Below are 57021 nucleotides of genomic sequence, written 5' to 3' on the forward strand. Positions count from 1 at the left end.
CCGCATCTTAAAAGGCAGATGCTGAACTTCTCATGTCTTTTGGATGACAAATTTGTCATCCTGAAATGCAGGGTCAGGAGGTAAAATCGATTTCAGGATTTGTGTGCAGCAGCAATAACAGGACTACAAATGACCCTACTCGTCATTGAAGATGATCAAAAAACCGGTGACTACCTGAAGAAAGGTTTTCAGGAATCCGGCTATGCCGTTGACCTCGCCCGTAATGGCATAGATGGATTACACCTGGCGCTGGAAGGTGAGCATGAACTGATTATCCTTGACGTCATGATGCCGGGCATGGATGGCTGGACCTTGCTCAGCGCGCTACGCGCCAGGCGTGATGTGCCGGTGATTTTCCTGACCGCGAAAGACCGTCTCGACGACAAGATTAAAGGCCTGCAACTGGGTGCCGATGATTACCTCGTCAAACCATTTTCATTTGCAGAACTGCTATTGCGCGTGCGCACCATACTGCGTCGCGGCGTTGCCCGTGACACCCGTGACGCAGATATGTTCCAGATCGGTGACCTGCAATTCGATGCGATCAAACACAGGGTCACGCGGCAGGGCATGCAGATCGTACTGACAAAAAAAGAATTCATGCTGCTGCATTTGCTCATCAAACGACAGGGAGAAGCCCTATCCCGTTCCGTCATCGCATCCCAGGTTTGGGACATGAATTTTGACAGCGACACCAATGTCGTCGATGTGGCCGTGAAACGCCTGCGTGCAAAGATTGATGCCCCCTTTGAACAAAAACTCATCCATACCGTGCGCAGCGTAGGCTATATGTTTTCGGACCAGCCATGAAATTCTGGAACCACTGGGAACTGCGCTACCGCGTCGCCGCGCTATTTGGCCTGGTGGCCTGCCTGGTCACGGCCGGACTGGGTTTCTACCTGTATGCCTCGGTCAGGCAGGCCATGGAAATGCGCGCCGACTACACCCTGATAGGCAGGGTGGAACACTTCCGCAATCTCTTTCATGACCTGTACGACATCAAGCAGATGGAAGAGCGTCCGGGCTTGTTCGAAAGCATGCTCGGCAATGAACAGGATGTGCGCATTTTCAAGCGGGTTGGTGACGCGCCGTTTATACAGGTGAACCCTGGCAAGCTGACACCGCCAGCCATACCTGCGGTGCCAGTAGGAACAGCCCTCAACATAGAAGCCCTGCGCACCGGGCAAGCCGACGATGGTGTGCGAGTGCGCTGGGTGACGGCGCTGGCCATGCTGGGCACCAACAAGGATACGATAGAGATCACAGCAGCCTATGTCATGACACAGGAATCCAAAGTCCTGTCCACCTATCTGTACCGCGTCATGGCCGCAGTCGCCCTCACTGCCCTGCTGACCACGGCACTGGCTTTCATCATCCTTCGCCGTGGCCTGCGGCCCATCAAACTCATGCATGACAAAGCAGCAGAAATCAACCCGGCAAAATTGTCGGTGCGCTTTGGCATGCAAGACGCCCCGCCGGAATTACGCTCACTGACTGAGGCGTTTGATGCCATGCTCGACAGGCTGGAAAAAGGCTATGAGCATCTGAACCAGTTTTCTGCCGACCTCGCTCACGAAGTGCGTACGCCCGTCAACATCATGATGGGTCAGTCGCAAGTCGCGCTGCGCCAGGCCAGGAGCGCGGCAGAATATGAGCAAGTGCTGGAATCGAATGTGGAAGAATTATCCCGCCTGGCACGCATCATAGAAAACATCCTGTTCCTCGCCAATGCCGACCAGGACACAGTCGTCGCAGACCGGGTAGAAATTGATATGGCGGCTGAGCTGGAAAAGATCGCCGACTATTTTGAGCCACTGGCAGAAGAAAAACAGATGCGCTTTGAAGTCACGGCAAATGGCAGCATCTTTGCCAACCTCATCATGTGGCGTCGCGCTGTCAATAACCTGGTATTGAATGCCATACGCTATGGCAAATCCGGTACGGCAATCCAGCTGATCGGCGGGCAAAATGAAGGTACTGCTGTGATCTCTGTCATCAATCAATGTGAGGCACCACAGCCACCCGATACAGACCGCATGTTCGACCGCTTTTATCGCGGCGATGCATCACGCAGTGCCTACACGGAATCGAATGGCCTGGGTCTGTCCATCGTACGCGCCATCATGCATCTGCATCATGGCGCGACCAGTGTGACTTATCTTGCAGAAGCAAATACCATCTGTTTCAAACTGCAATTTCCAGGTACGACACTAAAATAAATTTGCCAGGTTTATGCATGTGGATAAATATCGAGCACAAAACTTATGCCCAGTCCTGCACAGCGCAGCATGAATTGCGGACTCAATTCCACGGCATAGTTGCGGCTGCCATATGAACTGGCTTTCAAATGTATGCGTGCGCCCTGCTCTCTGAGCATCAATAAAAATTGCGTATGTGGTGTCAGCTCATCGAATACCTCTGCCATGGCATCTTCCAGCGAGTCATCGGTGGAAAGATATTCACCACGCTCAAATGGATCAGCGAACCAATAACTTTCGGCATATTTCCCATCCAATAATTGTCCCTTGGGAGTCTGGCGCTGCATACCACACATGTGGGCGTGCCTGGGCGTAATACCCAAGCGCTTGGTGATGAATGAAGGGTCGATGTTGGGATGCCAGATTTGCAGGGCAAGACGATAGGAATAATTTTGCAATACGGACTTTCTCTAAATATTTTGAAATTTAAAACAACTCGTTCAGCTCCTTCCATTCTGTCCACAAAACTCTACGACGAATCATGAAACTGAAAAATCTACGGCATTTTAACAAACGCCTGATTTAAAACATGGCCGGAGAAAAAAATCTATCGCAGATAAAAAAAGCCCCAAGAATTTCTTCAAGGGGCTCCTCTTGAATCCAGCAATTCAAAACTTTAACCAGCCTTAGCCTTGCCTGTTCGTTCCACATAAGCCATCAATTCACCAACAATCCCGCGCCTGAAAGCCAGTACGCAGACAATGAAAATCAGACCGGTGACGATGGTGACTGAATCACCTATGGAGCGGAACCATTCTATCGTCGTGATGTTTGCCAGCAGGTTGCCGAGGTCGCCCAGTTTATTTTCCAGCGCGATGATGATGATGGCGCCAACTATCGGGCCCACCAGCGTGCCCAGACCGCCCACCAGGGTCATCAAGACCACCAGGCCAGACATGGACCAGTGCACGTCCGTCAGCGTCTCAAAACCCAGTACCAGGGTTTTAGTGGCACCAGCCAGACCGGCCAGTGCAGCCGACAGGACGAAGGCCATGAGCTTGTAGCGGTCTACGTCATAACCCAGCGAGATGGCGCGTGGCTCGTTTTCCTTGACGGCTTTCAAGACCTGGCCAAACGGTGAATGCACGGTACGCATGACGATGGCAAATCCGGCAATCGCCACTACCAGCACAAAGTAATACAGCGTCAGATCAGAACTCAGGTCCAGCATGCCTAGCAGTTTTCCGCGTGGCACACCTTGCAAACCATCTTCACCACCGGTGAATTTGGCCTGCAGGAAAACGAAGTAAAGCATCTGCGCCAAGGCCAGCGTGATCATGGTGAAATAAATACCCTGGCGGCGTATCGCCAGTGCACCCATCACGAGGCCTATCAGGGCGGCGGCCCCTACGCCCAGCAAGATGCCCAGCTCAGTCGGCAAACCGGCATCACGCAAGGCCCAGCCTGCGATATAACCGGCAGCACCAAAGAAGGCTGCATGACCAAAGGACAGCAAGCCCGTGAAACCAATGAGCAAATTAAAGGCACAGGCAAACAGGGCGAAGCACAAGAGCTTCATCAGGAACACCGGATAGACGATAAACGGTGCCGCCAGTAACAGGGCAAAAGCTATGCCGTAACTGATTTTCTTATTCATGGTGGCTCCGTTTATTTTTCTTTACCAAACAAACCGGCAGGGCGGATCATCAGGACGATGGCCATGACGATAAACACGACGGTTGCCGACAGTTCAGGATAAAACACCCGCGTCAAACCCTCGATAATGCCCAGGCCCAGGCCTGTCAAAATCGAACCCAGGATAGAGCCCATACCGCCTATCACCACTACCGCAAACACCGTGATAATCAGGTTGGAACCCATCAAAGGCGACACCTGTATGACAGGCGCTGCCAGCACGCCTGCAAAAGCGGCCAGTGCCACACCAAAGCCATAAGTCAGCGTCACCATCAACGGTACATTGACACCAAAGGCTTCAACCAGTTTGGGGTTTTCAGTACCCGCACGCAGGTAGGCACCGAGCTTGGTTTTTTCGATGACGAACCAGGTCGCAAAGCAGACTACCAGCGAAGCCACCACCACCCAGGCGCGATAATTAGGCAGGATCATGAAGCCAAGATTGGTCGCCCCCGTCAGCGCTTCCGGCACTTGATAAGGCTGGCCGGATACGCCATAGATGGAACGGAACACCCCTTCCAGCATCAGCGTGATACCGAAGGTCAGCAACAGGCCATACAGATGATCCAGCTTGTACAGCCAGCGCAGCATGGTTTTTTCTATGACGATACCAAACAGCCCCACCAGCAAGGGTGCGAGCAGTAGCATGGCCCAGTAATTGATGCCAAAATAATTCATGCCCATCCACGCGAGGAAGGCACCCATCATATACAGGGCACCATGGGCAAAGTTAATCACATTGAGCAAGCCAAAAATCACAGCCAGCCCCAGAGACAGCATCGCGTAAAACGAGCCGTTGACCAAGCCCAGCAAAAGCTGGCTCAGCATCGCTTGCAGCGGAATACCAAATATTTCCATGGCACGCTAAATAAAAAATGGATGGAAAGGTGAATACCTCTCAACACAGAGGCACGGAGACACAGAGAAAATCAGGAGAAAAGCCGCTATTTCCTGGCTGATCAGTAAGCAATTTTCTCGTGAAAGCCCCTGAACTGAACGGCATTCATTTTTTCAAACAGGAAGGTCGCGACAAAGTCCGCGACCTTCACCGTAAAACAACGGCAATGCTGAAATTCAATTATCGGGATGCAGAGCAAGGCGCAAAACACAGCAATACTTTAGTATTGCGAGGCTTTGCAACGCCGCTATGCGCCCGAGAATTGGATTTCACTTCCAGAGGGAGCATTTGGATTCGGATTTGGTGGTAAATGCTTGCTCACCCGGAATCGTCTGCGCCACCTTGTAATAATCCCAAGGCTCTTTCGACTCAGCACTGGACTTCACTTGCATGAGATACATATCATGGATCATGCTGCCATCGCCGCGGATGTAACCGTTTTTGGCATACATGTCATTGACCTTCATGCTTTTCAGTTTTTCCATGACTTTTGCAGTGTCATCCGTACCCGCAGCCTTGACAGCATTCAGGTAAGTCAGGGTGGCCGAGTAATCAGCTGCTTGCAGGCTGGAAGGCATTTTTTTCATTTTTTCGAAGTAACGGCGTGACCATTTACGCGCTTCTTCGTTTTGATTCCAGTACCAGCTATCGGTCAGGTACATGCCATTCGTGGCATTCAGACCCAGGGAATGAATGTCATTGATAAACATCAGCAAACCCGCCAGTTTCATGGTCTTGGTGACGCCAAATTCATTGGCAGCCTTAATCGCATTGATGGTGTCACCGCCGGCATTTGCCAGGCCAAGGATTTGTGCCTTGGAAGCTTGCGCCTGCAACAGGAAAGAAGAAAAGTCAGAAGCAGACAGCGGGTGTTTCACTGCACCTGCCACCGTGCCGCCATTGGCTTTGACAACATTGGCAGTGTCACTTTCCAGTGAAGCGCCAAAAGCGTAATCGGCAGTCAGGAAATACCAGCTCTTGCCCCCCTGTTTAACGACAGCAGAACCTGTACCCTTGGCCAGCGCCACGGTGTCGTAGGCATAATGCACGGTGGTTGGTGCGCATTCTTCATTGGTCAGGCGGGCAGAGCCAGCGCCGATGGAAATAAAGACGCGTTTCTTTTCTGCGGCCACTTTGGCCATCGACAAAGAAGTACCGGAGTTAGTACCACCTATCAGCATATCTACGCCATCACGGTCAAACCATTCACGTGCGCGGCTGGCTGCGATATCGGCTTTGTTTTGATGGTCAGCTGTGACCAGTTCAATTTTTTTGCCCAGCACTGTGCCACCAAAATCGGCAATCGCCATCTTGATGGCTTCTGCTCCACCCTGGCCATCGATATCAGAATACAGGCCAGAAATATCGGTGATGAAACCGATCTTGACCACGTCACCAGACACTTGCGCATTTGCATTCAGCGCCAGGCCAGCCAGTGCAGCGGAAACAGCGAGACTTGCTACTTTTAATTTCGTGAATGTTGCTTTCATGCGTCTTCTCCAATCATATTTTTATTCAATCCTGCTTCACCAAGACAGCGAGGCAGTTACCTTACACATCCTGAGCACTCAAATTACACACCCAACAACTCATTCAAGACCGGCATTTTTTCCTGCAATTGCGCAGACGCAAAACTCTCAACGATCTGCCCATGCTCCATGACGTAAAACCTGTCCGCCAGCGGAGCAGCAAAGCGGAAATTCTGTTCCACCATGACGATGGTATACCCCTTGGCTTTCAACATCGTGATCATGCGTGCCAAAGCCTGCACAATGACTGGTGCCAGACCTTCGGAAATTTCATCGAGCAGTAACAAACGGGCCCCCGTGCGCAAGATACGCGCTACCGCCAGCATCTGTTGTTCACCACCTGACAGGCGTGTACCCTGACTGTTTTTACGCTCGGCCAGATTGGGGAACATCTCATAAATCTCGGCCACCGACATACCCTTGTTATCTTTCGACACCGAGGGTGGCAACATCAGGTTTTCTTCTGTGGATAAGGATGAAAATATCCCCCGCTCTTCCGGGCAATAACCTACGCCCAGATGCGCCACTTTATGGGTAGGCAGGTGGATAGCCTCTTGCCCATTGATCTTGATCGAACCCTTGCGAGCGCCAGTCAGGCCAACGATGGCACGCATGGTGGTCGTGCGCCCGGCACCATTGCGACCGAGTATGGTGACCACTTCGCCCTGGTTCACTTTCAAATTCACGTCATGCAGGATATGCGATTCGCCATACCAGGCTTGCAGGCCGGTAATTTCCAGCGCAGGATTTGTACTTGTAGCACTCATGCATGCGCCCCTTCCAGTTCAGCACTGGTACTGCCCATATAGGCTTCCATGACTTTGGGATTGGTAGATACTTCCTTGTACGTGCCTTCGGCCAGCATGGCACCGCGCTGCAAGACCGAGATCTTGTCGCAAATACCTGACACCACATTCATATTGTGCTCCACCATGAGAATAGTACGGCCAGCCGACACCTTCTTGATCAGTTCGGTCACCCTGTGCACATCTTCATGACCCATGCCTTGCGTGGGTTCATCCAGCAGCATCATTTCAGGCTCCATCGCCAGGGTCGTGGCGATTTCCAGCGCACGCTTGCGGCCATAGGGCAAGTCTACTGTCACTGTGTCGGCAAATGAAGTCAGGTCAACTTCGGCCAGCAATTCCATGGCACGCGCATTGAGCTGGTTCAGCGACTGCGCACTTTTCCAGAAATGAAAGGATGTGCCTAGCTTTCTTTGCAAGCCTATGCGCACGTTTTCCATGACGGTCAGATGCGGAAACACTGCCGAGATCTGGAAAGAACGTATGATGCCCTGACGCGCAATCTGGGCCGGTTTGGCCGAGGTGATATCGCGGCCATTGAACAGGATTTGTCCCGAAGTCGGGACAAGAAATTTGGTCAGCAAATTGAAACAGGTAGTCTTGCCGGCACCGTTAGGGCCGATCAGGGCGTGGATATGCCCACGCTGTACCTGCAAATTGACATCGCTTACAGCGGTAAAGCCCTTGAACTCTTTGGTCAAGCGCTTAGTCTCCAGGATGACGTCGGTCATCTCTTCTCCTTATTGTCTGGCTTATGGTATTTAAATTCCCACTACATCCAACGCGACAACACTTCCTTATTTTTTTGGAAGTTTTTTATATTAGCTTTTTATAGTACCCAGCAAATGGATTTCTAAACAATACGGTATAACTACTGTAAGTAATTCCACGCAGAAATTGCAAGCCTTCATTTTCCCAATATACTCTGCGCTGCCTTCTCTGCAATCATCACAGTCGGTGAGTTGGTATTACCTGAAGTTATAGTCGGCATGATGGAAGCATCAGCCACACGCAGGCCAGCGATGCCTAACACGCGCAAGCTGCAGTCGACTACCGCCAGTACATCATCTGCACGTCCCATTTTGCAAGTGCCTACCGGGTGGAAGATCGTCGTGCCTATATCCCCTGCGGCCCTCGCCAGTTCTTCTTCCGTCTGGAACTGTACACCAGGCTTCATTTCTTCAGGCTGATATTTTTGCAAGGAAGGCGCGGCGATGATCTTGCGGGTTAGCTTCAGCGAGTCAGCAGCGATCTTGCGGTCTTCCGCAGTAGTCAGGTAATTGGGTACTATCTTCGGCGCGGCCGCCGCATCATTGCTGGCTATGCGCACATGACCACGCGAAGTAGGGCGCAGATTGCAGACACTAGCGGTAAATGCCGGAAAATCATGCAGGGGGTCGCCAAACTTTTCCAGCGACAAAGGTTGCACATGGTATTGCAAATTCGGTGTCGCCTGGGTGGCATCCGAGCGGGTAAATGCGCCCAGTTGTGATGGTGCCATGGACATCGGGCCGCTCTGAAACAAGGCATATTCCAGACCTATGCGCGCCTTGCCTATCAAGCTGTTGGCCATCTTGTTGAGTGTTTTGGCACCGGTGATCCTGAACGCCGACCGTATCTGCAAATGGTCTTGGAGATTGCCGCCAACACCCGGCAATTCATGTACAACATCTACTCCAGCCTGTTGCAAATGTGCCGCATCGCCTATGCCCGACAATTGCAAAATCTGTGGTGAGCCTATGGCACCGGCTGCCAGCACGGTTTCTTTCATGGACTCGGCAAACCAGCTACGGCCACCGCCTATGAATTCCACCCCTGTGCAACGCTTGCCTTGTTCATCATTCCTGATGACCAGCTTTTGCACCTGGCAGCCTGTCATGATGGTCAGATTGGGGCGTTCAGCCGCCGGTTTCAGAAAAGCCTTGGAAGCATTCCAGCGCACGCCACGTTTTTGGTTCACATCAAAATAGCCGCAACCTTCATTATTGCCACGGTTAAAGTCATCACTATTTGGTATGCCTACCTCTGCTGCCGCATTGCGGAAAGCATCGAGGATTTCCCATGACAGCCTTTGTTTCTCTACCCGCCATTCACCGCCCTTGCCGTGGAATTCTGCATCACTGCCATGGTGATCTTCGCTCTTCTTGAACAGTGGCAAGACCTGCTCCCAGCGCCAGCTATCGTCACCTGTCAGCTCTGCCCATTGCCGGTAATCCCTTTCCTGGCCGCGCATATAAATCATGCCATTGATGGATGAACTGCCACCCAGCACCTTGCCACGCGGATAAATCAGGCTGCGGCCATTCAGGCCTGCTTCTGCCTCGGTACGTAACATCCAGTCTGTGCGCGGATTATTGATACAGTACAGATAACCAACGGGAATATGTATCCACACATAATCATCCTTGCCACCCGCTTCTATCAACAAAACCCTATTCTCAGGATTCTTGCTGAGGCGGTTTGCCAATACGCAACCTGCAGTACCGGCACCGACGACGATGTAATCAAACTGTCCTGCTGCTTCCATACCGTTTCCTTGTTGTTTATTAAGCCTGCATTTCCGCGACCAGCGCAGCCATCAGTTCTGCCACGCTCAAATCTCTCACTGCAGCCATGCCCTGCCCGGCCCACATCGACATCAGGCCGGTGTTGTTCGCCTTGGCAGCGGCTGCGCGTATCGCCCCCGTCAATGCATTCTGTATGGGATAGGCGGGCACTTTATCTGCAACCGCATCCATGGTTTGCATAAAGTGGTTGTCGATGCCACGTGCAATACGGCCAGAAAAAGCACGGGTCTGGCGTGTGGTGTCACTTGTGCTTTCCAGCAGACCTTGTTTGTAAGCTGGATGTATCGCCGATTCTTTTGTCGTCAGGAAGGCAGTACCCATTTGCACCATCTGCGCTCCCGCCTGCAGCATTTGTTTGATCTGCCTGCCATCCATGATGCCGCCAGCAGCGATGATGGGCACCTGCATATGCGGCTTGCAAGCGTCCAGCAAGGCCGACAGGCCCAGGGTTGACTCTTTTTGCGCACCAATGAAAGTACCACGGTGACCACCGGCCTCCACCCCTTGCAGGCAGACAGCATCTGCCCCCATGGCTTGCCAGACGATGGCTTCCTGCAAGTTAGTGGCAGTACCCACCACTTTTATTCCCGCATCATGCAGACGTTGCAACTGGCTGCCGTGCAAGACATCGAAGGTAAAGCTGGCGACCGCAGGGCGGGCTGTGATCAGAGCATCGAGCTGGGCTTCAAAGTCTTCGCACCAGCGGGTTGGTGTAGGCAAGTTGTCCCAGCCCAGTTCTTCACAAACTGGTTGCAGCAAGAGTTTGGCAGCTTCCAGCGCGGCAAAATCGACTTGTGGGCGAGTCTGCACGAACAGGTTGATGGCGAAGGGTTTGTCCGTCAGTCTTCTGATGTGTTCAGCCTGTTCTATGATGGCTAGCGGGGTCAGCAAGGGGGCTGCCAGAGAGCCCAGGCCGCCTGCATTGGACACTGCGGCCACCAGTTCCGGGGTGGTGGCGCCACCGGCCATGGGGGCTTGGATGATGGGGTGGGGGCAGAGGGTTGGCAGGCTGGACATTTGGAGGCTCCGGGTCAAGTTAATGTTGTGAATTGCTGGTAATAAGGAAATTGAGCTTTCTTGATCATGTATAAATTAAGTTTTTGTACGCTAACCCATTTACATACTTCTGTCACTGTATTGCGATTGCAGGTCGGGGGTAGCCCGACAGCTACTCACCTTTTTTGCTTCGCCAAAAAAGGTAAGCGAAAAAAGGCGACCGAGGCGTCGCTGCCCCCTGAAGGGGGTTCCCTTTGCTGCAAGTCAAAAAATGGGAAATGTCCGAAACTCGCTACGCTCAAACAGCGGCCATTTCTTTTTCCATTTTCTGCCTTGCAGCAAAGGCATCGACACATCGGAACTACTAACGTCAAAAACAACAGCAACCCCAAAACACAGGTTAATTGACCATTCTCCATGACATATGCATAGCGGTCGCATTGACGTTGCTTTTGACTCTGTTTTTGATCTTAATCCGCTTGGGACGATGTAATTTGTGCTTCACGGAAAATGGATCAGAAAGCTTCGTTGTTTGAGCGCAGCGAGTTTCGAAGCTTTCCCATTTTTTGTGATGCACAAATTATGCTGAAGCGTAGCGTAAGCACCCGAAGGGCGAGTCTGCGGTCGCCTTTCTTTGAATACTTTCTTTGGCGAAGCAAAGAAAGTATTTCGGGCGCCGGGCCGAGACCCGGCTTGTGTCTACGAAGGGCAATCGTTTTAATCAAAGCACGGCAAACACAACGAACGCCGCTGGGCTCCTGCCTTCGCAGGAGCGACGACAATCTGATTGCCATTTATCGACAGAACCTCATCCTCATCCCGACCTTCTCCTTGAAGGAGAAGGAGCCAGCTCGCCGCTACTTCGCCACTGGCATCGTAAACTCCGCCCCTTTATCTATGCTATCCGGCCACCTCTGCATGATGGATTTATAGCGCGTATAAAAGCGTATGCCCTCTTCGCCATAGGCATGCACATCGCCAAACAAAGAACGCTTCCAGCCACCAAAAGAATGCCATGCCATCGGCACAGGGATAGGCACATTAATGCCCACCATACCAACCTGGATGCGGCGCGAGAATTCGCGGGCAGTGTTGCCATCCGAGGTAAACAAGGACACGCCGTTACCAAATTCATGACGGTTGATGAGTTCAACAGCGGAAGCAAAATCAGGGACGCGGACTACGCACAGGACCGGGCCAAAAATTTCTTCGCGGTGTATTTTCATACCCTCTTTGACGTGGTCAAACAGGCAGCCGCCAAGAAAGAAACCCTCTTCATGGCCGGGCACTTCCAGGCCACGGCCATCGACCAGCAGTTGCGCGCCTTCGGCTATGCCTTCAGCGATATAAGATTCAATTTTTGCCTTGTGCTGGGCTGTCACGACCGGGCCCATTTCAGCATCAGACTCCATGCCATTCTTGATCTTCAAAGCCTTAACCCTCGGTACTAAAGCCTCGACAAGTTTGTCAGCCACATTACCAACGGCAACAGCGACCGAGATCGCCATGCAGCGTTCACCGGCAGAGCCATAGGCTGCGCCCATCAGGGCATCGACGGCTTGTTCGAGGTTGGCGTCAGGCATGACGACCAGATGGTTTTTTGCACCGCCCAGAGCCTGCACGCGCTTGCCCATACGCGTGCCTTCGCTGTAGATGTATTCAGCGATAGGTGTGGAACCTACGAAAGAAATGGCAGACACATCGGGGTGCTGCAGCAATGCATCGACAGCGACTTTATCACCCTGCACGACATTGAAAACACCATCCGGCAAACCGGCTTTTTTGAGCAGCTCAGCTATCAGCAAAGAGCAGGAAGGATCGCGCTCAGACGGCTTCAAAATGAAGGTATTGCCCGTCGCTATCGCCAGCGGTGCCATCCACATCGGTACCATGAAGGGGAAGTTGAAAGGTGTAATGCCTGCCGTCACACCCAGCGGCTGGCGCAGGTTGTAATTATCTATGCCGCCACCAATATTGTCCGAGAACTGTGACTTCAGCAATTGCGGCATGCCGCAGGCAAATTCGACGATTTCTATGCCGCGTGTGACTTCACCCATGGCATCCGACAAGACCTTGCCATGTTCACGGGTGATCAGAGTCGCCATTTCCTTATGATGCTGGTCCAGCAATTCCTTGAACTTGAACATTACACGAGCACGTTTTAGCGGCGCAGTTTCTGCCCAGGCCGGTGCGGCCGCTTTGGCAGCGGCAATGACGGCATGTACTTCGTCTACGCTGGCGAGGGCAACACTGCCTGTCACTTCGCCAGTGGCAGGATTGAATACATCTTGCTGGCGAGCACTGCCAGATGCATAAACCTGGCCATTCATATAATGCGCAATTGTGGATGTCATAAGTAAACCTTGGGGGTAAGTTCCGTAATCCGGAAAGATATGCATGACAATAATCGACTACCCACAGTAAATCCAATGAGTTATTATCAATAGCAATATAAGGATTGCTAATAATGGACTTGACACAATTACGTGCTTTTGTCGCTGTCGCCAGGGCAGCCAACCTGACCCGGGCGGCAGAGCAATTGCATGTGACCCAGCCTGCCGTCAGTCTGCAAATCAAATCCCTGCAAGAGAACTTGCAACTGACTTTATTCACACGCAGTGCCAGCGGCATGCGCCTGACCAATGACGGAGCCAGGTTATTACCGCTGGCAGAAAAAGTCATCGCCAGCATGGGCGAATTTCGCCAGACGGCGCAGGCCTTGCACAGCACCATTTCTGGGGAGCTGGCGATAGGGACAATACTGGATCCCGAGTTCACCCGCCTCGGGGTGTTTTTGAAACGCCTGGTCGAGACTTATCCACAGTTATCCACAAAATTGCAGCAAGGCATGTCAGGCACAGTCTTGCAACAAGTACGGGCTGGCAGCCTGGATGTGGGGTTTTATCTGGGCCAGCCGCCAGATGATGGCAAAACACCCTGTCATAGCCTGGTGCTGACGCCATTTACTTATCGCGTGGTGGCACCCTATGGCTGGAAACACCGGGTAGCTGGTCAGGGCTGGGCCAGCCTGGCCAGTTTGCCGTGGTTGTGGACACCGGCAGAATCTGCCCATCATCGTCTATTAAGCAAAATCTTCGTTGAACTTGATGTCATTCCTAATAAAGTTGCCCTAGTAGACCAGGAACCCAGCATGCTGGACCTGGTCAAGTCTGGTGTGGGCCTGAGCCTGATACGTGATTCCATCGCCATACGCGAAGCCCATGCCCATGGCCTGGTGATCGCTGACGCAGTCAGCATCACGACAGAATTGAGTTTCATCTGTCAGGAAAAACGACAAAATGAAGCCATGATCGCAGCTAGTTTTGCCTTATTGAAAACGATCTGGGCCTAGACTGTGGGCACAGCCATCAATCAGGAGAAAATATCTGCCCTTGCGGCAAATTCAGCGGTATATTTCCAAAGATTATCTTCATCGGAAACCTGCGTCGTGAAATCCTTGAAATCCAGCCTGGTTTGCTGTCTGGCCATCGCGCCTGCCATCAGCCATGCAGATACGATCAAATTGCTGATACAGGAATTTGCACCTTTCACGCATACCGATGTCAAAACTGGAGAAATTCAGGGGGCCCTGACTGAAAAAATACAGGAAATCCTGAAACGGGCTGGCGATAGCTACACCATCAGCAGCACCTCACTGGCGCGCGGTCTGAATTCCACCCTCAATGACGACAATACTTGTTTGTTTGGTTTTCGCCGTACGCCCGAGAGGGAAAACCTGTATAAATGGGTGGGCCCGCTAGTGACTGACAACTGGGTGTTGTATGGCCGCAAAACCGATAGCCTACTATTGAAAAATTTTGAAGATGCCAAACCCTATTCCATAGGCTCGTACAAAAATGCAGCGACCGGCATGCAGCTCAGCGAACAAGGCTATAAGATAGAATTCTCGAATCAGGATGAAGACAATCCACGTCTCCTGGTCAATAACCGGCTGCGTTACTGGATAGTCTCAGAAGCGCATGGTATGGTCATTGCCCAGCAGCTGGGATTTGCCAATGATATTGTGCGTGCCATTAAATACAAAAGCCAGGAATTGAATATGTTATGCAACGCCCGCATGGACAAGCAACGCATAGAGCTATACAACAAAATCAACAAAGAGCTGGATAACGACGGCACCATGGAAAAAATTACACGCAAATACGGAATTAAATAATGGCCAGATCAACCAAGGCCGCCCATGCCGTCAATCGCCTGCGTGAGCGCAGCAATAATGCCCCCTATTCCATGGTCAGCCTCGCCGATGGCCGCTTTTCCCTGACCCTGGCCAATCTGGAACAACCAGATGAATTACCAGTCAGCGTCAGTGAGGCCATGGAAATGGATGAATTTGTCGCCTACGTCAACAGCCTGCAAAAACTGGTGCCCAAAAAAGCCAGCAAGCTCGATATCGCCTTTGAAAAAAAACTCCAGGCCGCCAAGCAAAAGTAATAGGCAACACAGCAAGCCCATTATTAATTAATATATACGCAAAATTGCAGCTGCAAGATCTCCTGTCATTTCATGGACAAGCCAGAGCTTGCCTGAAATCCCGGCTGGCATCTGGCACCGGCAGTTTTGCAATCATATTTTTATAAGGAAAACTGTATGAAATACACTTGCCTCAGCGCCCTGCTCGCCAGCGCGCTGTTGACTGGCATCTTGCCCACATCGACTGCCCAAGCACAAGCACCTGATAGTGTAGTCGTCAGCAAACTCACAAAAATCGATGAAAAAGTCGGCACAGGAAAAGAAGCCATCATAGGAAGTTCTGTGAATGTACATTACACAGGCTGGATACACGACCCCTTCGCCAACAGGGAGCGTGGTAAAAAATTTGATAGCTCGGTGGGTCAACAGCCATTTTCATTTACCGTAGGCGCTGGTCGTGTCATCAAAGGCTGGGAGCAAGGCGTTGCTGGCATGAAGGTGGGTGGCAAACGCACCCTGATTATTCCGCCAGAACTGGCATATGGCGCGGCAGGTGCAGGCAATGGCCTGATACCACCAAATTCGTATTTAATATTTGATATTGAATTGCTGGATGTAAAGTAAACGCCTGGGGTATTAGACGCCTGTGGCGTGCTTGCTGGCCTGTATCAAGAGGCCGGCTTACCTTTATTTTCTGGCATTTCTGGCCACATCGAGTCATAGGAATAAATCGCGTAAAAGAAAATCGAGATGGCCAAAACGGTCGCTAAAGTTCCCGCAAAAAACAGAGGACTCAAACCCGTGGGGAAAATATACTGATACCAGGCAACCAGGCAAACAGCGACCATGGCAAAAAATGCCAGGACGATCAAGCGACGGCTTTTGCGCATGGTGCCAAAACCCATCAGCAGCAGCACCAGCAAAGATAAAGAAAAATTGAGTAAACCCGGCACAAAATTGCCTTTCTTGCTTAATATTAAATTAATAATCTACTATATCAAATTCAACTCTGTTTGCCATTACACAACAGACTTAATTTGTAACGAGACGTCAACATCAGCCTGAATATTTTCAATCTGTGTTGTCCCGCACTTCTTTCATGAGCGGCCAGACGCATCAGGAATTTTTATGACATATCTGCTTGCACTAGACCAGGGCACCTCCAGTTCGCGCAGCATCATCTTCAATCACCGGGGTGAAGTGATAGCCACCGCCCAGCAAGAGTTTCGCCAGATTTTCCCGCAACCGGGCTGGGTAGAACATGAGGCCATGGAAATCTGGCAAAGTCAGTTTGCCACCTGCCAGCAAGTCATGCGCAAAGCGGGTTTGCAGGCAAATGACATCGCTGCCATAGGCATCACCAATCAACGCGAAACCACGGTATTGTGGGACAGGAAAAGCGGGCAGCCCTTGTACCATGCCATTGTCTGGCAAGACCGCCGTACCGAAGCCTATTGCGATGAGTTGCGTCAGCAAGGCTATGCCGAACGCATACAGGCAAAAACTGGCTTGATACTCGATCCTTATTTTTCTGCCACCAAGCTGAAATGGCTGCTCGATGAGCTGCCGGATGCCCGCCGTCGTGCACTGGCAGGTGAACTGGCCTTTGGTACCATAGACAGCTGGCTGGCCTGGCAACTCAGTGAAGGTAAATTGCATGTCACCGATGTCAGCAATGCTTCGCGCACCATGCTGTACAACATCCATGAGGGCAAGTGGGATGAAGAATTGCTGGCCTGGTTTGACATTCCCAAAGCCGTCTTGCCCGAGGTTTTACCCTCCAGCCACAAGTTTGGGCAAACCAGCTTGCTGGGTGCTGCCATTCCCATCGCCGGTATCGCCGGTGACCAGCAGGCGGCCCTGTTTGGCCAGGCTTGTTTTACCCCAGGCATGGCAAAAAATACTTATGGCACGGGTTGCTTCATGCTCATGCATACAGGCGAGCAATGCCCGCATTCGCAAAATGGCTTGATCAGCACGGCCGCCTGTCAGACTGATGGCCCTGCCCAATATGCACTCGAGGGCAGTGTCTTCATAGGCGGCGCCGTAGTGCAATGGCTCAGGGATGGCTTGAAAGCCATACAGCATTCGCCCGATGTGGAACAACTGGCCGCCACCGTGCCCGATTCTGGTGGTGTGGTCTTTGTACCCTCCTTCACCGGCCTGGGAGCACCTTACTGGGTGCCTGCGGCCAAAGGTGCCATCCTGGGTCTGAGCCGCGGCAGTACGGTTGCGCATATTGCCCGGGCCGCACTCGAATCCATTGCCTTTCAAAGTACTGCCCTATTGCAGGCCATGGTCAGGGACGCGGTATTCCCCATCCGTGAATTGCGGGTAGATGGTGGTGCGGCAGCCAATAATATGTTGCTACAATTCCAGGCTGATTTATTGGGCATACCCGTAATACGTCCCAAAGTCACAGAAACCACGGCCCTGGGCGCGGCCTATCTGGCAGGTCTGGCTGTCGGTATTTATCAAAATATGGAAGAATGCGCAGCACAATGGCAAATGGACAGGCAATTCAGCCCATCCATGAGCCGCGACGAAGCAACCAATCTCATGCAAAACTGGGAAGTCGCCGTAGGAAAAGTAAGATAATCCGTGCCACATATCCATACCCTGGATAGGTACTTTATTAACAGATGAAAGAACGGAGAATAAAAATGAAGATCATCAAATGGTCAGCAGGCATACTGCTTATTGCAATTGCATTGATACTGGCGATAGCCTATTCCTTGCCCAATGAATACAAGGTCAGCCGCAGTGTCGTGATACGTTCCACACCGGCATTACTCTTCCCCATGATAGCCAGCCCCAAGGAATGGAAAAACTGGTCAGTCTGGAACCAGCGTGATCCCGACATGAAACTAGAATTTTCCGGACCAGAATCTGGCGCAGATGCCGCCTGGGAATGGAAAAGCAAGTCACAAGGTAATGGCGGCATGAAGATCACCCATGTAGGCCCAAATCGCATCATAGACTATGAATTACATTTTGAAGGCATGGGCAAGCCATCTACAGGCGCTTTCTTGCTGGAAGCACAAGCCCAGGGCACTAAAATTACCTGGACCATGCAAGGTACCAGTGAAGGGAATTTAATGATGAAGCTATTTGCGCCATTTATGGATAAAATGGTGGGCCCTGATTTTGAAGCTGGCTTGAGTAATCTGAAAAAGCTGGCTGAGAAAAATTATGTGCAAAACTAGCAGCCTGTCTGGCTAGCGTATTTTCCTCTACCGAATGTATCAATGAAATTCAAGTTTTCCCCGACCCGGATTTTATCCCTGGTGTTGCCACTCTTGCTGGCAACACCAGTCCATACCGTTTTTGCCACCGTCGAAAGCAAGGCCGCGACTCCCTCCACTACAGCCAGCCCGGCTCTGGGTTCCCAGGCGGTATTTGTAGTCGCTCCCGAAGAATTACCCAGGCAAAATGCAGGTGTGCAAATTGACACCCCCAAGCAGCTAGCACAGCAGAAAAGCACTAAACCAGATGTTGCCATCCAAGTCTGGTCCGGTCCTGTTCCCCTGGCTGGCGGCTTGTGGATACTGGTGGCCTCCATGCCCGTGCTTGCCTCGCTGTATTTTGCCTATCAACTATTGCTGTTTATCAAAGCCAAACGCCGGCGCTTCTCCACAGAACGCGGAAGCAGGTGATAACTTAGCTCCCTAAAAAAGCATGAATTTTTATTCATGCTTTTTTTTGTGGTTTTCTTATCTGTTTTTCACATAAACTTCATCAGTCTGTCACTTGCCTGTCACCTGCACATCCTAAAGTCTTCCTTATCCAAAACATAAGCGGAGACCAGCATGTCCACAAAAGCCCTGATAGACAGCGCCGTTTTTAATTCCACCACGTCTGGCCGCAAGGGCCTGGCAGACAAACTGTTTGCCCACTGGTTCAGCCGCCTCGTGTATGCCCAGATCTGGGAAGATCCACAAGCCGATCTGGATGCCCTGCAACTCAAACCTGGCGCGAATATCCTGACCATTTCTTCCGGTGGATGCAATGCCCTGGCTTATTTATCGGCAGAACCTGCCGCTGTGCATGCCGTGGATTTGAATGCTGCCCACCTGGCCATGCTCAATATCAAGCAAACTGCCATCAGGCATTTGCCTGATTATGATGCGGTACTGGCTTTTCTGGGCAATGCCGACAAGCCAGATAACCTGAAACGCTATAAGCGTCATATACGCATGCAATTGTCGGATGATGCCAGCAACTTCTGGGAAAGCCGCTCTTTATCAGGCAAACCTCGCTACCATTACTTCACCAGGCAGGCTTATCAACATGGCTTGCTGGGCAACTTCATTGGTTTTGCCCATTTCTTTGTACGCCTCATGGGAGGTGACATGAGCAAACTCCTGCAGGCAAAAAACCTGCAGGAACAAGCGCAATTGTTTGAACAATATGTCGCCCCGGTTTTTGAAACCCGTTTATTCCGCCTCATCGCCAGTCAACCCCTGGCCCTGTATAGCCTTGGTATACCACCTTCCCAATTTGCTGAATTGAAGCATGACGCCAAAGATGGCTTGCATTTATTGTTCAAGGAAAGAATGCGCCATCTGGCCTGTGATTTTCCACTGGAAGAAAACTGCTTTGCCCAACAGGCATTTGGCCGCCGCTATGACACTAAAAAGCAGGCTGCCCTGCCCATGTATTTGCAGCAAGAACATTTTCATACTCTGCGTCGCAATATAGACCGACTGCATGCCCACCATCAAACCCTGACCGGCTTTTTGCAAGGTCAGCCACGGGCCTCCATGGATGCCTACCTCTTTTTGGATGCCCAGGACTGGATGGATGAAAGGCAATTGTCTGAACTCTGGCAAGAAGTGAACCGCACAGCCGCCCCAGGTGCCAAAGTAGTGTTCCGCACTGGTGGCAGCACATCGCCACTGGAAACCAAATTGGCACCAGAGATACTGGCGACCTGGCATACCGATGTTCTACATAACCGCGCCCTGTATGCTACTGACCGCTCTGCCATCTATGGTGGCATGCACCTGTATACCAAGATGTAAACACTCGTGCATACTTCATTACCGCCACGCGTGGTGGCTGATGCCCTGTGGCTGCTCACTGCGCGTTCCCGTGGTGGTCAACACTGGCTTAACAATGCCAGCTGTGACATCGCCACCATCGATATAGCCGGACAAAGCCAGCCTGTCAGCCTGCTGGAACACAGTTCCTGGCAGGAAAGCTATGTGTCCAGCCCACGCTCTACCTGGTTGCGTTATCCACGCCAGGAAATGCTGGGCCAGGTCCAGCCCAATATGAGGGCTTTGCTCAAATTGGCTGGCTGTGCCATTTTTGCACCATTATCAGCCTTGCTTAAAGCCAGCAAGCTGGACCAGGCAGCCATCGTGGCCAATCACCTGGTTTCTACCAATTTGTATCCAGACTGGACCAGTAACGAGATCAGCGAGCTAACAGATAAATTAGCAACTACTTATCCACAGCGCCCGCTGATGATGCGCAATATCTGTCCACAAGTGAATCCTGGACTGACAAACAGCTTGCTAGGCAGTGGCTGGCAATTACTGCCTTCGCGCATGGTTTATTTATGCGATCCACAACTGGCCAGCGTCTGGAAGCATAATCATGTCAAGCAGGATGCCCGTTTACTGCATCATCCTGAGGTCGAAGTACTGAGCCATGAGGCCTTGCAAATGCAAGATATCCCGGTGTTGCAAGAGTTATACCGCCAACTTTTCCTGGACAAGCACTGTTACCTCAATCCTGCTTTCAGTCCGGCCTTCTTTGAACTTTGTCTGGAAACCCAGTTCCTGGAAATGCATGCCTTACGCTGGCAAGGTCGCCTCGTCGGTGTCATTGGTTTATATAGCCACCATGAGAATGGCTGGCTGACGACGCCTTTGATAGGTTATGACACCAGCCTGCCAAAAGAGCTGGGTTTATACCGGCGCTTGATGGCTTTATTACTCAAAACAGCCAGGGAAAAGAAGCTGAAACTGCATTACAGCTCAGGTGCCAGCCAGTTCAAACGTGCTCGTGGTGGCATGCCTGAGCTTGAATATACCGCCATTTATAACCGTCATTTATCCACAACTGCAGTACAAAGCACAGCGATATTTGGCCGTTTACTCACTAGTTTTGCGCCAGCAATACTGAAAAAAGCCGATCGCCTCTAGGTTTTAAACCTGGTAATACATGAATTCTATCTGTGGATAAACCTATGCATATCCACAGGATGAAGTGTGCAAAACCTGCTAAAACTGCAGACAAAGATTTGTTATCCCAAAACCGTCCTTTTTTCATACAGGACTTATCAGTACATCTATACATGAACTAAGTATTTGTTTTTGTGGATAAATACAGACTTATCCACAAAAAATCACGACGTTAACTACTACTACTATGTACATATAAACTAATTATCTTAATTAAACTCTTTTTGGAAAACCTGGAAATTTTTTAAAAAAATCTGGTTTTGATCAAAATTGAAATGGCTTTAAAAAAAGAACACGATGTAGAAATTTTTAAAAACTGCTTGCAAGCTTTTATTAAAAAAATTCCTTGGTCTCAAAAAAACCTGTTTTTTTTACAGGTCAATTCAAGTCTGGAAAATTACCCAGGTTTAAAAACAAGAAAGGTCTTTGCAAAATCACACTGCGGCAGTCTTTTCCTTAAAAACCTTGCCTGCAAACTTATAAAACCGTCTTTTTTGTGAAATTTCCATCGAAAAACAACATTTTTTAAAAAAATTCTGTGGATAAGTACGTCGATATCCACTGTATCTATTGTGTGTAAGTCTGCGTTTACTCACTGGTAAGTTTACTGTGCAGATTTTGTCCTGTGGATATACAGACTTTGATCACCGCTTTATCATTTGCCTAAACTATTGATCCTGTGGATGTTTACCGACTTATCCACAGCAACATGCCTACGTTAACAACTACTACTATTTATATATAAACTTATTCAATCTAAAGGTATTCACACCTCAAAAAAAGGCAAATAAACAAAAGCAAAAAACTGTCGTAGAATCCGTAACTCATTCAAATGAAAGGAAACTTTCCATGAAGCTCTGGTCAAATCTGTTCTTTGTCACCCTGCTGGCAAGTGCTTCTGCCTACGCAGAAAAACCCACGCAAGCATCCGTCAAGGAATTGCTGGTATTGGCAAATAGTCAGCAAATGTTGAACAGTATCGAAGCGCAGATGGACGGCATGATGAAAACCATGATGTCGAAAGCGCTCAAGGACAAAGCAGTCACTGCTGAGCAGCAAGCCATCATGGATAAGTTCCGGGATAAGGTCGTGTTTATCCACAGGGAAGAGATGACCTGGGAAAAACTGGAGCCTGTTTTCATAGAGATTTATAGCAATTCTTTGAGCCAGGAAGATGTTGATGGCATTAGCGCTTTCTATAAATCACCCGCAGGCAAATCTTTTATCAACAAAATGCCAGGAATGATGCAACAGAGCATGTCTGGCATGCAGCAAAAAATGGCACCCATGATGGACAAAATACTCGCAGCTGCCATGGAAATGGAAGAAGACATGCACAAGCTGGAACAAAAGAAATAAATTAATTTCCTTATTTAGCTGCACGATTGCGGTGAATTAGCGATTTTAATAAATTTACTGAAACATTAACAAATTCCTGCTCATGAGCTCCCCTGTCTCGAAATTGAAACATTTTATTTTTGTCGGACTGGGAACGCTGGGGGATATATTTCCTTCATTAAGCATGGCGATAGAAATGCAGCGTCGTGGTCATCAAGTCACCATGCTGCTTTCGCCAGTACATGCAAAACATGCAAAATTGGCAGGCATAGACTACCAGACCCTGGGTACAGAGACCGACTATGAAGCGGCATTGCGTAACCCGGATATGTGGGATATACGCAAGGGCATGACAGTCGTACTCGAAGCTAGCAAGAGTATTTTCACTGCCATCCCTGACTATATCGCGGCTTTGCCTGCGGAGCAGGAATGCGTATTGGTAGTCCATCCTCTTGGATTATTGGCAGCAGACTTGATACGCAGCTTTCGTCCTGATATCGCCATCATTGCTGCTTATCTGGCTCCTTCCAATTTAAGAACCATCCATGATCCCCTGGTCATGGGGGATTTATTTATCCCCAGTTGGCTGCCAGCAGGTATACGGCGTTTTCTGTGGTCTTATGTAGACAAGAATTTTGTTGATCCTGTCGCTTTGCCCATCATCAATCAAGCTCGCCAGACCAGACATTTAGCACCCATAGCCAGCATGGCCAGCCATATGTATGCCGTGCCGGATCTGAATATCAGCCTTTTCCCGGAATGGTTTGCCCCGGTACAGGCTGATTGGCCTGTACCCATGTACATGGGGGACTTTCAGCTATATGACAGCCAGCCTGATACAAACTTATCCACAGAGTTGCAAAAATTCCTGGCGGCTGGCCAGGCGCCACTGCTTTTTACACCGGGCAGTGGTAATTTACAGGCAGCTCATTATTTTGACTGTGCATTGCAAGCAGTCAAAAAACTGGGGGGCAGGGCTATTTTCCTGACTCCACACAGGGAGCAGCTGGCAAAAGAATTACCAGCCGAAATACTCTGGCAAAGCTATCTACCCTTGCGCAGTATCTTGCCGCATGCCGCTGCCATCATTCACCATGGTGGCATAGGGACAACGGCTGAAGCCTTAAGGGCAGGCACACCACAGTTGCTCACTCCTCTGGCATTTGATCAATTTGATAATGCTGCACGTGTGAAAAAATTGGGTGTAGGTGAGCTTTTACGCATGTCACGCCTGAATACCCGTAAATTGTCGGCCAGTTTGCAAGAATTGCTGAATTCAGTAGAAGTTAAAAGCAATTGTGCATTGGTCGTCAAAAAATTCACCAACACAGCTCATGCAAAATCTTTATGCGATGTGATTGAAACGGTGAAAATTAAGCAATAAAATAAGTCGTCAATTTTTTCTGCAAAATATACGAAAACTTATCCACAGCTTATTTTTAGGAGCTTTTTTATGCACGACTTGAAATGGTCAGATACAGAAAAGAAAATTGCACGGGCTGTTTTTGATATCGCATTGCAAAAAGAACTGGCTGCGACCATGGCAAGATTCAAAGAACTTGCGCTTGCTGCCACTACACCTGACGATCTATGGGAAACAGAACGCTTTCTTCATCATGCAAGACGAGGAATAGACGACAAATATGATTATCGTTATTCACAATTGCCCTTACTGTTTGCCCGGCTGGTGCTGGAAAACTTGATCAAGCGCGAAGAATTACAAAAGCTGGGGCAAGATAAACTAGCAATCATTGATGATGTCATTGAGTTAAATAAAAAATATTTAGCTGAAAATGATGAATAACAGGCGTTAAATAAGCAAATTTAATACAAGATGCTTATCCATGCAGAGGACATTGTGCTTTTTGCTCTGTGCTTATGTTGCCCTGCATGTTATCCCGCATATTACCCAGACCCCGCTGTCGCTTGCTACGGATAGTAAACAGCTTTTCAGCTCATGCAGATGTAATCTGTAGCGGTCAATTTAGCCTGCGCCATCCTGCTTTCCCAGTCCACATAGCCATTTAAAACGCGAATACTTCGCGCACCCAGAGTAAAAAAATAAAAATAAAAAATGCGTAAAGCCACGTCCTGCCTGGCTTTCAGCCGTGTTCATTGTTGCCAGGATTACGCGACTATTCGAGCTTAATGAAGACTTTTATCATATTCGACACCAATCACTCGTTTATGTAGGGAGTTTTTTTATGTCTTTATCTTCACAATCCTCACCACCCTTGTCAGCTGCGCCTGCAGCGACTGGGGCTCATGTTTTTTTGAAATTACTGCCAATCTCATTCGCTGTTTTTATAGGTTTTCTGACCATGGGCATGCAGTTACCCGTACTGCCCCTTTACCTGCATGGAAGTCTGGGCATGAGCACTCTGGTGGTCGGGCTGGTTATCGGCGCACAATTCATTGTCGCCCTGCTTACCCGTGCATGGGCGGGCAATTTTGCTGACAGCCGTGGTACTAAACTCGCCGTTGTGACGGGCTTGCTCATCATCGCCAGTTCTGGCCTGCTGTACCTAGCATCTTTGCCCTTTGTCTCTACCCCCGCGATTTCAGTCTGGATATTGCTGAGCGGGCGTGTTGTGCTGGCCCTGGGCGAAAGCCTGGTCGTCACTGGTTCGCTGGGCTGGGGAATAGGATTGGTGGGCCCACAAAATGCAGGCAAGGTCATGGCCTGGGTAGGCATTGCCATCTACGGTGCATTTGCACTGGGTGCACCTATCGGTGTTTTCCTGAATGCACACCAGGGTTTTGCCGGCCTTGCGATAGGCACTATCCTGATACCGCTGCTGGCATTATTGATCGCCTCACGTGTGCCAGCGCTGCTACCTGCAGCCAGCACACGCATGGCTTTTTACAAAGTACTCGGTTTGGTCCTCATACCCGGCCTGGGTCTGGCCCTGGCCAGCATAGGTTTTGGCGTGATCACGGGCTTCATTGCATTACTGTTTGCAGCCAGGGACTGGGGTAATTCATCTCTGGCATTCACGGCCTTTGGCGTGGCCTTCATAGGTGCACGCATCTTGTTTGGACATTTGCCAGACAAGCTGGGTGGGGCCAGGGTTGCCCTGGTCAGTGTCATCATTGAAGCTGCTGGATTATTGCTGATCTGGTGGGCAGATACGACGATTATTAGCTATCTGGGTGTAGCCCTGACCGGCTTTGGTTACTCGCTTGCCTTCCCGGGTTTTGGGGTAGAGGCCGCAAGACGCGCACCACCACAAAGCCGCAGTGTTGCCATGGGGGCCTATGTTGCCTTCCTGGATATCTCACTGGGTATCGCCAGTCCGCTGGCTGGCCTTATCGCCGGGCAATGGGGCGTACATACGGTATTTCTTGCGGGTGGAGTGGCGGTAGGTTTGTCTTTGCTGATTGCAGTGCGCTTGTTAGGTAAAGCACCTGTCGGCATACAAAAAAACTAAGATGGTAGGGTGCGTTATAACGCACCCTACAAAAGCAAGTACCGCCTGAAATGATCAGGCGTATTGGATCATTTTGGACCACTCTTATTTTTGATGCTGCTCAGGTAGGCACAAAACATATCAGCCATGGCATCTGCGTATGCATCTACCCTGTCGGCAGGATAGCCATGCGCAGAGACATGTTCGCCAGCACTGCCAAGTGTGGTGGAAATCAATTCTTCCAGTATGGAGCGCGTTGCTGCCGATGCTGCGGGCAGCAACTCTGCGATGAATACCTGGACGGTAGCGTCCCAATATTGCCATGCTTCATGGGCTTCGGGGTCATCGTTGTACAGCGGCGCGATCTCGGTCAGGGCATTGCGCATTTCCGCTTCTTCACATTCTGACCGGATGAAGGCGTGGACGAGGGTGCGCAAGCGCTGCAGCGGTGCCTGCTGGGTATCCTGCAGTATGTCGCGCAACATCCCACCGGTTTGCCGCCATTCATCGCTTTGCAAGCGGAACAGGATGGCTGCCTTGTTAGGAAAATATTGATACACAGAGCCTATGCTGACCCCCGCCCTTTCTGCCACTCGTGCCGTGGTAAATTTCTGCGCGCCTTCTCTCTGCAAAACCTGAAGGGCAGCTTCCAGTATGGTGGCCACAAGGTCAGCCGAGCGGCTTTGCTGGGGTTGCTTTCTTGAAGAAATAGGAGGGGTTTGACGTTTGCTCATGAGCGTGTGGAAATGATGAATTAAGCCTATGCAAGAAGTACTGTATCTTAAACGCTAACTCTCCCATCCATAAAAAAAGCTCCTGATTTCAGGAGCTTTTTCCACTTACTACGACAAGACAGAAAGCGATCAGGTCGCCAAAGTCATCAAACTCGCATTACCACCCGCAGCGGTGGTATTCACGCAGAGTGCCCGTTCAGCCATCAAACGCCACAATGGTATTTCTACATGGTCATGGGTTTCCACAACCGAGACGATGGCATCATCCAGACCGGCAAACAAGAGTTTGTAATGCGACAGCAAACTACCTTCCACCAGGGCCAACTGGGCACCACATTGTTCTGCTTCGGCAGTAATCAGGAGTTTGTTGACTTCAACTGGCAAACCAGCAGGCAGGATAGCCATGGTTTGGGCAGGCAAAACTGGCAGGTTGCCGGTAGCCAGGGTAGCCGCCAGTTGATTGACGAGGCAGTTGACGGTAGTCGCCGCACAGAAGATACGGCCACGCGGCGCAAAAGACAGGGTATTGCGCTCACCCGTTGGGCCAGGCAAAACCTGGGTCACTTTGTAAGGGCTGTTGTGGGCATAGTGTTCACCCAGCTCGGCAATTTTTTGATGGCCCTGTTTTTGTGCCCAGACCAGCAAGGCTTCCAGCGCTGGTGGTGACTGGCGTTCATACACGGTATGTCCACCCAAACCTGTCACAGGTGTGCGCTGCAGGCGTTTCAGGTACAGCGGGCCACCAGCTTTGGGGCCGGTACCGGATTTGCCTTCACCACCAAAGGGCTGCACGCCCACCACCGCACCGACGATATTGCGGTTCACATAGATATTGCCTACATGGGCGCGGGAGATGATGAAATCTATGGTTTCGTCGATGCGGGTATGGATACCCAGCGTCAGGCCAAAACCCGTGCCATTGATCTGATCTATCAGTGCAGGCAAATCGCTGCGCTTGTAGCGCAAGACATGCAATACCGGGCCGAATACTTCTTTTTTGAGGTCGGCCAGGTTGGCGATTTCCATGACGGTAGGTGCAACAAAAGTACCAGAGCGGCAAGTAGCTGCCAGGTCCAGTGTGTAGAAAGACCTGGCTTTGTCACGCATGCCATTGATATGGTTCATCAAATTGTTTTGTGCTTCTGCATCGATAACAGGGCCGATATCGATGGCCAGGCGGTCGGGCTGGCCTATGCGCAATTCCTGCATGGCACCGTGCAGCATTTCTATGGTCTTGTCAGCGATATCTTCTTGCAGGCACAGTATGCGCAGGGCTGAACAACGCTGGCCAGCACTGTCAAAAGCCGATGACAAGACATCATTGACGACTTGCTCAGGCAAGGCGCTGCTGTCAACGATCATGGCATTCTGGCCGCCGGTTTCAGCAATCAGCGGGATATCGATGCCTTCAGCCACTGCACGTTTTGCCAGCGTGCGGTTGATGATTTGTGCGACTTCAGTCGAGCCAGTAAAGATTACGCCCTTGACGCGCTGATCAGCTACCAGTTGCGCACCAACCACTTCACCCGTGCCTGGCAAGAATTGCAGGGCACCACGTGGCACACCAGCTTCATGCATCAGTTGTATGGCGCGATAAGCGATCAGCGGGGTTTGCTCTGCCGGTTTGGCCAGCACGACGTTACCAGCCGCCAGTGCAGCACTGACTTCACCGATGAAGATGGCCAGCGGGAAATTCCATGGGCTGATACAAACAACCGGACCCAGCGCCTGGGTATTTGCCTGGCTCTCTACCTGGGCGGCGTAATAGCGTAAAAAGTCTACTGCTTCGCGTACTTCTGCCAGTGCATTTGGCAGGGATTTACCGGCTTCACGTATGGCCAGCGCCATAAAATCCAGGGTTTGTGCTTCCAGCAAATCGGCGGCTTTTTTCAGGGCAGCGGCGCGTTCTACCGGTGCTGTGGTTTGCCAGTCCATCGCATATTGTTCTGCCGCATGCAGGGCAGTTTGCACATCCTGGGCATCTGCTTCTATGACTTCACCGACGACATCGAGCTGGTTAGCGGGGTTATTCACAGGACGGGTTTGCGTCGCAGATACCTGGCCATGCAGGATAGGTGAGGCCACCAGTCTTTGCTGGCTGCTCTCGGCAAAGTGGGCGCTGATTTTTTGCAGTTCCAGCTCATTTGAAAAATCCAGGCCAGCAGAGTTTTTTCTTTCCTTGCCAAACAAATCCTTGGGCAAGGCAATGGCTGCATGCGGTGCACCGCCAAGTTCACGCGAGACGGCTATCGGGTCGGCCAGCATGGATTCTATGGATACGCTTTCATCAACGATCTGGTTGACGAAGGAGGAGTTCGCACCATTTTCCAGCAGGCGGCGTACCAGGTAAGCCAGCAAGGTCTGGTGAGAGCCGACAGGGGCATAGATACGGCAAGGTTTGTCCAACTTGTCTTTACCCACTACCTGGTCATACAAAGTCTCACCCATGCCATGCAGGCACTGGAATTCATAATCAGTGATACCGGCTTTTTGTGCCCAGGTATAAATGGTCGATAAAGTCAGGGCATTGTGCGTGGCAAACTGTGGATAAATCACATCAGTCGCGGCCAGCAGTTTTTGTGCACAAGTCAGGTAAGACAAGTCAGTGTAGACCTTGCGGGTGTAGACCGGGAAACCACTCATGCCATCGACTTGCGAGCGCTTGATTTCTGCATCCCAGTAAGCGCCCTTGACCAGGCGTATCATGAACTTGCTGCCACTGCGGCGAGCCAGATCAACCAGATAATCGATCACGAAGGGGCAGCGTTTTTGATAGCCTTGCACCACAAAACCTATGCCTTCAAAACCTTTGAGGTCAGCATCAAAGGCCAGTGCCTCCATCAGGTCCAGCGACAATTCCAGCCTGTCGGTTTCTTCTGCATCGATGTTCAGGCCGATGTTGTATTGCTTGGCCAGCAACAGCAATTTTTTCAGCAGGGGCAACAATTCATTCATCGTGCGTTCCCGCTGGGCGCGTGAATAACGCGGGTGCAGGGCAGACAGTTTGACGGAAATACCAGGGCCATTCTTGATGCCACGGCCATTCGAGGCCTTGCCTATCGCATGAATCGCAGTTTCATAGGCCTTGTAATAGAAAGCTGCATCCTTGGCAGTCAGCGCCGCTTCACCCAGCATGTCATACGAATAGCGGTAGCCGCGTTTTTCATTATCCTGGCTGTTTTTCAGGGCTTCTTCTATGGTCTGGCCAGTGACGAACTGGTTGCCCAGCATGCGCATGGCCATATCCACGCCCTTGCGTATCAGTGGCTCCCCCCCCTTGGCAATCAAACGTGTCAGGGCAGAACCCAGGCCTTGTTCGCTATTCGTGCTGACCAGCTTGCCAGTCACCAACAAGCCCCAGGTGGCGGCATTGACGAACAGCGAAGGTGATTCACCCAGATGCTTGCGCCAGTCGCCCTTGCTGATCTTGTCGGCAATCAGGCGGTCTGCGGTTTGATGATCGGGGATGCGTAATAAGGCTTCGGCCAGGCACATCAAAGCTACGCCTTCTTCTGAAGACAATGAGAATTCATGCATCAGGGCATCGACACCAGAAGCGCGGGTGCGTTGCTGGCGCACATTGCTGACCAGACGGTGTGCCAGTTCTGCAACACTCTTTTGCTGATCTTCCTGCGGATTGACATTGCCTAGCAGCCATTGCACAGCATCTGGCTCTGATCGGCGGTATGCTTCTGTGATGGCAGTCCTGAGGGGGCTGGCAGGGGCGAGCAGCTCTGCTTGCAGGGCAGAAAAAGGCGAGTTATTGGTTGGCACGTTGATCGCAATCATATAAAAATAATCAAAACAAATATGATTTCATTGTATAGATGCTCTTCGAGGATTAATTCTGGAAATCAGAACATATATCGAAATTTTCTATTTTGTGAGAAAATTATGCCGAATATTATTAACCACCACACTGACGATTTTTGACTTCTTATGCTCGACAAAATCAGTAAAAGAATTCTGGCCGAATTGCAAAACGATGGCCGTATCAGTAATGTAGAACTGGCAACAAGGGTTAACCTCTCCCCTGCGGCCTGCCTGGAACGCGTGCGCAAGCTGCAAGAATCCGGCTACATACTAGGATACACAGCCCAGCTCAATCCGCATCTGCTTGATGTGGCCTTGCTGGTTTTCATTGAAGTTGTACTAGACCGCACGACACCAGACGTGTTCGACGCTTTCCGGCGTGGCGTACAAGCCATCCCTGAAGTGCTGGAATGCCATATGGTGGCGGGGGGATTTGACTATCTGGTCAAGGCGCGTGTCAAAGACATGAATGCCTACCGCGATTTCCTCGGCAAATCGCTGCTGCAATTGAATGGTGTGCGTGAAACGCATACCTATGCAGTGATGGAAGAAGTCAAGAATACCAGCTGTCTGCCCATCAAGTAAGTCCGTTATTGATTTCGCTGTAGATATCTCCTTGGGGAGTTTGTCATGGAAGCGCGCCTGGAACGCCTTGAAGCCGTTCAATCCATGGTGCTGGAAATCAGCCAGATTTCTGCTTCGTCCAGCGATGTCACCGGGTTCTTGCGAGCAGTGCACCAGGCACTGGGCCGCATCATGTATGCGGCCAATTTCTATGTCGCTCTCTACGATAAACAGCAGCACGCCATACGCTATGCCTATCGCGTCGATGAAATTGACGCGCCCATGGACCCGGCCGCCTGGTTTGTGCTGGCTACACCCGACCAGTCACCCACTGCCTGGATCATACTGAATCGCAAGCCCTTGCTGATGACGGCGGAAGAAGACGCGGCCAGGGAAAGCGCCGTCATTGCCGCTGGTGGTGAAGCCTGGGGCAGCGGTGCCCGTGCTGAACACTGGATGGGTTGCCCGCTGCTGGACCAGCAAAAGCAGCCGCTGGGGGCAATGGTCATACAAAGCTATGATGTATCGCATACCTATAGCGAAGAAGACCAGGCCCTGTTTGCCCTCATCGCCAATCATATTTCCACCTCCTTGCAGGCTGTACAAAGCCTGGACCGTCTTGAGCAGGCAGTAGCAGACAGAACTGCCCTGCTGGAACATGAGGTGAAGGAAAGACGCCGTGCTGAAACCCTGCAAAGAGTCTTGTATGAAATCGCTGAATTATCCATCACCGCCACGGAAACCGAGCTGAAATTCTCGCGCCTGCATGACATCGTCAGCCAGTTATTACAGGTGCCAAATTTCATGGTGGCTCTGTACCTGCCTGAAGAAGATGAGTTCAGCATACAGTATATGCGGGATGAAAAAGACGCCGACCTCAGGGGCCAGCGCTTCCCCATGGGCGCAGGCATGACTTCTTATGTGGTGCATCAGCGCCGCGCGCAGCTGATAGACCAGCAGCGTTTGCAAAAGCTGGTCAGCGATGGTGAGATACAGGTGTTGGGCAGCAGCGACCTGGTCAGCTGGATGGGGGCACCCATGCTGGACGATGATTACATCCATGGCGTCATCATCGTCCAGAGCTACAAGGCAGACATCATCTATAGCGAGGCAGATCTTGATTTGCTGGCCTTCGTCGCCAACCATGTCGCCTCTGCCCTGGCGCGTATCAAGGCAGATAGCGAAATCCACGATGCCTATACCAGGCTGGCACTACAAAACGAGACCCTGAACCATACCCTGGCGGCCCTGCAAACTGCCCAATCAGAACTCATCAGCCAGGAAAAACAGGCTTCCCTGGGACGCCTGGTGGCAGGTGTTGCCCATGAAATCAATACCCCGGTAGGCATCTGTGTGACAGCCACCAGCCACATGGTCGAAGAGTTGGCCTTGATACGCAAAGACTTTGAGGCGAGCCACTTGAGCAAAGATGGTTTGCAGCAATTCTTCGACATCATGGACCAGTCCTTGCGCATCATGACCAGCAATTGCCAGCGCAGTGCAGCCCTGATACGCAGTTTTAAGCAAGTGGCGGTAGACCAGTCTTCAGAAAGCATGCGTGAATTTGATATGCGCGCTTATCTGGAAGAAATTCTGCTATCCCTGCATCCCAAGATCAAGAATAAGAACATCACTGTCAAACTGGAATGTGAGCCTGGCGTGTTGGTAAAAAACTACCCCGGTGCACTATCGCAAATCATCACCAATATGCTGATGAATTCCATCCATCATGGCTTTGATGGGCGTGAGCAGGGCCTGGTGACTATCCGCGTGCAATTGGCGCAGGAACAGGTAGAGCTGGAATTTGCCGATGATGGCATAGGCATGGATGACAGCGCCATGAAAAAATTGTTTGAGCCATTCTTTACTACCAAGCGCGGTCAGGGCGGCAGCGGGCTGGGGGCGCATATCGTGTATAACCTGGTAACCGGGGCTTTGCATGGCACGGTCAGGGCGACTAGCGTGCTGGGAGAAGGATTGCGGTATCAACTGCGGTTTCCGCAGAGGAGGAGTTTGCCGGTGAGGGAGGGGGCTTAGGTTTTTGCATCTTCATTTTTGGTATTTTTGTACAAGATTTGAAATCGCAAACCGGTGATAGACTGCATACTAAGCTACGTCATTCCACCGGGCTGGCGCTCCAGCGTGCTTTTAGCTGGAATCCAGTGGCGTTCGTTATATACTTTTGAGTATATTAATTTCAGGTTCGTATTGTTTTACATGCTTGATTTTCAAATACATTCACACGTCATTTAAGATTGCAGGTCGGGCTACCCCCGGCCTGTAAACTCAAATGACGTGTGCAGGTGACTAATAATCAGGCTAAAAACAATCCCAACAACCTCAATCCGGAAACCGCGCATTCACCATCAGCGCCTCATCCACATTGGCAATCATTAAGTCCACATAACGCGGATCAAGGTGGCTGCCGCTGATGTTTTGCAGGTGGCTGAGAACGGCGTCGAGTTCCCAGGCCGGTTTGTAGCAGCGGGCGTGCATGAGGGCGTCGAAGACGTCGGCGACGGCGACGATGCGGGCGTAGACGTGGATGTCTTCGCTGCGCAAGCCTTGTGGATAACCACTGCCATCATATTTTTCATGATGCTGGTGGGCGATGATGGCGGCTGCCTTGAGTATGGGTCTTTGTGAACCTTCCAGTATCGATGCGCCTACGTCGGGATGCTGCTTCATGATTTCCCATTCGGCGACATCCAGTTTGCCGGGTTTCAGTAAAACCGCATCAGGTGTTGCGATTTTTCCTATGTCATGCATGGGCGCGGCTTGCCGCAGGATATTCGCTTCATCCCTGGACATGCCAGAAGCCACTGCCAGCAGGTAAGAAACCTCGGCCATGCGTTGTACATGGTTGCTGGCTTCATGCGAGCGCGATTCCACCACGTCACCGAGGCGCATGATCATTTCACTCTGGGTATCGGTGATTTCCTGGTTGAGTAAAATATTATCGAAGGCGATCGCTACGCCGGAAGAAAATACTTCCAGCAATTTGGCATCGATCTCGGCAACATCATGCACCCCCCTGAGTACCAGCAAAGATGCCTTGCCACTGCTATTCGGGAAATAACCTACATAGGTATCACCATTCAGGAGTGAGATGCGGTTGGCGCAGGCTTCGTGCAATTGCTGCACCAGCTCATCGGTAAAAATCTGGCTGTCATCCTCGAACTCCCCTATCTTGGCCAGCACTTCATAACTGTCGGCACCCGAGATGCCGCTGGCACCGCGCAGGCGCACCAGCAGGCTTTGTTCCAGCCGCAACAGAGCGACCACTTGCTGCAGCAAGCCATTGGCAAAATCATGCAGATTGCGTTGTTTGAAGATATGGGCGGAGGCTTCGATGACACGCTCCAGGCCTTCTCTATAAGTGGCCTGGAAGCGTCTGGCCTGTTCCACATCCATGATGTCGCGGTAGGCCCGCAGGGCGGCGAAGGTGGTGGTGAACAACTTCTTGCGGTCGAGTTCGGTTTTTTCCTTGTAATCATTGATGTCATAATCAACGATGACATTTTCTTCCGGTGCCTGACCAGGCTGACCTGTGCGCAAGACGATGCGGGTGAACTGATTGCCCTGTTCCTGACGCAACCAGCGCGCTACTTCCAGGCCGCTGTCCTCTTTTTCCATGACCACATCGAGAAATACCAGGGCAATATCCTGGTGGCTGGCCAGCATGGTTTTAGCCTCTGCGCCGCTATAGGCATCGAGAAATAGCAGTGGTCTTCCATCCATGCGAAAACGGCTCAGTGTCAGCTTGGTGACATCGTGAACATCAGGTTCATCATCAACCAGCAAGACTTTCCAGGGCGGCAGCGGCTTTGTATTCGATGACAAGAAAGACATGACGTATATCCCCTCAAAACCTGCATGGATGGATGAGTCTGAATGAATTAATTGGCCCTGCTTTTCCTTATTATGTATACATTTCTGTCATCTGTCACAAGTCAGATAACACCATCAGTTTTTATTCGACAAGGCCAGCTTGATACCAAAAGAAACAAACATCAGGCCGATAAAGCGGTTCAGCCACAGCGTGACAGTCTGGTTGACAGCCATGCGTTGCCTGGCAAATGCCGTCGATACTGCCAGGAAATGACACCAGATCATGCCATTGAAATTGAAGATACAGCCCAGGACGATCAGGGCCAGCGGCTTGTTGCTGGCGTCCGCCGCAATAAACTGTGGCACAAAAGCCAGGAAGAAAATCGCTACTTTGGGATTGAGTACATTCGTCAGAAAACCCTGCATGAAAATCTTGCGATGGCTGAGCACAGGTTGGCTGGCATTGCCTGCCTGCGTTTGCCCTGCAGATTTCGCCTTGCTCAACAGCATGGATACACCCACGTACAACAGATAGGCCGCCCCCGCCAGTTTGACGATGGTAAACGCAGTTGCAGAAGTCGCCAGCAAAGCCGATAAACCCAGGGCCGCTGCCATGATATGCACCAGAGTACCGGTACCTATGCCCAGCGCTGCCGCCGAGCCAGCGCGCCAGCCCTGCGTTGCACTGCGTGTCATGATGAGGATGGAATCGGGACCAGGGGCGATATTAAGTAAGATGCCTGCGATGATGAACTGGATGAGGTCTTGCGTGCCTAACATATATACTCCGGTATGGGATGGGCTTGCGAAGAAGCTGATTATACTGAGAATTGCAAATCCATCTTGTAAGCAAAGATTTTGATTTTTCAGGATTTCACAAATGAAGCAATTTTGGAATAACTTATCCCCCATCTGGAAGACAGTGCTCGTCTGTCTGGTAATGGAGGCCGTTTTGTTTTTCCTGCTACTGGTATTGAGCCGTTCGTTGATTATTTCAGCCGTGGTGCAGATCGTATTGTTTGGTCCGCCTGGTCTGTTTTTTGCCCCTTTTCTCTATAAAAAATACAAAAAACTGACTGAAAAGTCGCTGGAAGCGGACGCATGAATCCTAAAAAATTAAGCTATGACTGGGTCTGTCATGCCTGTACAGCAGAAAACAGCAAGCAAGTCCAATAATGCCAGGTGTGTGGCTGTGAAGCCTTTGCCAGCGTAAAGACCATGCAAAACCATGCGAACCAGCAGCGCAAAGCTGAGTTCCAACTCTCACGCGAGCAGACAGTGCAAGTCTTGTTCTGGGTAGTGACGGGGATTATTGTGCTTTTGTTTAAATTTGCACTGATGCTGTGGATATGAAACGGGCATTTTGTGCCTACATTGTGCCCACATAATAAGACCACTCGCAATTTGCTGCATAATGACGCTTTTAGTCGGCATTTTCGTTTAAACACGAACTAGCAAGTTTTCCCGGGTTCGCTTGAAAACTTGCTGCTGGCTTGTATAATTTTGCTTCGCATTTCATGTCTACCTCTGCCCAAACAGTAACAACTCCTGACTTATCCACAGTGCAAACCCTGGCAGAATTATTTGCCTGGCGGGTAGCACAAACCCCTGATGCAGAAGCCTATAGACAATTTGATGATGCCCAGGGCTTGTGGATATCTTATTCCTGGCAACAGACGCAAGAGCGCATGCAGGGCTTCATCAAGGCCTTGTCACCGCTGGCACTGGAACATGGTTCCCGTATTGCCATCCTGTTGCCGAATGGCTTGCATGCGATCTGCATGGACCAGGCTACCCAGGCTTGTGGTTTCGTACCCGTGCCCATGCATGCGCTGGATAACCCGGCCAGTATTGCCTACATCCTGTGCGACAGTGATGCCTCTTTTTTAATCGCAGCAACTGACCAGCAATGGAAAGAAATTGCCGATGTGGGGCTGGAATTGCCAGCCTTGCGCCAGGTTGTGGTCTTGCAAAAAAACCTGGATGCAGCCTCCTTGCCAGTCAGTGTCCCCGTATTGCACATTGATGAATGGCTGGCCAGTGCGGCACATTTGCAGGCCAGTGTAAAAGGTCCGGTGGCCGATGATCTGGCTGCCCTGGTCTACACCTCAGGCACGACCGGCAAACCCAAGGGTGTCATGCTGACGCATACCAATGTGATGTCGAATGTGAAGGCAGTTGTGCACAGGGTGTCGCCTGTCATCAGCGATGTGTTTTTATCCTTCCTGCCCCTGTCGCATACCTTTGAGCGTACGGCTGGTTATTACCTGCCGGTGGCGGCTGGTGCCTGCGTTGCTTTCTCGCGCTCGGTCAAGCAATTGCCGCAAGACTTGCAAGAGGTAAGGCCGACTATCCTGATCTCGGTGCCGCGCATCTATGAGCGGGTATATGGCGTTATCCAGACCAAGCTGTCTGCCTCGGCATTCCAGGCAGGTTTGTTTAATATGGCAATTGCCACCGGCTGGCGTCGTTTCAGCCGCAGCCAGGGTTTGCTGAAAGGCGATGGCATGACAGGCTTGCTGGATGGCTTGCGCTGGCTGGTGCTGGAACCCTTGATTGCCAGCAAACTCAAACAACAATTTGGTGGTCGCCTGCGGGTGGCAGTCAGTGGCGGTGCGGCCTTGTCGCAGGCAATTTCGCAATGTTTCCTGGGACTGGGCATCCCTATTGTGCAAGGATATGGCATGACCGAGACTGCTCCAGTGGTTTCCTTTAATGCTCCTGATGACAATGACCCTGCCACGGTAGGCCGTGCTGTGGAAAATGTAGAAGTGCGCATAGGTGACAATGCCGAACTCCAGGTACGTGGCCCGAATGTCATGCGCGGTTACTGGAAGCGCGAAGAAGATACCGCCAAGACTTTTATCGATGGCTGGCTGCGTACCGGTGACCAGGCTTCCATCGTCGATGGACGGGTGCGCATCCTCGGTCGCGTGAAAGAAATCATCGTCACTTCTACCGGTGAAAAAATTGCTCCTGTCGATCTGGAACTGGCAATTACCAATGACCCGGTATTTGAGCAAGCCTATGCCTTTGGTGAAAACTCCCCCTTCATTGCCTGTGCTGTGGTGCTAAGCCGTGCTTACTGGCTGGAATTGTCACGCTCGCTGGGCCTGGATGCGAATGATGCAGCCTGCCTGAAATCCCCCAAGGCACAAGAGGCAGTAGTACAGCGCATTAAGGAATTGACCAAGAACTTCCCCTACTATGCGCAACCGCGTGCCGCGGTCTTGACGCTGGAAGCCTGGACTGTGGAAAACACCCTGATTACCCCAACCTTGAAGCTCAAGCGCAATAATCTGCTGGCGCATTTTGCCGAGGATATCAAGGCTGTGTATAAACGCTGATAGCGCTGATAGTGCTAATTAACAGGAGAACGGTGCGCACGGCGCACCCTGGTCTTTCATTGATTAAAATGGACTTATCCACATGCTGACGCGGCAAACTGCCACATCAATATGTGTCATCCAAATGGGATGAAATCTATACCGTTCTGTATCTTGGCGATCACTTGCGCCTGGTTTTCGGCGCTTTCACTAAAGCCTGCCAGTGCGGTGGCTATCGTATCCTTGCCCGTGGCCAGTTGCCCCAGCCAGTAATCCATGCCAGGCTGGTCTGGTGCGCGATGCAATACATTTTGATAATAAGCAGTGATGACTTGCTCATTGCTCGGGTTATTCCCATATAACCTGTGGAACTCATCAGAGACCACAAAACTATTGGCAACGTCGCGCAGGGTCTGGCCCTTGTCCATCTGCCCTATCCAGTAACCCAAGCCTGCCAGGTCCGGGACGCGGTTGAATGCCGCCTGGTAGATGCGGTAGGCTATGCCAGGTGTACTGGTGATATCCAGTGCCACGGACATGTCGGCAAATTGCAGACGCTCTACCTGGTTCACGGTATCCGTGCCCTCGGCCCCGGTTTTGTCTAGCACGATAAAATTTGCACCGCTGGCAGTAATGGCAAAGTCTGCCCGTTTGCCCGCATAAATCGCCGTATCCAGGCCAGCGCCGCCATTGATAGTGTCATTCCCGGCCAGGCCGTTGAAACTGTCATTGCCGGCCGTGCCATTCAATGTGTCATTTGCTACCGTGCCTATGATGCCGCCAGGCACAGCCTTGGGAACAGTCGTGAAGGAATAACTGCTGGTGCCTATGAAGTTATTGCCAGCCAGATCCTTGATGGCACCAGAAGGTATGCTCAGCTTGTAGGTGCTGGCATTGTTCAAGTCATTGGTCGGGTTGATGGTGACGGTATTGCCATTGATGCTGACATTGCTGCTCTGGGCAATATTGTAAGTAGCGACTGTGCTGCCGTCGGCATTCAAAAGGCTGATCGTGCCACTGCCCGCCTTGACGGCTTCACTGAAGGTCAGCACGATATCGCTATTGGTCGCCACGCTGGTGGCCAGCGTGGCCGGGCTGAAACTGATGACCGTAGGTGGTGTGGTATCACCAAAAAAACTCAGCAAGTCCAGCACATCCTGGCCATTGTTGAAGACCAGTCTTTCCATATTCAGTAGCGTTGCATGCAATTCGCCGCTGGCACCAGACAGGGTATCGATATGCACAGAACCATCTGCCGCCTTGGTGATGGTATAGCTGGAGCGCAGTGAAGTTCCGAGATTGAGCGTGTCTATGCCGCCCTTGCCATCCAGGGTAAAGGTTGATGGATTAATGACGGTCCAGGTATTATTGCCATCGTCGCCGACTACTGTAGTCATGATAGATACTCCTTAAAATCTCTGTTCAGGCATCCGCCTGCGTATGTACTCTGCCCTGCTGGTCTATTGCCAGAAAACGCAAGCCTGTGTGTCGTAAATATTCCAGTGCATTTTCTTCCTTCAGCATGCCTATAGTGGTGCAACTGCCAGCCAGCGCAGCCACCGGTGCCAGCACGCTGATGCTGCGCCATTGCCTGACCGGCATGCCGGTCTGCGGATTCAGGATATGGCAATAACGCTGTCCGCCAACTTCAAGATATTTTTCATAGTCGCCACTGGTGGCCAGCGCCCCCGATGTAAGCGGGATGCTGGCGGCTATCTTGTCTGGCTGGCGCGGGTCTTGTATACCCATGATCCAGGCCTGGCCATCCGGCTTGGGCCCCAGCACCCGTATATCGCCACCCAGGTTCACATAGCCATGCGTGACACCTGCCACTTCTAATACTGAGGCTGCCCGGTCTGCTGCATATTCCTTGCCAAAACCGCCAAAATCGATTTCCATGCCTGCCAGTGGCAACCTCAGTCTGTTGCCTGCTCTCTCCACTTTATGCCAGCCTATACGCTGACATAAAGCCTGTAATTCATCTGCCGCTGGCATCCTCTGGCTCTTGAAATCCCAGGCCTGGCGCAATATGCCCGCTGTGATATCGAACAAGCCTTCGCTGGCCTCATGCAGGGCCTGGGCATAATCCAGCAAGGCCACCGTCTCCTCATCACAGGTTACAGCACCGCCACCCGCCTGGGTATTGATGCGCGAGACTATGCTGTCTGGTCGGTAGCGCGAATACTTGACCTCTATCCTTCTTACTTCGGCAATCGCTTCCTGCGCCTTGGCAAACATTGCCTGTTCGTCGGTATCTGCAATGACAACTTCACAGGTACTGGCCATGGCCTTGAAAGGGATGCGGTAAATCTGCATAAATTTGTCTTCAGTCACTAAAACTGTCGTGATATTCCCAGTTGTATGGTCCTGGCATCAAACGGCAATAAGCCCGGGCTGCCGCTGCCAAACAAACGGTAAGAAGCACGTTGCTGATACTGCTCAAACTTCACGTCGGCTTGCCAGTCCTCATTAATCTGCTTGGCCAGCTTGATGCCCACAGTACGGGCGCCATAGGCCGAGACCCTTTGGTCTTCTGAATAATTTTGTGCACCTTCGGGTGGGTTGGGCGCAAAAGGATAAATTTCCGGCTGTGCATTGACATAAAAACTGGCCGCGCTCTGGCTATAGATGCGCACTATGGGCGTGATGCTCCAGCCCTGGGCAAAAGGCTGGGTATATTCCAGGTTGAAGGTATGCGACCGGATCTTCCAGCTATCGCCAAAATAGCGGTAACTGATGCGCGCACTGCCGCCTGTGGCATCGAAATGATGGTTCCAGCGTGTGAGCAGGGTGTAGCTATTACGCTCATCCGGGCGCTTGTCAAAAGCCTTGTAGGGATCAGACAAATAACCTTTGGCATGGGCCAGGCTGGCATTGACCTGCACGATATCATTCATGCTCATGACCTGGGTCAGGCCGAGCAAGACGTCCGTCACCTGCTTGTTCTCACCTTTGACCCTGCCGGTGGAGGCGCTGACGGTATCATTGGCAAAGCCCAGGCCTGCAGTCCAGGTGGTATTTTTATCTTCACTGAACTGGCTGCCCTGTACTGACATGCCACGCGAAATATAATCTGATTCACTCGATGCGCTGGCACCCAGGGTCAGAGTATGATGGGCAAAATAGCGGGTGACTTCGGCATCCAGTGCCCGGCGAAAATCCCTGAGCTTGACCAGACCATAGCTATGAAAGGCTGGCGAGGCACCAGAAATACTGTCTGTCACATAGGTCGCACCGACTGACCATTCATCCGACAAGGGAGCCATGACTTTGAGAGCGCTGGCCTGCACCTTGACACGGTCTTCGCCGGGCTGACTATCCTGGTAATCTAGTAATTTCAGACTGATCACGCCCTTGTCCGGAGCCGATTCTGCATGTGCAGCCTGCATCATGGGCAAGGCCAGTGCAGCAGCCAATAAGCTGGTAGCGAGCTTGTCTGGGGATTTCAAAGTGACTGGTTTCATGCTTTTTTCTTAGCCTTGTCCACGCTTATTCATTAATTGCAACCACAACCGCCGCCACCAACACCCGTGCCACCAAAGGCAGATTCCTTGCTCGAATAGGTATGCTCGGCGAATTTGCTTTCCAGGGCATCATGGTCAAAAGTCATTTCCTTCTTGGCCAGCTTGCCTTTTTCCCAGGGTTGTACAGCTTGTACCAGTTGCATATTGCCGCAAGCGGTGCAGGACAGCATCAGGACCAGCAAGGCCAGTTTGTGAAGATGTTTGCTTTGCTTGAGTTGTCTCATCATTTACTCCCCAGACCAGCCTGTATGGCTTGTTCAATTTTTGCCTTGCTGGCTTCCGTAAAACCGGCATGCTGTGACAGTATCTTGCCACTTCTGTCTATCAGGATGCTGCTGGGCATACCCTTGATTTCATACTGGCGCGGCATGACACCCTTGGGGTCATAGGCGATATGAAAATTGCCAGGCGTGGATTTTAGGAACTCCAGCGCATCTTCCTGTTTGGTATCGAGATTGATGGCGACGACCTGGAAACCTTGTGCACCATACTTGTTTTGCATGGCATTCATCCAGGGAAAGGATTGCTTGCATGGCCCGCACCAGGATGCCCAAAAGTCGAGATAAACGACTTTGCCGTGATAATCAGCCAGTTGTATATTGCCCTTGCTGCTCTGGGCACTGAACTCAGGCGCGGGTTTGCCGGTTTCCAGTGCCAGCGCAGGCACACTTAAGGCCAGGGAGGTGGCAAAAAATACTGCTGCCTTCAGATTCAGAAATTCCATGGTGCGGCCTTGCCTGTCTTGCAGGATAAGTGAGTGCAGCGCTGGATAGACGTAGGTCCTACCAGCAACTGGCGTTTTACATCCATCATAAGCCCAGCCCAGAATAAATAAATCCTGGCATTGGTAAAGATACCGAGTTTTCTGTAATGAACTGTAACGTGGGAATGCAGTTAAAACAAGTCTGTTCTCAAACAAGTTTCCAAATTAACATAATCTCTCTAGCAAATTGCATCGCTACTTAAAAACAACAGATCGCATTGCTGTTTTGACCCTGCTTGTCTATCTGGCTAGCATGTTTGTGCAAAAACAAATGAATTTTGAATGGAAATGGAAAAGCGCATGAAAGCTAACATGGATCAGCAATTTGAAGACGGCCTGCAAATACGCAAGCAAGTCATGGGTGAGGCCTTTGTCGAGAAAGCATTCAGCAATACCGATGCCTTTACTGCACCCTTGCAGGAATTTGTCACCCGCAATGCCTGGGGTACGGTCTGGTGCCGTGACGGCCTGGATTTGAAAACCCGCAGCCTGATTACCCTCTCCATGCTAACGGCCCTGGGCCGCGCACATGAGATCAAGGGCCATGTACGCGGTGCTGTCAATAACGGTGCCAGCATGAAAGAAATACAAGAAGTACTATTGCATGCCAGTGTGTATTGCGGCATGCCACTGGCCATCGACGCCTACCGTTCTGCCCACGAAGTCTTGCTGGAGATGGGCAAGATAGACATCGCCTAAGCAATAGCAACCTCAATAGCAACCTGAGATTTCTAAGGAAGCAGATATGACAGAGAAAAGAAAAGCCATTGCACTGACTGAAGACGGGATAAGCCGTCCGTTTGCGGTGGAGGATGTACCCTGGGATGAATATTCCCACGGGCAGAGTTTTGGTTCACGTTATCGCCAGCTGGGCCAATATGGCGGATGCCAGCACGTAGGTGTGTGTATGGAAGAACTGGCCCCCGGCAAGCACGCCTGCCCCAACCATTATCATTACCTGGAAGAAGAACAATTGATGCTGCTGGACGGCAGCCTGACCCTGCGCATGGGTGATCAGACCTATATCATGAAAGCCGGTGATTACATGGTATTCCCGGCCGGGCAAAAGGTCGGCCATAGCCTGTTCAATCATACCGATGCGGTATGCCGCTACCTGATCATAGGCGAGCGTAATCCACATGATGTGATTGTCTACCCCGATAGCAAGCGCATCAGCGTGCAACTGGCCGGTGAAGGCTATGACCAGGCAGCGACGCTGGCATATTGGGAACGCGAGAAGGATTGAAAAGGATTAAACAGCGGCGCAGGCTTTGCAACTAAGCACCCTAATTCCTCATTTGGTGTCATCACAGTAGCTGTCCGGCAAGAATTGCCGGATACTCTGGACGGGCTTGATAGCGTAAAAGGATAAGTGATGCGCCGCATGTGGCTTTTTTATACTCTGGCATGGATAGCGTATTCCATCCTGATTGCTTTGGCGATACAGGTAGATGGCTTGTCCAAAGGGCAATTCGATTTGCAACTGGCGCTGTATTCAGAAATCAATACTTTGCCAGCAGCGCTCACCCTGGCTTTGATCTGGCCCCTGACTGCCTGGATGGAACGCAAGGCTCTGCGCCCACTCAGCATCGTGTTCATCCATATTTTGCTAAGTGTGGTCTTCGGTTTTTTCTGGCACTACCTGATCAGTGGCTTCATGCAATTGATAGTACATGTCAAGGAAATTGAAGAAGTACGCCCCCTGAGTGCCTATATCTGGCCCTTCCTGTATAGCCTGATGATGTATGGCGTGGTTGCCAGCATTTTTCATTCCGTACGTTCCAGCGACGCACGCCGCCTGCAAATGCTGGCTGCTGCCCAGGCCCAGGGCTTGCTGGTCGTGGCAGAACTGGCCAGCTTGCGTAACAAGCTCAATCCCCACTTTTTATTCAATACCCTGCATTCCATCATTGCCCTGATGCGCAAGGACGGCAAAGCGGCCGAGGCCGCGCTCTTCCGTTTTTCCGACATGCTGCGCTATGTGCTCGATACCGAGAAAAACGGTAGTACTCATGTTGCCCTTGAAGATGAATTGAACTTCGTCCGCGATTACCTCAACCTGGAAGCCTTGCGCCTGGGCCACAGGCTCAATGTGGACTGGCAGCTCGATGAAATGGCTGGTGGCTTTGGTTTGCCAGCACTGACAGTGCAACCACTGGTGGAAAATAGCATCAAACATGCTTTCAACCCGCGCAGCCAGCCTGGCAAGCTCCTCATCAAGACCAGGCTCAAGGCCTTGCAAGGTGAACTGGAAATCACCATCCGCGACGATGGCCCCGGAGCTGAGCTGGCAGAAGTGCAGGCGTCAAGCGGTATAGGCGTGAAAACCGTAGAGCGCCGCCTGCATCTTGAATATGGCGGGCGCGCCAGTTTCACCATTAATACTGCACCAGGGCAGGGTTTTGAAATATGCTTGACCATACCTATCTCTTCGATGTGAAGATAAGAATCAAATCATGAGCAAAATTAAAACCGCCTTCATCGCAGAAGATGAACCCCTGGCCCGCGAAGTCTTGCGCGATGCCGTCAGCGACAGGCCAGAACTCAGCCTCATCGGTGAAGCTGCCGATGGCGTCACGGCATTGACGCAAATCAATCTGCTCAAGCCTGACGTAGTCTTCATGGATATACAAATGCCCGAGATGACTGGTCTCGAAGTTTTGCGCCGCCTCAGTCATTTGCCAGAAATCGTGTTTACGACGGCGTATGACCAGTATGCCGTGACCGCCTTTGAATTGCATGCGGTGGATTACCTGCTCAAGCCCTTTACCCGTGAACGTTTTGATGCCGCGGTAGACCGCCTGCTGGATGCACCCCCTTCCATGCAAGCCATGGAACATGCCCTCAATCTGGCCGCCGGTCGCGATACCGCAAGGCTGGAACGCATACTGGTACGTGACCGTGGCCATATCTTCCCGGTCAATGTGAACGACATCGCCTATCTCAAAGCAGATGCCAAATACACTGCCATTATCGTCGGCGACCGGACCCACCTGGTCAGGCTGGGCATCACCGAACTCGAAACCCGCCTAGACCCGGCACGCTTCATACGCATACACCGCTCGCTGCTGGTGAACCTGGATTTTGTTGAGTCCATGAAAGCCGACGAGCAATCACAATTACGCCTGCATATGCGCGATGGCAGTGTCTTGCTGGCGAATCGCGAGGCTTCGCGCATGTTGCGGGATATGTCCATCTGAGTTTTGGCGGCTTTTCTCCTTCCTCTTCAAGGAGGGAGCTTGGGATGGGGATGGGTTTCTGTTGACTGACGATGATCCTATTTTCTATGCCCTGTAGGAGCGGCTTCAGCCGCGAACAATACGCCGTACCTCATATTCCCGTCTGTATCAACCATTCGCGGCTAAAGCCGCTCCTACGGGTATGGTTTCTCCTAGTCCTGCAGCAGTTCGCGAACCAGGTAAGCAATTCGCGCCATCTGGGTCTGCCTTCGTCGCATACCCCGGCAAGCCCGCCGCAGGCGCGGCAAGATACGGGTATCGCAAGTGGCGATGCAAACTACGGGAGACAGACGGTGAAGCACTATTTTCAAACTATGATTTTGGCGGCGAGCGTTGCATTCGCAGTGACTGGCGTGGCCCAGGCAGCAGAGCTGACGGTAGAAGTGACGGGGCTGAAAAGCAGCAAAGGCAAGGTCATGGTCGCTGTGTATAACAAGTCAGAAAATTTCCTGAAACAGCCTTTCAGAGTGGCAGCCGTAGATGCCCAGGCTGACAAGGTCAAACTGCTCATTCCTGATTTAGCACCCGGCGATTATGCCCTCAGTGTGTTCCAGGATGAGAACAGCAATGGCAAACTGGATACCAATCCCATAGGCATGCCTGTCGAGCCTTATGGCTTCAGCAATGATGCTGAGGGCAGCTACGGGCCACCTAGCTTTGCACAATCGCTGGTGCAATTGCCGGATGCTGGCAAGCTCATCAGCATCAAATTGCGCTAAGGGAGGGCTAGCCATGGACAGGCGTCATTTCCTGCGCGGTGCATTGGCGGCGCTGCCGGCCATCGCATTGCCAGCCGGGGCATATGCAGACGAAACCAGGGATGCCTTTCTGGCGAACCTGCCAGCCCACCAGCGCCTGGCTGTGCTCAAAAACCGGGAATCCGACATACTGGGCAGCGCGGCAGTCGTCGAAGGTCGCTGGCCTGCCGGGCTCAAAGGCACTTTCTACCGCAATGGCCCGGCGCGCTTTGAACTGGGTGATGAACGCTATCACCACTGGTTTGATGGAGACGGCATGGTGCATGCGTGGCAAATGGAGCATGGCCGCGTGCGGCATAAAGCGCATTTCGTGCGTACCAAAAAATTTGTCGAAGAATCAGCTGCAGGGCAGTTTTTGTATCCCGCCTTTGGTACCGGCATCAGCCGCAGACCAGTTGGCAATAATGATACGGTCAATACCGCTAACACCAATGCCGTGCCGCATGCAGGCAAGCTGTATGCCTTATGGGAAGGCGGCTCGGCCACAGAGCTCAATCCGGCCAGCCTGGCGACCGAGGGTATCAAGACCTGGCGCGATGATCTGGCTGCCATGCCATTTTCTGCCCATCCCAGGATTTCACCAGATGGTGTGCTGTGGAATTTTGGCGTCGCACCGGGTGCTAACAAACTCCTGCTATGGCGTATAGATGCGGATGGCAGCCTGGGTAAGTTCGGCATGATCAACATACCCCATTTGCCCATGGTGCATGATTTCGTATTGACGGCGAAGTATATGGTCTTCCTGGTGCCACCTTTTGATATGCGCAATTCGCCAGACCAGAGCTATCTGGGCTCACATGTATGGAATGGCCAGCGCCCCATGCGTGCCGTGGTGGTGGATCGTGCAGATTTCAGCCTGCGCCGCATTATAGAAATGCCCGCAGGCATGGTCTTTCACTCCGGTAATGGCTGGGACGAAGGTAATACCATACGCCTGGATGCCAGCATGGCGGCAGACGACAGCAGCCTCAGGGGCCTGGGTAGCATCATGCGGGGCGACACCGGGAAGCTGCAAAATGCAGATACCTTACTCATCACGCTGGATCTTAACCAGGGCATGGCACGCAGCGAAAAACTGATGAGCGTGACAGAATTTCCCCGCATATCACCAGTCGATATGGGTTTGCGCAACCGCCAGCTCTTCGTGACCACCGGCGACAAATCGCCAGAATTTGGCATGACAGGCATCGCCAGCATTGATATGGAAACTGGCCGTCATGACAGATACAACTATGGCCAGGACTGGGTAGTTGAAGAACACATACCTGTGCCCAAGTCAGGTGGCAAGGGTGTGTGGTTGCTCGGTGTGGCTTACGATGTGAGAAAGTCGCAGACAGCGCTGAGCGTGTTTGACGGTGCGCATTTGTCACAAGGCCCGGTGGCCAGGGCACGCCTGCCCTATGCGGCACCGCTATGTTTTCATGGCAATTTTTTGGCGGCCTGAGTTTGTCCCTAAGCAGGGGCCAGGCTTGCCAGCCCCTGCCCACCTGTTTAGACTGTCATGATGAAACAAGCACATGCCAACATCGTCAACGCTTTGCCTGGCAGTCAAGAGGCCAGCGACCACCCTCTTGCATTGATTCCCTACTTCCGCCGCTGGCAGCCGGGCATACTGCGCGACCTCGCCTATACCTTCATACTGGGCCTGGGTTTTGCCCTGTTTTTCTTCGCCCTGTATGCATATAACCTGTCACGTGACCAGTTGATGGCGCAGTTGTGGAATAATTTTGTCATCGCGATGTCGATCTCCTATTCCATCCATATCTTGTTCGCAATCAGCTCTTTTTTGCTTGGGCCTGGGCTGGAGAAGATTCGTGGCTGGAAGTGGGCTGCCTATTACCTCATCGTACCAGGCTGCGGTGTGTTTGCTGGCTATTTTCTGGCCGTCATACTCATCAATCCGGCTGCGCTGCATCTGCATTTTTTCCAGCCGGGTGTCATTTTTAATTTCGCCATTGTTTCCGTACTGGTTTCCTGTGTGCTGCTATTCGCCTATCTGATACGGGAGCGTGAGTTACAGGACAAGGAAAAAATCGCCACAGAACAGCAACGCGCCCTGGAATCCGAGCGCCGCGCGCTTGAGGCGCAGCTACGCATGCTGCAGGCGCAGATAGAGCCGCATTTCCTGTATAACACCCTGGCCAATGCAGTAGGCTTGATACAGCCGGATCCGGCACGCGCCCGCCTCTTGCTCGAACGCCTGATCGACTACCTGCGCGCCACATTATCGGCCAGTCGTGACAGCGATACTCTGCTGCAGGGCGAGATCGATACGATAAGCGCTTATCTGGAGCTGATGAAGCTGCGCATGGGCGAGCGCCTGCGCTACCGCATGGAACTGTCAGACCAGGCCACCAACCTGACCATACCACCCATGCTCTTGCAGCCCATCGTTGAAAACGCCATCAGCCATGGTCTGGAACCTAAAATTGAGGGTGGTGAAATCCTGTTGAAGGCATATGTAGAGATGGATCATCTGCATGTTGTCATCAGCGATACCGGCGTGGGTTTCCAGACTATTACCAGCAGCAAGCCAGGGGGCGGGGTAGGTTTGTCGAATTTGCGTGAACGCATAGCAGCGCTGTATGGTAAACAAGGCAGCCTGAACATCATGGAAAATGCTGCAGGCGGCGTCAGCGTGAGCCTGCATCTGCCCTTGCCATCTGCCACCATCAACAAATCTTAAGCCTTAAGCCAGTACTGACATGCATACAGCACTCATAGCAGACGATGAAGTCACACTCGTCAATTTTCTCAAGGCAGAGCTGGCAGAGTTGTGGCCGGAGTTGAAGATAATCGCCGTGGCCTACAATGGTGCAGACGCCTTGCGCCTGATAAACGAACTCTCACCTTCCATCGCCTTTTTGGATATTCGCATGCCGGGCATGAGTGGGCTGGAACTGGCAAGCCAGTTGCAAGCTGCAAAAGCGACACCGCTGGTAGTTTTTGTGACTGCTTACAACCAGTACGCGGTAGATGCTTTCGAGCGCGAGGCTGTCGATTACCTGCTCAAGCCACCGACCAGGGAGCGACTGGGGCGCTGCGTAGAAAAACTCAAACGCCAGCTTGCTGCTGATGGAGCCGCACCCGCGGCAGATGTGCTCGCCAGACTGATGTCCGCCATGACAGCTATGCATCAAGCCCCCGCAGCAAGCCGCCTTGACTGGATACGTGCCGCACACGGCAATGACACCCGGCTGATTTCCATTGATGAGGTGGTTTATTTCGAGGCGAACGACAAATACGTATCGGTCTTCACAGACACAGGCGAATCACTGATACGCATGCCGCTCAGGGAATTGCTGGATGGGCTGGACAGCAGCCGCTTCTGGCAAGTACATCGCGGCACTATTGTCGCAATCAAACACATAGCAGGCACCACGCGTGATTTTCGTGGCCGCACCCTGCTCAAACTCAAAGAGCGACCCGAAGAATTACTGGTCAGCCGTGCCTATCTGCACTTGTTCAAGCAAATGTAGGCAGGCGCGATTATGCTTTTGCCTGGAATTGTTAGCTAAAACAACAAAAATTGTCAGCTTCGGCGTTGAAACTCCTTCCCCTTCAAGGGGAAGGCTGGGATGGGGATGGGTTTCAAGCGCAATTTGAATTGCGCTTGATCAACCAAAAACCAATCCCATCCTAAGCTTGAAAGGGAGAGGATTTATTAGTGATTTTTGCCGGAAAAATCATTCCCCTCCTCCAAACCTGTCCCTGAAAAATCCCGGTGTTGTCCCCAGATGTTTCATGAAGCTGCGGTGCAGTGTATCAAGGCTGTGATAGCCTGAATGGTCAGCTATCCTGGCCAGGGGCCAGCTGGTCGTGATCAACAAATTCTTGGCGAATTCCAGCCGGGCGGCATCGACAAAACGGGCTGGAGTAATGCCGGTTTCCTGCTGGAACAGGCGCGAGAAATTGCGCTCACTCATGTGCACCCGCGCCGCCAGTGCTGGCGTGCGCAAGTCACCAGCAGGCTGGGCCAGTATCTCATTGACTAATTGTTGCAGGCGCGAGTTGCTCTGGTTTTGCGATGAAACCTGGCTTTGCAGGGTATGACTGTATTGCGATTGCCCGCCAGCGCGGCGCATGTACAGCACCAGCTCACGCGCCACCGCCAGACTCAGCGCCGGGCCACCATCGGCTTCCAGCAGCGACAGGCAAAGGTCTATGCCAGCGGTGACACCTGCCGAAGTATAGATGGGGCCGTCAGCAGTGAAAATCGCATCAGCATCGAGCTTGACCTCAGGGAAAAGCTTTTGCAATAGCGCGCAGCTATTCCAGTGCGTGGTGGCACGGCGACCATTGAGCAGACCGGCAGCAGCCAGTACCAGCGCACCTATGCAAACGCTGGCAATACGACGGGTATTTTTGCTGCGTGCTTGCAGCCAGGGCAGCAGGATGTTCTCCTTAGCAGCTTCGCGCATCGCAGCCTCGCTGCCGCCAGTGACAATGATGGTATCAATCTCTGTTGGCAAATCCCTGAGTGCGCATACTCCATGTATTTCCAGCCCGGCGTGAGTGGTGATGTTGCCGCCATGCGGGCTGGCGATGATAAGGCGGTAGGCGGGCATGCCTGGCGGCCTGTGCAGATTGGCCACGGCAAACACTTCCATGGGGCCAGAGAGGTCCAGGCTTTGCACGCCAGCCAGGGTAATGAAGACGATAGTGCGGGTATGTTTATCCATGGCGGAATTTGCGACAAGATTGGCGCTACGGCCAAGATATTGATGATTATAGTGTGCCTGTGGATAAATCCCCGGTGTACTGATGAAAACGAAAATCCTGCTCTTCCTGTTCCTGGCCCTGAGCTTTTCCCTGGCTATTGCAGATAGCCTGTCCACGCCTTTACCTGACTATCAGGCGCGTTTTGGCCGCAAGCAAGCCCTCATCGCCGTGGTCGCCGATAATGAAATGACCGAGCTGACCGACTTTGTCGTGCCCTATGCCGTGCTCAAGGCCTCAGGTGCTACGCAAGTTTTGTCAGTGGCAACGGGCAGCGGTGTGGTCAATCTCTATCCCGCACTCAAGATGCAGGCTGAAACAACGATGGCAGGATTTGACCAGGCTTATCCACAGGGCGCGGATTATGTGATCGTCCCGGCTGTACATAATGTGCAGGCAGCAGTCCTGCAAAGCTGGGTCAGGGCCCAGGCTGCCAAAGGGGCTATCATCGTCGGTATCTGTGACGGCGTCTGGGTATTAGCCCATGCGGGTTTGCTGGAGCAGCGCCGTGCCGTGGGTTTCTGGTATTCCATGGATGGCCTGCAAAAACAATTTCCAAATACGACCTGGGTGCGCAACCAGCGTTACCTCGCCGATGGCAAGATCATCACCACGACAGGCGTGACCGCATCCCTGCCCGCGTCACTGGCCCTGGTCGCCTCTATTGCTGGTCACGAGCGCGCAACAGCTCTTGCCAGTGAGCTGGGGATAAAAAATTACTTATCCACACACGACAGCCAGCAATTCAAAATGAGTTTTGCCCATGCTATGACCATTGCAGGTAACTGGCTGCGTTTCTGGTCACATGAAGAAATCGCGCTGCCGCTGAGCGCAGGTGTCAACGACATCGCCCTGGCCCTGTACGCCGATGCCTGGTCGCGCACCTACCGCTCGCAAGTCAAAACCTATGCGGCTAGCATGCATGCCGTGCAGTCGCGGTATGGCTTGCAACTGCTGCCGGATGCCGTGGCAGATGCAGATGTCTTTGACCAGATGAAAAGAGAGCAAAACTGGCTCACTGACATCTCCCCGGCACGAGCGATAGATAAAGCCTTGCAGGAAATAGGCAAGGCCTATGGCCTGGCGAGCAGGGCCATGGTCAGCACCTTTATGGAATATCCGCAATAGTAAGATACATCATGAAGCTGAACCAATTCATTGTAAACTGGTCAAGTATTGCAGTGTCAACGCAAAAGGACGACCATGTTTGCTTACAAAATCAAATTACTGGCGATACTGCTGATGGGCATTGCACTGACGGGCAAAGCCGCCACAGTTTTCCCTGGCAGTGAATGGGAGAGCACTGCCACCATCAGTGCTGAATGCAAACAGGGCCAGACTGAACTCGATAGCTATGTGCAAAAGCAAGCCACTACAGCCCTGCTCGCCATCAAGGATGGCCGCATCCTGTATAGCTACGGTAAGACTGATCTACCGGGCATCATAGAGTCACAGCGCAAAAGCATACTGTCCATGCTGTATGGCAAATACGTCACCAATGGAGCTATCAATCTCGACCAGACCCTGGAGGCCGCAAATATCGATGATGTCGGTGGCCTCTTGCCTGCAGAAAAACAGGCCAGAGTGCGTGATTTGCTGACTGCACGCTCAGGGGTTTTTCATGCCGCCGCCAATATTGGCGATGATCTGGCCAGTGCACCCGCACGTGGTACACAAACACCGGGCAGCTATTTTCTGTATAACAACTGGGACTTCAATGTCGCTGGCACTCTGCTGGAAAACGCCACCCACAAAAGCATCTATCAATTGTTTGATGAAGACATCGCACAAAGCCTGCAATTACAAGACTACAAACTCAGCGCCCAAAAGAAATTTGGCGACAAAAGCAAATCCAACCACCTGCCCTATCACTTTTTCTTGTCCACCAGAGACATGGCCCGCATAGGCTTGCTCGCCCTGCATGAAGGCAACTGGAATGGCAGGCAATTGATACCGGCAGACTGGATGCGCCTGACGACTAGTGTTTATACACCTTCATCCGACATGCACCCAGCCAGCACCGCAGCACGCCATGTCGCTTATGGCTATATGTGGTGGGTACTCGAAGAACCCAGTGATTCGCCATTGCAAGGCGCCTACATGGCCTGGGGTTTGCACGGACAATACTTGCTCGCTATCCCCAGGTTGAATATGGTGATCGCCCACCAGCGCCGCGTGCCTGTGGATGGCAAATGGGATCAGCCGAAAGTGGGTAAAAATGCGTTTATCCACATGGCGAAATTGCTGACACAAAATTGTTCTTGATATGAATTTAAAACTTGAAGCTTGCACGCCCAATGATGCCGCGCAGTTGGCAGAATTGCGTGCTCTCGCCATGCGCCCAAGTCTTGAACGCATAGGACGCTTTGATGCAGAAAGAGCACGGCAGCGTCTGTTGAAAAATTTTGCAGCCGAATACACCAAGCTCATTAAACAGGATGGCTTGCTCGCCGGGTTTTTAGTGCTGCGTCCACAGGACGATGATCTCTTGTTGGATCATTTTTACCTGCATCCAGATTTTCAACAACGTGGTCTTGGCAGTGCGGCTATCGAGCTGGTGCTGGCAGAAGCTGATGCATTGGAAAAGATCATTCACGTTGGAGCCTTGCTTGACAGTGACGCCAACCGTTTTTATCTTCGTCATGGCTTTGTTTTGCGTGAAGTTGCTGAGTTTGATAATTATTATTTGCGTTATCCACAGGTTGGTTCACGTAGGTGCGAATAGCTTGCGTATTCGCTCGCATGATTCTCAAAGACGAACATAGACCATATTTGGACTATAATTGGACTTCTTGCCCGTTATTCATCTGGAGCGATCATGAAGTTTTCCGAACAAATCAAACCCATTTCCTACTTGAAAGCAAACGCCGCCGAAATCGCCAGGGATTTTAGTGAGAACCATGGTGATCCTCTGATCATTACCCAGAACGGGGAAGCGAAAATGGTTGTCATGGACATCGACAGCTATCAGAAACAGCAGGAAACCATGGCTTTGCTGAAAATCCTCGCGCTTGGCAATAAACAAATTGAAGAAGGCAAGTTTCAAGACGCTGACGATTTTTTTGCTGAGATGGAGAAGGAAGATCAGCAATGAGTCACAAAGTCAAAGTCCTTGCTTATGCCAAAGACGACTATCGTGAAATACGTAGTTATGTGAAGAGAAAATTTGGCGATAAAGTGTGGATGACTGTTGAAGCTGATTTCAAAAAACTACTCAAGCAGATCGCCGATATGCCACTTGCCGGTTTTGTCCCTGAAGAAATTGAAGCGCTTGGTCTTGTTCATTATCGCCAACGCTTAGTAGGACAAACAAGAGTCATCTATCAGATCAAGGAAGAGGAAATTTTCGTCCATATGTTTGTTGATACGAACAGGGATTTTGCTACCGTTCTTTACGATAGATTGATGCACAAGTAAAGAACATAGCGCACGTAAGCGTAGCTTACACCTTACGTTCGAGCACGCATGGTTTCAAGACGACCAGTAGTATTTAAGATGGGCATGCATGCGATTACGTTGCATGAATCGCACCTTGTACATAAGCTATCCAATTCGGTATTCATAAAGGTTTAGCCGCCATGCATGGCACCGTCGTGATTGATCATCCAGTCCATGATCGCTGCATCTTCAACATCGAAAGTGTCGCCAATTTCATAGTCACGCAGCTCTGCAGGCACTTCAAATAATTCAGCTATGAAGCGTGTGTCGCTGGTTTCGACTACCCTCAACCACACAAACATATTGCCGTCGTCCAATACAAATTTGGTTTTGATCAGAGGAAAAAATCCTTCATCAGTATTGCTGTGGATAAGCTTCCTGAACTGTGACAATGATTGCCTGGCATCTGCAAAAGCTTGCTGCATGCTTGCATCATTTGAGTTAGTCATGGTGATTCTTGCGCCAGGGTCGAGATCAGGTTTTCGATCCATATCCCTCCTGCATATTTGCCAGTCATACCAGCAATTTTCCGGGTCGATATCATCATAGCCGCGTGACTCTGCAAGTGCATCGGCACGGGATTTTTCCATCATGATGACGCTGGCATTGTCGCGTATGTCTATGACTTCTTCATAGCTTAAAGGGCTGCCTTTCTTGTCTTCAAGATTGACCAGAATCGCGACCAGTGCAGGGATAAAAACGGGGATTAATTTTTCTTCACTCATATTGATTCCATCGCATGCAGGATTGCCAGAAAAAGAAATTCTACTCTGGCAATCCGCAGCGTATAGAAATTATCTGCGCAAAGAAAAATTTTATTGTGACAATTTATTTCCTGGGCGGCGGATTATTGTCCCTGTCTTCTGGCGGACGTGGTGGCCGCTCGGGTTTGGCAAACAAGCCCTTGGGTGAGTTGGTGCAAGTCGCAGAAATCTTGCCTTCGCGTGGTGTCGTGATTTGCACTATCGCACCTTCTTTTTTTCCTTTGCAATCTTCATAGGCTTGCGGTGGTGGCTCACGTCTTGGCCTGTCATCCTTGCCAGCTTCAGGCGGCTTTTTCTGGTCACCGCCGGGTGGCTGGGCGTGGGCGAACAGGCTGGCAGCTAATGCCGCCATGAAGATACTGGCACGGGCCAGAGAGAGTAGCGTTTTCATGCTGTGTCCTTTCAAGAGTGTTGATGACAGGATAGAGCTTAAGCAAAAACTATGAAGAAAAAGTGAAGATAAGTACTTCTTTACATAGCTTTACTTTGTCACGCTCACACTTATTCGGTCATATCTTCCATAAGCATCAAAGGCCGTAATATCATATCGCCCCGCTACAGGAAATTCTATGATCTGAGACTGGTTCGCCAGCTTGTACGATACAAGATGGCCATTCACCATCCAGCTGACTTCTGCCTGTGAACCACGGATTTCCAGTCTGGCTTTGGGCACTTCCTTGCTGCTGGCCCTGTGCAGGATTTCGCCATCGCTGAGGCCGACTATCTTGATGCTTTCATCGGCATTGTAGATCGCCGCGCATTCTGTTGCCCAGGCGGGTGGCAGGGCGACTTTGCGCAGGCCTGCGTCCAGCCAGGGTTCGAGGGCGGAGGGCCAGCGGGCGGCCTGCAATTTGTCCATGGAGCGCTTGCTGCATTCGGGGGCGACCCGCAGGCCGCTCTGGCTATCAACAAAGTAAGTGAATATGGGTGAGGCAGTTTTGAGGCGGTCGGCAAAACTCGGTGGGGCTGCGCCATTCAAGACCCAGGCCGTACGCTGTAGCGGGCAGAGTTTTTCTATTTGCTCACTGGCACGTGTACCCAGTGGCCAGCAGATTTTTTCCTGGCTGACGGTGGCTGGTGGCACATCCGGGCTGGTGTTGCGACCATCGGGTATGGCGGTGAAAATATCTACCAGCAAGGGGGCAGCCACATTCGCGCCAAAGAAGCCGGGATTGGGTGTGCCATCTGGCCGCCCTACCCAGACGCCTATGGTATAGCGCTTGCTGACGCCGACTGCCCAGGCATCGCGAAAACCAAAGCTGGTGCCGGTCTTCCAGGCGATGCCGCGGTAGCTGCCATTGCCTTCGACGGCGCGCGCCACTGGCCCGCCGGTTTCCAATATATCGCGCACGATGAAGGCGGCACCTTCACTCATCATCCTCTGTTCCTTGTGTGGCGCGGATGGTGTCATGCGTGGTACGGCGGCCATGCCTTTGCGTGCCAGGGATGAATAGGCACCGACCATGTCTTCGAGCTTGGCGCCGGC

Annotated in this window: 57 protein-coding genes (1 of these 57 cut by a window edge); 34 read left to right on the forward strand and 23 right to left on the reverse strand. The window is 51.6% G+C overall.

The genetic code is table 11. The annotated features are described in order from the left end of the window. The first annotated feature begins 129 nt into the window (after positions 1 to 129). Complete coding sequence (locus ACO0LC_RS00515; RefSeq protein WP_422999537.1) at positions 130 to 810, forward strand: heavy metal response regulator transcription factor; 681 nt, start codon at positions 130 to 132, stop codon at positions 808 to 810. Then, positions 807 to 2219: a heavy metal sensor histidine kinase gene (locus ACO0LC_RS00520; RefSeq protein WP_422999539.1), complete on the forward strand. Its 1413-nt coding sequence runs from the start codon at positions 807 to 809 to the stop codon at positions 2217 to 2219. Before ACO0LC_RS00515 ends, ACO0LC_RS00520 begins: the two co-directional genes overlap by 4 nt. 11 nt (positions 2220 to 2230) lie before the next feature. Here ACO0LC_RS00520 and ACO0LC_RS00525 read toward each other — a convergent pair whose 3' ends face one another. The 9 genes from ACO0LC_RS00525 to ACO0LC_RS00565 form a co-directional block, all read right to left on the reverse strand. Then, a complete protein-coding gene (locus ACO0LC_RS00525; RefSeq protein ID WP_422999541.1) occupies positions 2231 to 2656 on the reverse strand; it encodes a DUF4279 domain-containing protein in 426 nt (141 codons plus the stop codon). Between the two features lie 218 nt (positions 2657 to 2874). Beyond that, positions 2875 to 3855 (reverse strand): branched-chain amino acid ABC transporter permease, encoded by a 981-nt coding sequence (locus ACO0LC_RS00530; RefSeq protein ID WP_422999543.1) that lies wholly within the window; start codon positions 3853 to 3855, stop codon positions 2875 to 2877. An 11-nt stretch (positions 3856 to 3866) separates the two neighbouring features. Further along, positions 3867 to 4751, reverse strand: coding sequence for a branched-chain amino acid ABC transporter permease (locus ACO0LC_RS00535; protein ID WP_422951691.1), 885 nt, complete (start codon positions 4749 to 4751; stop codon positions 3867 to 3869). Positions 4752 to 5060: 309 nt separating this feature from the next. Continuing rightward, on the reverse strand, positions 5061 to 6281 hold the full coding sequence (locus ACO0LC_RS00540; protein ID WP_422999546.1) for an ABC transporter substrate-binding protein: 1221 nt from the start codon (positions 6279 to 6281) through the stop codon (positions 5061 to 5063). Positions 6282 to 6364: 83 nt separating this feature from the next. Continuing rightward, the gene (locus tag ACO0LC_RS00545) at positions 6365 to 7087 is read right to left on the reverse strand and encodes an ABC transporter ATP-binding protein (RefSeq protein ID WP_422999548.1); all 723 of its coding nucleotides are present in this window, start codon (positions 7085 to 7087) and stop codon (positions 6365 to 6367) included. Continuing rightward, positions 7084 to 7857, reverse strand: coding sequence for an ABC transporter ATP-binding protein (locus ACO0LC_RS00550; RefSeq protein WP_422999550.1), 774 nt, complete (start codon positions 7855 to 7857; stop codon positions 7084 to 7086). Before ACO0LC_RS00550 ends, ACO0LC_RS00545 begins: the two co-directional genes overlap by 4 nt. 176 nt (positions 7858 to 8033) lie before the next feature. After that, on the reverse strand, positions 8034 to 9653 hold the full coding sequence (locus tag ACO0LC_RS00555) for a GMC family oxidoreductase (RefSeq protein ID WP_422999552.1): 1620 nt from the start codon (positions 9651 to 9653) through the stop codon (positions 8034 to 8036). Positions 9654 to 9672: 19 nt separating this feature from the next. Beyond that, complete coding sequence (locus ACO0LC_RS00560) at positions 9673 to 10710, reverse strand: NAD(P)H-dependent flavin oxidoreductase (protein ID WP_422999554.1); 1038 nt, start codon at positions 10708 to 10710, stop codon at positions 9673 to 9675. An 836-nt stretch (positions 10711 to 11546) separates the two neighbouring features. Then, positions 11547 to 13043, reverse strand: coding sequence for a CoA-acylating methylmalonate-semialdehyde dehydrogenase (locus tag ACO0LC_RS00565; protein ID WP_422999556.1), 1497 nt, complete (start codon positions 13041 to 13043; stop codon positions 11547 to 11549). Between the two features lie 113 nt (positions 13044 to 13156). Between ACO0LC_RS00565 and ACO0LC_RS00570 the strand changes: the two genes are divergently transcribed. From ACO0LC_RS00570 to ACO0LC_RS00585, 4 genes are all read left to right on the forward strand, one after another. Next, positions 13157 to 14041, forward strand: coding sequence for a LysR family transcriptional regulator (locus ACO0LC_RS00570; RefSeq protein ID WP_422999558.1), 885 nt, complete (start codon positions 13157 to 13159; stop codon positions 14039 to 14041). 96 nt (positions 14042 to 14137) lie between these two features. Further along, a complete protein-coding gene (locus tag ACO0LC_RS00575; protein WP_422999560.1) occupies positions 14138 to 14866 on the forward strand; it encodes a substrate-binding periplasmic protein in 729 nt (242 codons plus the stop codon). After that, on the forward strand, positions 14866 to 15141 hold the full coding sequence (locus ACO0LC_RS00580; RefSeq protein ID WP_422999562.1) for a hypothetical protein: 276 nt from the start codon (positions 14866 to 14868) through the stop codon (positions 15139 to 15141). The genes ACO0LC_RS00575 and ACO0LC_RS00580 overlap by 1 nt, the downstream gene beginning before the upstream one ends. Before the next feature lie 156 nt (positions 15142 to 15297). Then, positions 15298 to 15744, forward strand: a complete 447-nt coding sequence (locus tag ACO0LC_RS00585) for an FKBP-type peptidyl-prolyl cis-trans isomerase (RefSeq protein WP_422999564.1) — start codon at positions 15298 to 15300, stop codon at positions 15742 to 15744. A gap of 44 nt (positions 15745 to 15788) precedes the next feature. Here the strand turns inward: ACO0LC_RS00585 and ACO0LC_RS00590 are convergent, their stop codons facing one another. After that, positions 15789 to 16073: a hypothetical protein gene (locus ACO0LC_RS00590; RefSeq protein ID WP_422999566.1), complete on the reverse strand. Its 285-nt coding sequence runs from the start codon at positions 16071 to 16073 to the stop codon at positions 15789 to 15791. 175 nt (positions 16074 to 16248) lie between these two features. Between ACO0LC_RS00590 and glpK the strand changes: the two genes are divergently transcribed. From glpK to ACO0LC_RS00640, 10 genes are all read left to right on the forward strand, one after another. Then, positions 16249 to 17718: a glycerol kinase GlpK gene (glpK, locus tag ACO0LC_RS00595; RefSeq protein WP_422999568.1), complete on the forward strand. Its 1470-nt coding sequence runs from the start codon at positions 16249 to 16251 to the stop codon at positions 17716 to 17718. Positions 17719 to 17783: 65 nt separating this feature from the next. After that, positions 17784 to 18326, forward strand: coding sequence for an SRPBCC family protein (locus ACO0LC_RS00600; protein WP_422999570.1), 543 nt, complete (start codon positions 17784 to 17786; stop codon positions 18324 to 18326). Between the two features lie 42 nt (positions 18327 to 18368). Continuing rightward, positions 18369 to 18776 (forward strand): hypothetical protein, encoded by a 408-nt coding sequence (locus ACO0LC_RS00605; RefSeq protein ID WP_422999572.1) that lies wholly within the window; start codon positions 18369 to 18371, stop codon positions 18774 to 18776. 153 nt (positions 18777 to 18929) lie between these two features. Beyond that, positions 18930 to 20144 carry a DUF3419 family protein gene (locus tag ACO0LC_RS00610; RefSeq protein ID WP_422999574.1) on the forward strand — a complete coding sequence of 405 codons (1215 nt, stop codon included), beginning with the start codon at positions 18930 to 18932 and terminating at the stop codon, positions 20142 to 20144. 6 nt (positions 20145 to 20150) lie between these two features. Beyond that, positions 20151 to 21275: a hypothetical protein gene (locus tag ACO0LC_RS00615; RefSeq protein WP_422999576.1), complete on the forward strand. Its 1125-nt coding sequence runs from the start codon at positions 20151 to 20153 to the stop codon at positions 21273 to 21275. A gap of 314 nt (positions 21276 to 21589) precedes the next feature. Continuing rightward, positions 21590 to 21814, forward strand: coding sequence for a hypothetical protein (locus tag ACO0LC_RS00620; RefSeq protein ID WP_422999578.1), 225 nt, complete (start codon positions 21590 to 21592; stop codon positions 21812 to 21814). Positions 21815 to 22163: 349 nt separating this feature from the next. Next, positions 22164 to 22673 carry a DUF2059 domain-containing protein gene (locus tag ACO0LC_RS00625; RefSeq protein WP_422999580.1) on the forward strand — a complete coding sequence of 170 codons (510 nt, stop codon included), beginning with the start codon at positions 22164 to 22166 and terminating at the stop codon, positions 22671 to 22673. Positions 22674 to 22755: 82 nt separating this feature from the next. Continuing rightward, positions 22756 to 24036 carry a glycosyltransferase gene (locus ACO0LC_RS00630; RefSeq protein WP_422999582.1) on the forward strand — a complete coding sequence of 427 codons (1281 nt, stop codon included), beginning with the start codon at positions 22756 to 22758 and terminating at the stop codon, positions 24034 to 24036. A 69-nt stretch (positions 24037 to 24105) separates the two neighbouring features. Then, positions 24106 to 24456, forward strand: a complete 351-nt coding sequence (locus tag ACO0LC_RS00635; RefSeq protein ID WP_422999584.1) for a hypothetical protein — start codon at positions 24106 to 24108, stop codon at positions 24454 to 24456. A 400-nt stretch (positions 24457 to 24856) separates the two neighbouring features. Continuing rightward, a complete protein-coding gene (locus ACO0LC_RS00640; protein WP_422999586.1) occupies positions 24857 to 26083 on the forward strand; it encodes an arabinose transporter in 1227 nt (408 codons plus the stop codon). Between the two features lie 68 nt (positions 26084 to 26151). Here ACO0LC_RS00640 and ACO0LC_RS00645 read toward each other — a convergent pair whose 3' ends face one another. Both ACO0LC_RS00645 and putA read right to left on the reverse strand, forming a co-directional pair. Then, positions 26152 to 26796, reverse strand: coding sequence for a TetR family transcriptional regulator (locus tag ACO0LC_RS00645; protein ID WP_422999588.1), 645 nt, complete (start codon positions 26794 to 26796; stop codon positions 26152 to 26154). A gap of 129 nt (positions 26797 to 26925) precedes the next feature. Next, the gene (gene putA, locus ACO0LC_RS00650; protein ID WP_422999590.1) at positions 26926 to 30585 is read right to left on the reverse strand and encodes a trifunctional transcriptional regulator/proline dehydrogenase/L-glutamate gamma-semialdehyde dehydrogenase; all 3660 of its coding nucleotides are present in this window, start codon (positions 30583 to 30585) and stop codon (positions 26926 to 26928) included. 150 nt (positions 30586 to 30735) lie between these two features. Here putA and ACO0LC_RS00655 point away from each other — a divergent pair, with 150 nt between their 5' ends. After that, positions 30736 to 31194, forward strand: a complete 459-nt coding sequence (locus tag ACO0LC_RS00655; protein ID WP_110254407.1) for an Lrp/AsnC ligand binding domain-containing protein — start codon at positions 30736 to 30738, stop codon at positions 31192 to 31194. Positions 31195 to 31239: 45 nt separating this feature from the next. Next, positions 31240 to 33210, forward strand: coding sequence for a GAF domain-containing sensor histidine kinase (locus tag ACO0LC_RS00660; RefSeq protein WP_422999592.1), 1971 nt, complete (start codon positions 31240 to 31242; stop codon positions 33208 to 33210). Between the two features lie 303 nt (positions 33211 to 33513). Here the strand turns inward: ACO0LC_RS00660 and ACO0LC_RS00665 are convergent, their stop codons facing one another. Continuing rightward, the gene (locus tag ACO0LC_RS00665; protein ID WP_422999594.1) at positions 33514 to 35025 is read right to left on the reverse strand and encodes a DUF3369 domain-containing protein; all 1512 of its coding nucleotides are present in this window, start codon (positions 35023 to 35025) and stop codon (positions 33514 to 33516) included. A gap of 114 nt (positions 35026 to 35139) precedes the next feature. Then, entirely contained in the window at positions 35140 to 35784 is a 645-nt protein-coding gene (locus ACO0LC_RS00670) for a LysE family translocator (protein ID WP_422999596.1), read from the reverse strand. A gap of 100 nt (positions 35785 to 35884) precedes the next feature. Here ACO0LC_RS00670 and ACO0LC_RS00675 point away from each other — a divergent pair, with 100 nt between their 5' ends. From ACO0LC_RS00675 to ACO0LC_RS00685, 3 genes are all read left to right on the forward strand, one after another. Beyond that, positions 35885 to 36109 (forward strand): hypothetical protein, encoded by a 225-nt coding sequence (locus tag ACO0LC_RS00675; RefSeq protein WP_422999598.1) that lies wholly within the window; start codon positions 35885 to 35887, stop codon positions 36107 to 36109. A gap of 113 nt (positions 36110 to 36222) precedes the next feature. Continuing rightward, positions 36223 to 36357 (forward strand): hypothetical protein, encoded by a 135-nt coding sequence (locus ACO0LC_RS00680; protein ID WP_422999600.1) that lies wholly within the window; start codon positions 36223 to 36225, stop codon positions 36355 to 36357. A gap of 164 nt (positions 36358 to 36521) precedes the next feature. After that, on the forward strand, positions 36522 to 38351 hold the full coding sequence (locus ACO0LC_RS00685; RefSeq protein WP_422999602.1) for an AMP-dependent synthetase/ligase: 1830 nt from the start codon (positions 36522 to 36524) through the stop codon (positions 38349 to 38351). 116 nt (positions 38352 to 38467) lie between these two features. On the opposite strand, the gene ACO0LC_RS00690 is transcribed toward ACO0LC_RS00685, so the two are convergent. Genes ACO0LC_RS00690 through ACO0LC_RS00710 form a run of 5 tightly spaced genes read right to left on the reverse strand, consistent with a single transcriptional unit; the run spans position 38468 to position 42578 of the window. Continuing rightward, a complete protein-coding gene (locus tag ACO0LC_RS00690) occupies positions 38468 to 39727 on the reverse strand; it encodes a DUF4214 domain-containing protein (protein WP_422999604.1) in 1260 nt (419 codons plus the stop codon). 25 nt (positions 39728 to 39752) lie between these two features. Then, entirely contained in the window at positions 39753 to 40646 is an 894-nt protein-coding gene (locus ACO0LC_RS00695) for an FAD:protein FMN transferase (protein WP_422999606.1), read from the reverse strand. 17 nt (positions 40647 to 40663) lie between these two features. Continuing rightward, on the reverse strand, positions 40664 to 41794 hold the full coding sequence (locus tag ACO0LC_RS00700; protein WP_422999608.1) for a DUF3570 domain-containing protein: 1131 nt from the start codon (positions 41792 to 41794) through the stop codon (positions 40664 to 40666). Between the two features lie 32 nt (positions 41795 to 41826). After that, a complete protein-coding gene (locus ACO0LC_RS00705; RefSeq protein ID WP_422999610.1) occupies positions 41827 to 42078 on the reverse strand; it encodes a DUF4266 domain-containing protein in 252 nt (83 codons plus the stop codon). Next, positions 42078 to 42578: a TlpA family protein disulfide reductase gene (locus ACO0LC_RS00710; RefSeq protein ID WP_422999612.1), complete on the reverse strand. Its 501-nt coding sequence runs from the start codon at positions 42576 to 42578 to the stop codon at positions 42078 to 42080. The genes ACO0LC_RS00705 and ACO0LC_RS00710 overlap by 1 nt, the downstream gene beginning before the upstream one ends. A 339-nt stretch (positions 42579 to 42917) precedes the next feature. On the opposite strand from ACO0LC_RS00710, the gene ACO0LC_RS00715 reads away from it, so the two are divergent. The 8 genes from ACO0LC_RS00715 to ACO0LC_RS00750 all read left to right on the forward strand — a co-directional run bounded on the left by ACO0LC_RS00715 (position 42918) and on the right by ACO0LC_RS00750 (position 50093). Next, positions 42918 to 43316 carry a carboxymuconolactone decarboxylase family protein gene (locus tag ACO0LC_RS00715; RefSeq protein ID WP_422999614.1) on the forward strand — a complete coding sequence of 133 codons (399 nt, stop codon included), beginning with the start codon at positions 42918 to 42920 and terminating at the stop codon, positions 43314 to 43316. Between the two features lie 46 nt (positions 43317 to 43362). After that, positions 43363 to 43863 (forward strand): cupin domain-containing protein, encoded by a 501-nt coding sequence (locus ACO0LC_RS00720; RefSeq protein WP_422999616.1) that lies wholly within the window; start codon positions 43363 to 43365, stop codon positions 43861 to 43863. Positions 43864 to 43992: 129 nt separating this feature from the next. Further along, positions 43993 to 45057, forward strand: a complete 1065-nt coding sequence (locus ACO0LC_RS00725) for a sensor histidine kinase (RefSeq protein ID WP_422999618.1) — start codon at positions 43993 to 43995, stop codon at positions 45055 to 45057. Between the two features lie 16 nt (positions 45058 to 45073). Next, entirely contained in the window at positions 45074 to 45817 is a 744-nt protein-coding gene (locus ACO0LC_RS00730; protein ID WP_422999620.1) for a LytR/AlgR family response regulator transcription factor, read from the forward strand. Between the two features lie 332 nt (positions 45818 to 46149). After that, positions 46150 to 46575: a DUF2141 domain-containing protein gene (locus tag ACO0LC_RS00735; RefSeq protein WP_422999622.1), complete on the forward strand. Its 426-nt coding sequence runs from the start codon at positions 46150 to 46152 to the stop codon at positions 46573 to 46575. Positions 46576 to 46588: 13 nt separating this feature from the next. After that, on the forward strand, positions 46589 to 48058 hold the full coding sequence (locus ACO0LC_RS00740) for a carotenoid oxygenase family protein (protein WP_422999624.1): 1470 nt from the start codon (positions 46589 to 46591) through the stop codon (positions 48056 to 48058). 57 nt (positions 48059 to 48115) lie between these two features. Beyond that, positions 48116 to 49300, forward strand: coding sequence for a sensor histidine kinase (locus ACO0LC_RS00745; RefSeq protein WP_422999626.1), 1185 nt, complete (start codon positions 48116 to 48118; stop codon positions 49298 to 49300). A 19-nt stretch (positions 49301 to 49319) separates the two neighbouring features. Beyond that, positions 49320 to 50093, forward strand: a complete 774-nt coding sequence (locus tag ACO0LC_RS00750) for a LytR/AlgR family response regulator transcription factor (protein WP_422999628.1) — start codon at positions 49320 to 49322, stop codon at positions 50091 to 50093. 207 nt (positions 50094 to 50300) lie between these two features. On the opposite strand, the gene ACO0LC_RS00755 is transcribed toward ACO0LC_RS00750, so the two are convergent. Beyond that, positions 50301 to 51296 (reverse strand): GlxA family transcriptional regulator, encoded by a 996-nt coding sequence (locus ACO0LC_RS00755; RefSeq protein WP_422999630.1) that lies wholly within the window; start codon positions 51294 to 51296, stop codon positions 50301 to 50303. An 82-nt stretch (positions 51297 to 51378) separates the two neighbouring features. Here ACO0LC_RS00755 and ACO0LC_RS00760 point away from each other — a divergent pair, with 82 nt between their 5' ends. From ACO0LC_RS00760 to ACO0LC_RS00780, 5 genes are all read left to right on the forward strand, one after another. Beyond that, positions 51379 to 52461: a DJ-1/PfpI family protein gene (locus tag ACO0LC_RS00760; protein ID WP_422999632.1), complete on the forward strand. Its 1083-nt coding sequence runs from the start codon at positions 51379 to 51381 to the stop codon at positions 52459 to 52461. A 75-nt stretch (positions 52462 to 52536) separates the two neighbouring features. Then, entirely contained in the window at positions 52537 to 53598 is a 1062-nt protein-coding gene (locus ACO0LC_RS00765; RefSeq protein WP_422999634.1) for a serine hydrolase domain-containing protein, read from the forward strand. Between the two features lies 1 nt (position 53599). Then, positions 53600 to 54058, forward strand: a complete 459-nt coding sequence (locus ACO0LC_RS00770) for a GNAT family N-acetyltransferase (protein WP_422999636.1) — start codon at positions 53600 to 53602, stop codon at positions 54056 to 54058. Between the two features lie 93 nt (positions 54059 to 54151). Further along, positions 54152 to 54427 carry a type II toxin-antitoxin system Phd/YefM family antitoxin gene (locus ACO0LC_RS00775; RefSeq protein ID WP_422999638.1) on the forward strand — a complete coding sequence of 92 codons (276 nt, stop codon included), beginning with the start codon at positions 54152 to 54154 and terminating at the stop codon, positions 54425 to 54427. Then, the gene (locus ACO0LC_RS00780) at positions 54424 to 54750 is read left to right on the forward strand and encodes a type II toxin-antitoxin system RelE/ParE family toxin (RefSeq protein ID WP_422999640.1); all 327 of its coding nucleotides are present in this window, start codon (positions 54424 to 54426) and stop codon (positions 54748 to 54750) included. The genes ACO0LC_RS00775 and ACO0LC_RS00780 overlap by 4 nt, the downstream gene beginning before the upstream one ends. A 152-nt stretch (positions 54751 to 54902) precedes the next feature. Here the strand turns inward: ACO0LC_RS00780 and ACO0LC_RS00785 are convergent, their stop codons facing one another. The 3 genes from ACO0LC_RS00785 to pbpC all read right to left on the reverse strand — a co-directional run. Beyond that, on the reverse strand, positions 54903 to 55496 hold the full coding sequence (locus ACO0LC_RS00785; protein WP_422999642.1) for a DUF2314 domain-containing protein: 594 nt from the start codon (positions 55494 to 55496) through the stop codon (positions 54903 to 54905). A gap of 103 nt (positions 55497 to 55599) precedes the next feature. After that, entirely contained in the window at positions 55600 to 55926 is a 327-nt protein-coding gene (locus ACO0LC_RS00790) for a hypothetical protein (protein WP_422999644.1), read from the reverse strand. Between the two features lie 90 nt (positions 55927 to 56016). Continuing rightward, a protein-coding gene (pbpC, locus tag ACO0LC_RS00795; protein WP_422999646.1) for a penicillin-binding protein 1C crosses the window boundary here: on the reverse strand, positions 56017 to 57021 show its final stretch. It continues 1356 nt past the right edge of the window; only the last 1005 of its 2361 coding nucleotides appear in the window; its start codon lies beyond the right edge, outside the window — the gene reads right to left on this strand; it ends in the stop codon at positions 56017 to 56019.

Source organism: Undibacterium sp. JH2W, from assembly GCF_049340425.1.
Lineage (GTDB): Bacteria > Pseudomonadota > Gammaproteobacteria > Burkholderiales > Burkholderiaceae_D > Undibacterium.

Excerpts from the sequence above, each read along its gene's own strand:
- ACO0LC_RS00515 (WP_422999537.1), top strand. The coding sequence starts at position 130 with ATGACCCTACTCGTCATTGAAGATGATCAAAAAACCGGTGACTACCTG.
- ACO0LC_RS00520 (WP_422999539.1), top strand. The coding sequence starts at position 807 with ATGAAATTCTGGAACCACTGGGAACTGCGCTACCGCGTCGCCGCGCTA.
- ACO0LC_RS00530 (WP_422999543.1), bottom strand. The coding sequence starts at position 3,855 with ATGAATAAGAAAATCAGTTACGGCATAGCTTTTGCCCTGTTACTGGCG.
- ACO0LC_RS00535 (WP_422951691.1), bottom strand. The coding sequence starts at position 4,751 with ATGGAAATATTTGGTATTCCGCTGCAAGCGATGCTGAGCCAGCTTTTG.
- ACO0LC_RS00540 (WP_422999546.1), bottom strand. The coding sequence starts at position 6,281 with ATGAAAGCAACATTCACGAAATTAAAAGTAGCAAGTCTCGCTGTTTCC.
- ACO0LC_RS00545 (WP_422999548.1), bottom strand. The coding sequence starts at position 7,087 with ATGAGTGCTACAAGTACAAATCCTGCGCTGGAAATTACCGGCCTGCAA.
- ACO0LC_RS00550 (WP_422999550.1), bottom strand. The coding sequence starts at position 7,857 with ATGACCGACGTCATCCTGGAGACTAAGCGCTTGACCAAAGAGTTCAAG.
- ACO0LC_RS00555 (WP_422999552.1), bottom strand. The coding sequence starts at position 9,653 with ATGGAAGCAGCAGGACAGTTTGATTACATCGTCGTCGGTGCCGGTACT.
- ACO0LC_RS00560 (WP_422999554.1), bottom strand. The coding sequence starts at position 10,710 with ATGTCCAGCCTGCCAACCCTCTGCCCCCACCCCATCATCCAAGCCCCC.
- ACO0LC_RS00565 (WP_422999556.1), bottom strand. The coding sequence starts at position 13,043 with ATGACATCCACAATTGCGCATTATATGAATGGCCAGGTTTATGCATCT.
- ACO0LC_RS00570 (WP_422999558.1), top strand. The coding sequence starts at position 13,157 with ATGGACTTGACACAATTACGTGCTTTTGTCGCTGTCGCCAGGGCAGCC.
- ACO0LC_RS00580 (WP_422999562.1), top strand. The coding sequence starts at position 14,866 with ATGGCCAGATCAACCAAGGCCGCCCATGCCGTCAATCGCCTGCGTGAG.
- ACO0LC_RS00585 (WP_422999564.1), top strand. The coding sequence starts at position 15,298 with ATGAAATACACTTGCCTCAGCGCCCTGCTCGCCAGCGCGCTGTTGACT.
- glpK (WP_422999568.1), top strand. The coding sequence starts at position 16,249 with ATGACATATCTGCTTGCACTAGACCAGGGCACCTCCAGTTCGCGCAGC.
- ACO0LC_RS00600 (WP_422999570.1), top strand. The coding sequence starts at position 17,784 with ATGAAGATCATCAAATGGTCAGCAGGCATACTGCTTATTGCAATTGCA.
- ACO0LC_RS00605 (WP_422999572.1), top strand. The coding sequence starts at position 18,369 with ATGAAATTCAAGTTTTCCCCGACCCGGATTTTATCCCTGGTGTTGCCA.
- ACO0LC_RS00610 (WP_422999574.1), top strand. The coding sequence starts at position 18,930 with ATGTCCACAAAAGCCCTGATAGACAGCGCCGTTTTTAATTCCACCACG.
- ACO0LC_RS00620 (WP_422999578.1), top strand. The coding sequence starts at position 21,590 with ATGGCTTTAAAAAAAGAACACGATGTAGAAATTTTTAAAAACTGCTTG.
- ACO0LC_RS00625 (WP_422999580.1), top strand. The coding sequence starts at position 22,164 with ATGAAGCTCTGGTCAAATCTGTTCTTTGTCACCCTGCTGGCAAGTGCT.
- ACO0LC_RS00630 (WP_422999582.1), top strand. The coding sequence starts at position 22,756 with ATGAGCTCCCCTGTCTCGAAATTGAAACATTTTATTTTTGTCGGACTG.
- ACO0LC_RS00635 (WP_422999584.1), top strand. The coding sequence starts at position 24,106 with ATGCACGACTTGAAATGGTCAGATACAGAAAAGAAAATTGCACGGGCT.
- ACO0LC_RS00640 (WP_422999586.1), top strand. The coding sequence starts at position 24,857 with ATGTCTTTATCTTCACAATCCTCACCACCCTTGTCAGCTGCGCCTGCA.
- ACO0LC_RS00645 (WP_422999588.1), bottom strand. The coding sequence starts at position 26,796 with ATGAGCAAACGTCAAACCCCTCCTATTTCTTCAAGAAAGCAACCCCAG.
- putA (WP_422999590.1), bottom strand. The coding sequence starts at position 30,585 with ATGATTGCGATCAACGTGCCAACCAATAACTCGCCTTTTTCTGCCCTG.
- ACO0LC_RS00655 (WP_110254407.1), top strand. The coding sequence starts at position 30,736 with ATGCTCGACAAAATCAGTAAAAGAATTCTGGCCGAATTGCAAAACGAT.
- ACO0LC_RS00660 (WP_422999592.1), top strand. The coding sequence starts at position 31,240 with ATGGAAGCGCGCCTGGAACGCCTTGAAGCCGTTCAATCCATGGTGCTG.
- ACO0LC_RS00665 (WP_422999594.1), bottom strand. The coding sequence starts at position 35,025 with ATGTCTTTCTTGTCATCGAATACAAAGCCGCTGCCGCCCTGGAAAGTC.
- ACO0LC_RS00670 (WP_422999596.1), bottom strand. The coding sequence starts at position 35,784 with ATGTTAGGCACGCAAGACCTCATCCAGTTCATCATCGCAGGCATCTTA.
- ACO0LC_RS00675 (WP_422999598.1), top strand. The coding sequence starts at position 35,885 with ATGAAGCAATTTTGGAATAACTTATCCCCCATCTGGAAGACAGTGCTC.
- ACO0LC_RS00680 (WP_422999600.1), top strand. The coding sequence starts at position 36,223 with ATGCAAAACCATGCGAACCAGCAGCGCAAAGCTGAGTTCCAACTCTCA.
- ACO0LC_RS00685 (WP_422999602.1), top strand. The coding sequence starts at position 36,522 with ATGTCTACCTCTGCCCAAACAGTAACAACTCCTGACTTATCCACAGTG.
- ACO0LC_RS00690 (WP_422999604.1), bottom strand. The coding sequence starts at position 39,727 with ATGACTACAGTAGTCGGCGACGATGGCAATAATACCTGGACCGTCATT.
- ACO0LC_RS00695 (WP_422999606.1), bottom strand. The coding sequence starts at position 40,646 with ATGCAGATTTACCGCATCCCTTTCAAGGCCATGGCCAGTACCTGTGAA.
- ACO0LC_RS00700 (WP_422999608.1), bottom strand. The coding sequence starts at position 41,794 with ATGAAACCAGTCACTTTGAAATCCCCAGACAAGCTCGCTACCAGCTTA.
- ACO0LC_RS00705 (WP_422999610.1), bottom strand. The coding sequence starts at position 42,078 with ATGAGACAACTCAAGCAAAGCAAACATCTTCACAAACTGGCCTTGCTG.
- ACO0LC_RS00710 (WP_422999612.1), bottom strand. The coding sequence starts at position 42,578 with ATGGAATTTCTGAATCTGAAGGCAGCAGTATTTTTTGCCACCTCCCTG.
- ACO0LC_RS00715 (WP_422999614.1), top strand. The coding sequence starts at position 42,918 with ATGAAAGCTAACATGGATCAGCAATTTGAAGACGGCCTGCAAATACGC.
- ACO0LC_RS00720 (WP_422999616.1), top strand. The coding sequence starts at position 43,363 with ATGACAGAGAAAAGAAAAGCCATTGCACTGACTGAAGACGGGATAAGC.
- ACO0LC_RS00725 (WP_422999618.1), top strand. The coding sequence starts at position 43,993 with ATGCGCCGCATGTGGCTTTTTTATACTCTGGCATGGATAGCGTATTCC.
- ACO0LC_RS00730 (WP_422999620.1), top strand. The coding sequence starts at position 45,074 with ATGAGCAAAATTAAAACCGCCTTCATCGCAGAAGATGAACCCCTGGCC.
- ACO0LC_RS00740 (WP_422999624.1), top strand. The coding sequence starts at position 46,589 with ATGGACAGGCGTCATTTCCTGCGCGGTGCATTGGCGGCGCTGCCGGCC.
- ACO0LC_RS00745 (WP_422999626.1), top strand. The coding sequence starts at position 48,116 with ATGATGAAACAAGCACATGCCAACATCGTCAACGCTTTGCCTGGCAGT.
- ACO0LC_RS00750 (WP_422999628.1), top strand. The coding sequence starts at position 49,320 with ATGCATACAGCACTCATAGCAGACGATGAAGTCACACTCGTCAATTTT.
- ACO0LC_RS00755 (WP_422999630.1), bottom strand. The coding sequence starts at position 51,296 with ATGGATAAACATACCCGCACTATCGTCTTCATTACCCTGGCTGGCGTG.
- ACO0LC_RS00760 (WP_422999632.1), top strand. The coding sequence starts at position 51,379 with ATGAAAACGAAAATCCTGCTCTTCCTGTTCCTGGCCCTGAGCTTTTCC.
- ACO0LC_RS00765 (WP_422999634.1), top strand. The coding sequence starts at position 52,537 with ATGTTTGCTTACAAAATCAAATTACTGGCGATACTGCTGATGGGCATT.
- ACO0LC_RS00770 (WP_422999636.1), top strand. The coding sequence starts at position 53,600 with ATGAATTTAAAACTTGAAGCTTGCACGCCCAATGATGCCGCGCAGTTG.
- ACO0LC_RS00775 (WP_422999638.1), top strand. The coding sequence starts at position 54,152 with ATGAAGTTTTCCGAACAAATCAAACCCATTTCCTACTTGAAAGCAAAC.
- ACO0LC_RS00780 (WP_422999640.1), top strand. The coding sequence starts at position 54,424 with ATGAGTCACAAAGTCAAAGTCCTTGCTTATGCCAAAGACGACTATCGT.
- ACO0LC_RS00785 (WP_422999642.1), bottom strand. The coding sequence starts at position 55,496 with ATGAGTGAAGAAAAATTAATCCCCGTTTTTATCCCTGCACTGGTCGCG.
- ACO0LC_RS00790 (WP_422999644.1), bottom strand. The coding sequence starts at position 55,926 with ATGAAAACGCTACTCTCTCTGGCCCGTGCCAGTATCTTCATGGCGGCA.